The sequence below is a fragment of the Dehalobacter sp. TeCB1 genome (assembly GCF_001707455.1).
Classification (GTDB): Bacteria; Bacillota; Desulfitobacteriia; order Desulfitobacteriales; family Syntrophobotulaceae; genus Dehalobacter; species Dehalobacter restrictus.
On the sequence record NZ_MCHF01000035.1, the window covers coordinates 1 to 42,890 of the forward strand.

52 protein-coding genes and 1 riboswitch are annotated in these 42,890 nt (G+C 36.6%); of the genes, 49 read left to right on the forward strand and 3 right to left on the reverse strand.

Annotated features, from left to right (window positions below; translation table 11 throughout):
* The first annotated feature begins 462 nt into the window (after window positions 1-462).
* The 49 genes from A7D23_RS09520 to A7D23_RS09750 all read left to right on the forward strand — a co-directional run bounded on the left by A7D23_RS09520 (window position 463) and on the right by A7D23_RS09750 (window position 40,064).
* Window positions 463-885 carry a hypothetical protein gene (locus A7D23_RS09520; protein WP_068883581.1) on the forward strand — a complete coding sequence of 141 codons (423 nt, stop codon included), beginning with the start codon at window positions 463-465 and terminating at the stop codon, window positions 883-885.
* 73 nt (window positions 886-958) lie between these two features.
* A complete protein-coding gene (locus tag A7D23_RS09525; protein WP_068883583.1) occupies window positions 959-1,141 on the forward strand; it encodes an antitoxin VbhA family protein in 183 nt (60 codons plus the stop codon).
* Window positions 1,128-2,051: a Fic family protein gene (locus A7D23_RS09530; protein ID WP_068883585.1), complete on the forward strand. Its 924-nt coding sequence runs from the start codon at window positions 1,128-1,130 to the stop codon at window positions 2,049-2,051. The genes A7D23_RS09525 and A7D23_RS09530 overlap by 14 nt, the downstream gene beginning before the upstream one ends.
* Before the next feature lie 20 nt (window positions 2,052-2,071).
* Entirely contained in the window at window positions 2,072-2,329 is a 258-nt protein-coding gene (locus tag A7D23_RS09535) for a hypothetical protein (protein ID WP_068883587.1), read from the forward strand.
* A 62-nt stretch (window positions 2,330-2,391) separates the two neighbouring features.
* Window positions 2,392-5,940 carry a MobP3 family relaxase gene (gene mobP3, locus A7D23_RS09540; RefSeq protein ID WP_068883589.1) on the forward strand — a complete coding sequence of 1,183 codons (3,549 nt, stop codon included), beginning with the start codon at window positions 2,392-2,394 and terminating at the stop codon, window positions 5,938-5,940.
* A gap of 119 nt (window positions 5,941-6,059) precedes the next feature.
* Window positions 6,060-6,144, forward strand: a riboswitch (cyclic di-GMP riboswitch).
* A 63-nt stretch (window positions 6,145-6,207) separates the two neighbouring features.
* Entirely contained in the window at window positions 6,208-8,208 is a 2,001-nt protein-coding gene (locus tag A7D23_RS09545; protein ID WP_068883591.1) for a VirD4-like conjugal transfer protein, CD1115 family, read from the forward strand.
* 17 nt (window positions 8,209-8,225) lie between these two features.
* Window positions 8,226-8,558 (forward strand): hypothetical protein, encoded by a 333-nt coding sequence (locus A7D23_RS09550; protein WP_068883593.1) that lies wholly within the window; start codon window positions 8,226-8,228, stop codon window positions 8,556-8,558.
* Window positions 8,559-8,612: 54 nt separating this feature from the next.
* Window positions 8,613-9,458, forward strand: a complete 846-nt coding sequence (locus A7D23_RS09555) for a conjugal transfer protein TrbL family protein (protein WP_068883595.1) — start codon at window positions 8,613-8,615, stop codon at window positions 9,456-9,458.
* Between the two features lie 12 nt (window positions 9,459-9,470).
* The gene (locus tag A7D23_RS09560; protein ID WP_068883597.1) at window positions 9,471-9,695 is read left to right on the forward strand and encodes a hypothetical protein; all 225 of its coding nucleotides are present in this window, start codon (window positions 9,471-9,473) and stop codon (window positions 9,693-9,695) included.
* Between the two features lie 13 nt (window positions 9,696-9,708).
* A complete protein-coding gene (locus A7D23_RS09565) occupies window positions 9,709-10,053 on the forward strand; it encodes a PrgI family protein (RefSeq protein ID WP_068883599.1) in 345 nt (114 codons plus the stop codon).
* A 2-nt stretch (window positions 10,054-10,055) separates the two neighbouring features.
* Window positions 10,056-10,694 carry a TraC family protein gene (locus tag A7D23_RS09570; protein WP_068883601.1) on the forward strand — a complete coding sequence of 213 codons (639 nt, stop codon included), beginning with the start codon at window positions 10,056-10,058 and terminating at the stop codon, window positions 10,692-10,694.
* 14 nt (window positions 10,695-10,708) lie between these two features.
* Entirely contained in the window at window positions 10,709-12,571 is a 1,863-nt protein-coding gene (locus A7D23_RS09575; RefSeq protein WP_141690661.1) for an ATP-binding protein, read from the forward strand.
* Between the two features lie 33 nt (window positions 12,572-12,604).
* Window positions 12,605-13,873, forward strand: coding sequence for a C39 family peptidase (locus A7D23_RS09580; protein WP_068883604.1), 1,269 nt, complete (start codon window positions 12,605-12,607; stop codon window positions 13,871-13,873).
* Between the two features lie 9 nt (window positions 13,874-13,882).
* A complete protein-coding gene (locus tag A7D23_RS09585) occupies window positions 13,883-14,353 on the forward strand; it encodes a hypothetical protein (protein ID WP_068883606.1) in 471 nt (156 codons plus the stop codon).
* Window positions 14,354-14,407: 54 nt separating this feature from the next.
* Window positions 14,408-14,620 carry a hypothetical protein gene (locus A7D23_RS09590; RefSeq protein WP_068883608.1) on the forward strand — a complete coding sequence of 71 codons (213 nt, stop codon included), beginning with the start codon at window positions 14,408-14,410 and terminating at the stop codon, window positions 14,618-14,620.
* A 91-nt stretch (window positions 14,621-14,711) separates the two neighbouring features.
* Window positions 14,712-15,113 carry a helix-turn-helix domain-containing protein gene (locus A7D23_RS09595; RefSeq protein WP_068883609.1) on the forward strand — a complete coding sequence of 134 codons (402 nt, stop codon included), beginning with the start codon at window positions 14,712-14,714 and terminating at the stop codon, window positions 15,111-15,113.
* Between the two features lie 167 nt (window positions 15,114-15,280).
* Window positions 15,281-15,631: an HU family DNA-binding protein gene (locus tag A7D23_RS09600; protein WP_141690662.1), complete on the forward strand. Its 351-nt coding sequence runs from the start codon at window positions 15,281-15,283 to the stop codon at window positions 15,629-15,631.
* Between the two features lie 89 nt (window positions 15,632-15,720).
* Complete coding sequence (locus A7D23_RS09605; RefSeq protein WP_068883613.1) at window positions 15,721-17,022, forward strand: hypothetical protein; 1,302 nt, start codon at window positions 15,721-15,723, stop codon at window positions 17,020-17,022.
* Between the two features lie 25 nt (window positions 17,023-17,047).
* Window positions 17,048-17,842 carry a Flp pilus assembly protein CpaB gene (cpaB, locus tag A7D23_RS09610; protein WP_068883615.1) on the forward strand — a complete coding sequence of 265 codons (795 nt, stop codon included), beginning with the start codon at window positions 17,048-17,050 and terminating at the stop codon, window positions 17,840-17,842.
* A gap of 16 nt (window positions 17,843-17,858) precedes the next feature.
* Window positions 17,859-18,665, forward strand: a complete 807-nt coding sequence (locus A7D23_RS09615; RefSeq protein WP_068883617.1) for a hypothetical protein — start codon at window positions 17,859-17,861, stop codon at window positions 18,663-18,665.
* A 45-nt stretch (window positions 18,666-18,710) separates the two neighbouring features.
* The gene (locus A7D23_RS09620; protein ID WP_068883619.1) at window positions 18,711-20,126 is read left to right on the forward strand and encodes an ATPase, T2SS/T4P/T4SS family; all 1,416 of its coding nucleotides are present in this window, start codon (window positions 18,711-18,713) and stop codon (window positions 20,124-20,126) included.
* Entirely contained in the window at window positions 20,114-21,082 is a 969-nt protein-coding gene (locus tag A7D23_RS09625; protein ID WP_242871515.1) for a pilus assembly protein TadB, read from the forward strand. The genes A7D23_RS09620 and A7D23_RS09625 overlap by 13 nt, the downstream gene beginning before the upstream one ends.
* Window positions 21,083-21,119: 37 nt before the next feature.
* A complete protein-coding gene (locus tag A7D23_RS09630) occupies window positions 21,120-22,031 on the forward strand; it encodes a hypothetical protein (protein WP_068883621.1) in 912 nt (303 codons plus the stop codon).
* 60 nt (window positions 22,032-22,091) lie between these two features.
* Window positions 22,092-22,217 carry a hypothetical protein gene (locus tag A7D23_RS16570; protein WP_282432015.1) on the forward strand — a complete coding sequence of 42 codons (126 nt, stop codon included), beginning with the start codon at window positions 22,092-22,094 and terminating at the stop codon, window positions 22,215-22,217.
* A 19-nt stretch (window positions 22,218-22,236) separates the two neighbouring features.
* Window positions 22,237-22,374 carry a hypothetical protein gene (locus A7D23_RS16060; RefSeq protein WP_176714406.1) on the forward strand — a complete coding sequence of 46 codons (138 nt, stop codon included), beginning with the start codon at window positions 22,237-22,239 and terminating at the stop codon, window positions 22,372-22,374.
* A 65-nt stretch (window positions 22,375-22,439) separates the two neighbouring features.
* A complete protein-coding gene (locus A7D23_RS16065) occupies window positions 22,440-22,616 on the forward strand; it encodes a hypothetical protein (RefSeq protein WP_176714407.1) in 177 nt (58 codons plus the stop codon).
* A gap of 44 nt (window positions 22,617-22,660) precedes the next feature.
* Window positions 22,661-22,837 carry a hypothetical protein gene (locus A7D23_RS16070; protein ID WP_176714408.1) on the forward strand — a complete coding sequence of 59 codons (177 nt, stop codon included), beginning with the start codon at window positions 22,661-22,663 and terminating at the stop codon, window positions 22,835-22,837.
* 226 nt (window positions 22,838-23,063) lie between these two features.
* The gene (locus A7D23_RS09635) at window positions 23,064-23,351 is read left to right on the forward strand and encodes a hypothetical protein (protein WP_068883623.1); all 288 of its coding nucleotides are present in this window, start codon (window positions 23,064-23,066) and stop codon (window positions 23,349-23,351) included.
* A gap of 16 nt (window positions 23,352-23,367) precedes the next feature.
* Window positions 23,368-23,892, forward strand: a complete 525-nt coding sequence (locus A7D23_RS09640; RefSeq protein WP_068883625.1) for a hypothetical protein — start codon at window positions 23,368-23,370, stop codon at window positions 23,890-23,892.
* Window positions 23,893-23,938: 46 nt separating this feature from the next.
* A complete protein-coding gene (locus tag A7D23_RS15615) occupies window positions 23,939-24,445 on the forward strand; it encodes an A24 family peptidase (protein ID WP_083221896.1) in 507 nt (168 codons plus the stop codon).
* A gap of 54 nt (window positions 24,446-24,499) precedes the next feature.
* Window positions 24,500-24,751, forward strand: coding sequence for a hypothetical protein (locus A7D23_RS09650; RefSeq protein ID WP_068883627.1), 252 nt, complete (start codon window positions 24,500-24,502; stop codon window positions 24,749-24,751).
* On the forward strand, window positions 24,744-25,352 hold the full coding sequence (locus tag A7D23_RS09655) for a hypothetical protein (protein ID WP_068883629.1): 609 nt from the start codon (window positions 24,744-24,746) through the stop codon (window positions 25,350-25,352). Before A7D23_RS09650 ends, A7D23_RS09655 begins: the two co-directional genes overlap by 8 nt.
* Window positions 25,353-25,361: 9 nt before the next feature.
* The gene (locus A7D23_RS09660; protein ID WP_068883631.1) at window positions 25,362-26,822 is read left to right on the forward strand and encodes a radical SAM protein; all 1,461 of its coding nucleotides are present in this window, start codon (window positions 25,362-25,364) and stop codon (window positions 26,820-26,822) included.
* Window positions 26,823-26,835: 13 nt separating this feature from the next.
* Window positions 26,836-28,038: a U32 family peptidase gene (locus A7D23_RS09665; RefSeq protein ID WP_068883633.1), complete on the forward strand. Its 1,203-nt coding sequence runs from the start codon at window positions 26,836-26,838 to the stop codon at window positions 28,036-28,038.
* Window positions 28,035-28,790 carry a hypothetical protein gene (locus tag A7D23_RS09670; RefSeq protein WP_068883635.1) on the forward strand — a complete coding sequence of 252 codons (756 nt, stop codon included), beginning with the start codon at window positions 28,035-28,037 and terminating at the stop codon, window positions 28,788-28,790. The genes A7D23_RS09665 and A7D23_RS09670 overlap by 4 nt, the downstream gene beginning before the upstream one ends.
* 25 nt (window positions 28,791-28,815) lie before the next feature.
* Window positions 28,816-29,793: a radical SAM protein gene (locus A7D23_RS09675; protein WP_068883637.1), complete on the forward strand. Its 978-nt coding sequence runs from the start codon at window positions 28,816-28,818 to the stop codon at window positions 29,791-29,793.
* Window positions 29,794-29,870: 77 nt separating this feature from the next.
* Window positions 29,871-30,533 (forward strand): hypothetical protein, encoded by a 663-nt coding sequence (locus tag A7D23_RS09680; RefSeq protein ID WP_068883639.1) that lies wholly within the window; start codon window positions 29,871-29,873, stop codon window positions 30,531-30,533.
* 164 nt (window positions 30,534-30,697) lie between these two features.
* Window positions 30,698-32,227 (forward strand): cell wall-binding repeat-containing protein, encoded by a 1,530-nt coding sequence (locus A7D23_RS09685; RefSeq protein ID WP_068883641.1) that lies wholly within the window; start codon window positions 30,698-30,700, stop codon window positions 32,225-32,227.
* 54 nt (window positions 32,228-32,281) lie between these two features.
* Window positions 32,282-32,725, forward strand: coding sequence for a hypothetical protein (locus tag A7D23_RS09690; protein WP_068883643.1), 444 nt, complete (start codon window positions 32,282-32,284; stop codon window positions 32,723-32,725).
* 109 nt (window positions 32,726-32,834) lie between these two features.
* Window positions 32,835-33,365: an HD domain-containing phosphohydrolase gene (locus A7D23_RS09695; protein WP_068883645.1), complete on the forward strand. Its 531-nt coding sequence runs from the start codon at window positions 32,835-32,837 to the stop codon at window positions 33,363-33,365.
* 259 nt (window positions 33,366-33,624) lie between these two features.
* Complete coding sequence (locus A7D23_RS09700) at window positions 33,625-34,692, forward strand: GGDEF domain-containing protein (RefSeq protein WP_242871517.1); 1,068 nt, start codon at window positions 33,625-33,627, stop codon at window positions 34,690-34,692.
* 36 nt (window positions 34,693-34,728) lie between these two features.
* On the forward strand, window positions 34,729-34,896 hold the full coding sequence (locus A7D23_RS16075) for a hypothetical protein (protein WP_176714409.1): 168 nt from the start codon (window positions 34,729-34,731) through the stop codon (window positions 34,894-34,896).
* Between the two features lie 751 nt (window positions 34,897-35,647).
* Window positions 35,648-36,091 carry a DNA repair protein RadC gene (radC, locus tag A7D23_RS09710; protein ID WP_068883651.1) on the forward strand — a complete coding sequence of 148 codons (444 nt, stop codon included), beginning with the start codon at window positions 35,648-35,650 and terminating at the stop codon, window positions 36,089-36,091.
* 206 nt (window positions 36,092-36,297) lie between these two features.
* A complete protein-coding gene (locus A7D23_RS09715; RefSeq protein ID WP_068883653.1) occupies window positions 36,298-36,510 on the forward strand; it encodes a hypothetical protein in 213 nt (70 codons plus the stop codon).
* 23 nt (window positions 36,511-36,533) lie between these two features.
* Window positions 36,534-37,781 (forward strand): DUF3560 domain-containing protein, encoded by a 1,248-nt coding sequence (locus A7D23_RS09720; protein WP_068883655.1) that lies wholly within the window; start codon window positions 36,534-36,536, stop codon window positions 37,779-37,781.
* Window positions 37,782-37,994: 213 nt separating this feature from the next.
* On the forward strand, window positions 37,995-38,303 hold the full coding sequence (locus A7D23_RS09730) for a hypothetical protein (protein WP_068883659.1): 309 nt from the start codon (window positions 37,995-37,997) through the stop codon (window positions 38,301-38,303).
* Between the two features lie 703 nt (window positions 38,304-39,006).
* Complete coding sequence (locus A7D23_RS09740; protein WP_068883663.1) at window positions 39,007-39,312, forward strand: hypothetical protein; 306 nt, start codon at window positions 39,007-39,009, stop codon at window positions 39,310-39,312.
* A 238-nt stretch (window positions 39,313-39,550) separates the two neighbouring features.
* On the forward strand, window positions 39,551-39,808 hold the full coding sequence (locus tag A7D23_RS09745) for a hypothetical protein (RefSeq protein ID WP_083221894.1): 258 nt from the start codon (window positions 39,551-39,553) through the stop codon (window positions 39,806-39,808).
* Window positions 39,809-39,863: 55 nt separating this feature from the next.
* Window positions 39,864-40,064 (forward strand): hypothetical protein, encoded by a 201-nt coding sequence (locus A7D23_RS09750; RefSeq protein ID WP_068883668.1) that lies wholly within the window; start codon window positions 39,864-39,866, stop codon window positions 40,062-40,064.
* A gap of 76 nt (window positions 40,065-40,140) precedes the next feature.
* Here the strand turns inward: A7D23_RS09750 and tcmP are convergent, their stop codons facing one another.
* The 3 genes from tcmP to A7D23_RS09760 form a co-directional block, all read right to left on the reverse strand.
* The gene (tcmP, locus tag A7D23_RS09755; RefSeq protein ID WP_068883670.1) at window positions 40,141-40,572 is read right to left on the reverse strand and encodes a three-Cys-motif partner protein TcmP; all 432 of its coding nucleotides are present in this window, start codon (window positions 40,570-40,572) and stop codon (window positions 40,141-40,143) included.
* Window positions 40,573-40,718: 146 nt separating this feature from the next.
* Window positions 40,719-40,823, reverse strand: a complete 105-nt coding sequence (locus A7D23_RS16410) for an abortive infection family protein (protein WP_242871516.1) — start codon at window positions 40,821-40,823, stop codon at window positions 40,719-40,721.
* Window positions 40,824-40,842: 19 nt separating this feature from the next.
* Entirely contained in the window at window positions 40,843-42,780 is a 1,938-nt protein-coding gene (locus A7D23_RS09760; protein WP_068883672.1) for a type I restriction-modification enzyme R subunit C-terminal domain-containing protein, read from the reverse strand.
* Between the last annotated feature and the right edge of the window lie 110 nt (window positions 42,781-42,890).

Here is a 42,890-nt window from a genome sequence, read left to right on the forward strand (position 1 = left end):
GACCTGGGGAAAGGGAACCCGAAAGAACGGCTTTGGAGAAAAGGCAGGATTAGTATGACCTGGGGAAAGGGAACCCGAAAGAACGGCTTTGGAGAAAAGGCAGGATTAGTATGACCTGGGGAAAGGGAACCCGAAAGAACGGCTTTGGAGAAAAGGCAGGATTAGTATGACCTGGGGAAAGGGAACCCGAAAGAACGGCTTTGGAGAAAAGGCAGGATTAGTATGACCTGGGGAAAGGGAACCCGAAAGAACGGCTTTGGAGAAAAGGCAGGATAAGGGCGGTGAACCGCCTAACACAGATTTCCGGCAAAGCCGGAAACATCAATACTTTATATAGTGGTGAATACTGCAAAAAATACGTTGATATATGGTGAATTGATTGGTATAATATTCTATATAATACTGATATATAAGGATTATTCGTGGTGAAACTAACAGTAAATTATAAAGGAGTAGGGAAAAGTGGCTTTTAAGCGTTTTAGTGTTTGTGTCGATGATGAAACTTATAATATCCTTACTGATATAGTAAAAAATACAGATTCCAGTTTGGCAGAAGTATCAAGAAATTTAATAAAAAAGGGTTTGGCTTCAGATTGGGTAGATGAAAACACTGATCTTATTTCTAGAGTTGTTAGACAACAAATGGAAATAGTAGTTAAGCCTCATGTAGAACGTCTTGCAAAATTATCTGCAAAGTCAGGCCATATGAGTGCGACAGCGGCTTTTTTAAATGTGCAGGCATTGATGGATATTGTTCCTACAGAGAAAAGGAAAGATGTACGGCCTATGTATGAAAGTGCTAGAAAAAAAGCAGCAGAATATATGAAAGTTACTACAGAGGAATGGGATTATTCATTATTAGAAAAGGAAATAGAATCTAATTAATTATATTGATATTATATACCTAGATATATACATAGATAGGTATATAGTTATTTTACTAAAGGAGGGTATACTTGTGAATTTGACTTCTAAGGAAATCAATAAGATTATTATGAACTCTAAAGCTTCAATGGCTATCGAAGGGTTTAAGGTAACTGAAGAAGAGGAGGAGTTAGTGAGGAAACATCTTTCGGGAGAAATTACGGAAGAAGAATTGTTTAATAGATTGAAAGCTGGTATGCCAAATGAAGTGGAGTGATTATTTTTATCCTGGTTCAGATGTATTAATTAATAAACTGGATATAAGAGAAAATGAAATCTTATATTTCTACGAAAGAAGATTAACCTTTGCTCGATTATCAAAGCTGGAAGCAAATCCGATCGAGGGGCAATTTGATTTAGAGCATTTAAAGAATATTCATAAGTATATTTTTCAAGATGTCTATGATTGGGCTGGTGATCTTCGCAAGGTAGATATGGGTAAGGGAAGCTCTGAATTTACACTCATTAAAGATATTGAGCCATTGGCGAAGGACATCTTTGATAAGCTTAAAAATGAAAACTTTCTCAAAGGATTAGATATTAATTTCTTCTGTAATAGACTTGCATATTATTCTGGACAGATCAATATTATTCATCCATTTAGGGAGGGAAACGGTAGATCAACAAGAGAGTTTGTTAGATGTCTTGCCGATCAAGCCGGGTACAGTATAAATTATGGTCAAGTGAATAAAGAAGAACTTTTTGAGGCTTATATTAGGTCATTTTATAATGACTATAATGGTCTTAAAAAAGTTTACAGAGATCATATAGTGGATTCTATTAAACAGTGTTACTTAGATGAATTTCCCGGTATAAAAAAAGCTTCTATGACATTACTTGAAAATCTGAACAAGTTGAGGTTAATACAACCTGAATTTAAAACCTTTAAAAAAGAATTTATTCCGGTTATAGAAATTAAAAGGATCTATGAAAAATATGGAAAGCTTATTGATTCAGAAGGTCCTAACTCAGAAGTGATTACAGAATATAATGGCCGTTTCAAGTTAGTGTCTGATATTATGCAAGAAGTAAGAACCTTACAGATAAATGATCTTAATCTTGATAGTAGTAGAGAACTTAGCCAAGGCCAAAACATGAAAAGTAAAATTGATTTAGAAATAGAGTAATTATTTCTAATGGAGTTTATATGAAAAAGACCATTGCAGCGCACATGAAAGATATTTTAATAAAAAATGAATTAACTGATAATATAATAAATTTTGGGGATGTTCAATTACTTGGGGAGTGTGCTGCCAGAGCAGAATTAAAACAAAAGCATCCCTTAGACAGAAACCATGCTGTAATTAACGCACTAGAAAGAAGTAATTTATTTAAAAAGGTTGGATATTGCAGAGTGCATTTTAAAGGGAATTGTTTATGGAGAAATTTTAAGTTGATAAAGTAATGGTTGTAATATAAACGAAGGGTGGAATATGGTTCTGCCCTTTAAATACGAGGGATGATAATATGAGCAGAGTTATTTTTAAAATGTCCTTCAAACATCCAAATTTGAAAGATACTGTTAGTAAAAATGTTAGTCATGTTCAATATATTGCTACTAGATCCGGGGTTGATAAAACTATAACGGAATCTGATTTAAAGAGAGAGCTTGAAAAAGGAATTGAGGATATTGCGCCTGAAGGGTCCAGTGATGAGAGCTATGTTCGTTATATTGATGAGCGACCAAGATCACATGGTTTATTTGGCCCGGATGGAATAGAAGAACCTGGTGCAATTCAAGATGAAATATCCAAAGTGGAAAGTTTCGTTTGGCGTGGAATTGTTTCTTTGAGAGAAGAAGATGCAATTAGCCTTGGATATCTTAAAAAAGATCAATGGCAAGATATGTTACGTAAGAAAATTCCCGATATGGCTAACCAGATGGGGATACCAATAACTAATCTAAGATGGGTCGGAGCTGTACATATGGAGAAGGGCCATCCCCATGCTCATATAATGATGTGGGAAAAAGAGCCTCAAAAAACTATTGGGATAATATCAGGAAATAAATTAACCACAATACGTAAGCTTTTAACTGATGAGATTTTTGAAGAAGAAAGATTCCAGCTTATGAATGAAAAAAATATTATGAGAGATTTAATTCGGGATCTTGCCCAGGATGATATAAGTCATATTTCTAGAATTATGAAGGATGTCCGTACATCCGGGCATGAGTTAAAAACATTTATTCGAGATATGAATTTGGAAGGTGTCTCTCCAAAGTTATATAATGAGCAAGAACAAAAACTTATCCTTATGGTTAAAGACTTATCTGATAAGATGCCAGGAAAAGGAAGAGTAGCTTTAAAATTTATGCCCGAGGACATTAAAGAAGAAGTCCGGGCAATAGCTGATTACCTATTAAGGCAGCCTGAATTTAATGCTTCATTAGAAAAAAATTTGAAGTCTACAGAAGAACTAACTAAGATGTATACTGGCCAGGAGGACGCAATCCAGAAGGCCAGGGAGAATGCTTATAATGATATCCGAGATAGGATATGTCAGATGATCTTAAAAGGAGCTGTAGAGTGGCAAAAAGATAGTTTCTTATATGCTGACCTAGAACTTTCTTTAAAGGCTGTAGATTTTATTCAAAATATGTATTATGCGATTGATCTTATGCCTGAAAGAACAAAGGTATTAGCTTTGGCGATATCAACGATGATGAGATCCGATTACACAGATGATGATATTTTAAATGTATTAAAATCTTACCTTCAGAAAGAAGATATTCATTATCCGGAACAATCATTAGGAGCTTTAATAAATGAAATTCGTGGTAATGGAATTAATCTGAATGAATTATCGTCCCAAAAGAAAATAGACTTTTATCTTTCGGTTGCAAAAATGAATGAACTATCAGAGTTGGACGCTTTTCAACAAGGTAAAAAGCTTATTGGATTAGACAGTTTAGAATTGGAAAAAAGGTTATTAAGCTTACAGGATTCCGGTTTCATAAAAAAAGAAATCGATTTTGAGGACGGCAGCAGTGAATATTATTGTCTGACAAATAAAGGTATTGAAGAAATACTTTCAGTGAAGAGTCTTGATAAAGCTGAAAAAGAAATCCTGAAAATGCTGGGAAAAAACGAGAAGGAAGGTGAAGGACCCCCTTCATTTACATTTCATGAATTATTAGATAATCAAGATATTTTTGGTGGTCTGTATGATAAAGATCCGGATGAGTTTAAGATCGGGAAATATGATACTATTGTTCGAAAAGAATTTGGAGAACATAACAGAATTACATTTAATGAACTTGAGGATAATATCTATAAAAAATATACAGATGAAAATTCTGAGGTAAATGAAAGTAAGGCTGAAGATGAGCTTGAGAATCTTAAAAAAAGAATTGAAAAGCTAGTGCTCAATGGCTTCGTTGAATATGATAAAGCAACCGGCATATATTCTTTTACTGATGAAATGGAAAAATATTTTGAGTACGACAAGGAAAAGGGTGTTTATCTATTTACAGATCAAGCAATAGATGAACTTCATATTCCCGTGCAAATGGAATTTACCCGTTATGATGCAAACGTGACTTTAGGTTATATAGATAAAGCTCCAGAGGGCCTTTTGACACTTGATTCTCTAAAGGAAACTATTCAGAAGGAGATTGTCAACCAAGAGGCCGACAAAGTATATGAAAGACTTAAGTATTTATTGGAATCTAAAGATGAATCCTTGGAAAAAATAGTAAAGCACTTCATTGTCGAGGATTCAACCGGGAATTTATCTTGTACCGAAGAAGGGCAATTTCTTGGAAAAAGTCTTAATAGATTTGATAAATTTATTAAGAGTGAGACAGGAAGCGAATTATTAGAGTCTCTTAAAGGGTTATCCGATGAGGAAGCAGTTCCCTTGATGGGTAATTTTAAGGAGCAATATGAGAAAGGCTATATTATTCGGGATGAATCCGGAAGTTTGATAATCAATCCTGTCTATCGGGATATAAAGGACTTACTTTATCAGGTTTATAAAGAAGGTGGGAGTTTGAATAAGGCAGCATTAAAAGGTATTCTACATAAAAATATGTTCAATCTGGAAGCACAAAGAACTTTTAAATATTTAATCAGGAGATTAGATAACCTTAAAAAGGGTAATTATTTGACCGGCGCAAAGGGAGAATATAAATTAAATGCTACCGGTATAGAAAAAAGACAAGATTTATTAATTCCTCAAAGAAATCTCTTACGGAAAAGTCTCACATATTTAAAGCAGCTTGGCTTAATAACGCAAACAGGCATGAGTTATCAGGTGACCGAACGTTACTATAAATATATGAAAGACGTTGCAATAAGTAAAAAAGATAAGACAGTGAGAACGAGTAATCTTCCGAATGACATTGTTAAACTTATTGATCGGACACAAAATAAATTGGATGTAGGAAAGATTGAACGTAATAACAACAGAATGTTAACGGGGAAGTATCTCAACAATGCGTATGCTGAAGTAGAGACTAATTATCAAAGTATTAGGTCTTTCTGTAATGTTCAGGATATTGTAGATAAACCAATTAAGAATCTGGCTACAATCTTATTGGTATCCGGAATTGGGTTTGAGCAGGTTAAAGAAATGCTTCATAGTTGGAATATTAGATCGAATTCTAATATAAACACGGAGCTAATTAATGATATCTCAGATGAAGCATATGAGAAATACTTAGAAAATAAACAGTGGGGCAAATCAACAGTTATTTCTACTAAGGAATGGAAGGAAACTTTTTTGGCACTTGGAGTACAGGATAAAGATATTCCTAAGTGGATGTATAAAGGGGAGAATTGGGAAACATTTAACCAGCATGGCATCGGAGCAGCTACGATGGCAAATGATTTATGGAAAAGTGTATGGAGAGAGTTAGAAAAACAAAGAATGCAGCAAGAAGCTCAAGCTGAATTTATGAAGGATCGGATGAGTAAGCAATTAGGGCTTAGAAATAAAGAAGCCGAAATAGAAAAAATTAGGAAAAGTAAGGATAGAAGCGCATTATTTAGAGAAGATGAGTTAGAACGCTAATATCTTGAGTATAAGGCCAAATCTGCGTTTGTAAATTTGTAGCAATTTGGTAAATAATGATAATAAGTTTTATATTATTTTGATTACGTTTTGTAATCAACCTAACAGAATACAAGCCTTTCAGTTAATAGCAAACTTGGCGAAAGCCAGGGACGCAAAACTTCGGGTCTAAGGTGGAAACACTATGATAGCCGAGTCGCCTAGAGGGTTATTTTATTTTCAGGCGTTGCTATTGGCAACGCTATTTCTATTTCAAGGAGGTAAATTTTGGCTACTCTATCTAATAAAGAAATTGATAAATCAATTAGAATACGAACAATATCAGTTATCGTTGTTATTATATTGGACGTTTTACTTTTACCTTGGATTATTAAATTTCCTTCTTTTTTTGTTAAGGATTTCGTTAATGCCCCAACACTATGGTTTAATTACGGATTGGTAAGAGCTATTAAAGATCTCTTTTCTCAGCCTGATTATTTAAAACTATTTTTGTTTCTGCAACTTCCTGTTTCTGCTTTTATAATTTGGATAACCTGGAATGTGGATCGTTTAAAAAAGAAAAACAGGATAAAAGACGGGATCGGGGGGCCGGAACCTGCCGGGACCGGGCAACATGGTACAAGCCGGTGGCAAAACAAAAATGAAATGGATGAGACTGTAAATGTTTGGTACACCGAAATGCCTTTAAATAATAAGGGTGGAATAGTTTTCGGTATGGAAAAATCAAAAGGTGGGAAAGAAAAGGTATGGTTGAATAAAGAGGATCGTCATACGCTGATTCTAGGGGCAACTCGATCCGGAAAAGATAGGAAAATCCTGATGCCTACTATTTGGGAACTTGCAAAAGCCGGGGAAAGCATGATAATAGGTGATCCAAAAGGTGAAAGCTACATAACCACAAGAGATTATTTACAAAGTAAAGGTTATAAAGTCATTGCTCTCAATCTTCGAGATCCAGCTTTAGGAAATCAGTGGAATATGTTAAATCAAGTAAATAAAGCAGTTGATAATAATGATATTGCCAAGGCTTCAGAACTGGCTTGGAATATTTCAAATATTATTGGCAAACAAAACTTCGGCAAAGGGGATCAGCCTATCTGGCAAAATGGTCAAGAAAGTGCCCTGGCAGCATTAATTCTTTTAACGGCTTTTAATAGTGAGTTTAAATTTCAGAGGCATATGGCAACGGTATATCATTTATTGGCTTTATATGGACAACCGGTTATAACTCCTAACGGTTTTGAATTCGTTCCATTATTGGAATATATGAATCGATTACCAATAAAACATCCGGCAAAGGCAGCCTTCGCGGTGGCTTCTATTGCTCCTTATAAAATGAGGGCGAGTTTTTTTACTACAGTATTATCGAGTTTAAGACTTTTCACAGATCCTAATATTGCTGATATGACAGCAAAGCAAGACCATGAATTTGCAGATATTGGGATCGAAAAAACGGCTGTATTCTTAATTATACCAGACGAAATCAGTACAAGAGACGTTCTTGCAACTCTATATATTGACCAGGTATATCAATCTTTAGTAGAGCTTGCTAACCAACGTGGGGGAAGAATTCCAAGACGTGTAAATATAATTTTGAATGAATTTGGTAATTTGCCTCCAATACCAGACTTTGATAAAAAGCTTACCGTTGCCGGTGGCCGTGGGATTAGATTCACTCTAGCCATTCAGGATATTACTCAAATTAAGAAGCTTTATAAGGAAAATGCCCAAACAATCACGGGTAACTGCCATGATTGGATATATTTAAAAACTGCCGATGTAGATACAGCGAAACTTATAAGTGAAAAAACAGGCAAATATACGGTGGAAACTGAAAATGCAAGTAGCTCTATCCAATCAAAGGGACACAGTATGAGTCACGGGGTCGGGTTAGCTCAAAGGGCATTACTACTTCCGGATGAAGTTCTCAGATGGAATATTAATGAGAGTTTAATATTGCCTATAAGTGAATTTCCTGCAAGATATCCATTACCCGATTTATCCTTGTGGAGTGCGAATAGTGAACTTGGTTTTTCGAGTACCGGAGATAAGGATGTGGATATGGAGAATGCGAGACAGATTCTAGAAAAAAGATGGGACCAAACACCAAGGAGAATTCTTGAAGATGTTAAGATATGGCTGCCTGATATGGGCGAATCTTCGGATTCTGAAGGGGGGGAATTTATTCAAAGTAATGATGATGGTACACAGTTAAGTCTAGACAATGAAATGAACGAATCGGATGAATATGAAAAAGACTTTTTATAATTTTAGGAGGAATTAAGATGTCTAAAAAAAGAGTATTGGTATCTCGTATTAAATCTATATTGATTCTTGGGCTTGTTATCTCGTCATTCGCCTTGCCGGTTTATGCGGATGAACCTAAATTAGTTTCTGGTACATTGGCTTTATTTACAGCAGCAACGTCATGGCTTACAGGTTTAATCCCTGTGGGTTCGGGATTATTCCTTGGATATCAAGCATGGCTTAAATCGATGTCTGAGGATCAGGCTATCATTGCGGAAAAAAATCGTCTTATGAAAAATGTACTTATTGGGGCTGCTATCGCTACAACCGCAAGCGGATTAGCCAGGATAATTCTAGGTTTCTATAGCTGATTATGTAAAAGATGCTTAAAAAAGCGTCTTAACTTCAAGAAAAGGGATGGTTGAATGTTTGATTTTTCTAGTTTATTAGGTGGTGCGGTCCAAAGCTTTTTTGAAAATTTATTCAACCAAATTATTAACTTTTTTGCAACCACTTTAGTAAATATCATGAGTACATCTACGGATGTTCTTCAGTTGCCTTTTGTTCAAAATGGCATACATTATGCTCAAGGATTAGCTTTTGTAGTTTTAGTCTTAAAGACAATGAACGAAGCTTTCCAGACCTATATATTACATCAAAATGGTGATCCTGAAGCAGATCCAGGGGGATTGTTAATTAGAACCGGCCAGGCTGTTGCAATAGTAGCTACATTACCGTGGATATTACCCCAATTGTTCATTTTTGGAACTAAAGTAGCTACAGATGTAGCAAATTTAAGTACAGGTAAAATGGGTTTAGAAGATTGGGGTATATTCCTAAAGAGTCCTGGAACGATGAGCATGGTAATTATTTTGATGGGCCTTGGTATGGCGATAATATTGTTACTAATCGGTATCCAAACAATGATTAGGGGGGCTGAATTAGCTCTTATGGCGGTGATAGGCCCTATATTGGCCTTAAATATTACATCGAATAATCAGGATCTATGGAGTAGTTGGTTTAAACAGGTAATTATTATTTGCGTTTCTCAAGCGGTACAAATATTTATGGTTAAGGGTGCCTTTTCTCTTATGACTAATGAAATATCTGCAAATGGGCTGCTCTTAGTTTTGGGGTGGCTCTGGATCGCTTTAAAATCTCCTGCTTTCCTTAAGCAATTTGCTTATTCTTCAGGTTTTACCGGGGCCGTTGGCGGTGGAGTGAAACAGGCTGGATCTATGTACATGATGAGGAGAATGCTGGCCCGTTAAAGGAGAATAGAAATGGAAGCAATAAGTTATCTCTCAAATTGGATTACATGGTTATATGCAGTTATTATCGTTGGTGCAGGGTTTATGATCACTTATCAGGCTATTATGAAAACATTTACTACAGATGAGGATGAAACCGCATCACGAAATTTAAGAATAAAACAAACAATAAAAGGGGCTATTGTAGGATTATGTTTGAGTGGCCTAATTACAATTATTAAGAATTTCTACATGTAGGGGAGTATGATAAATGAGCAGCCTTGATCAAGAGAATTCTTTTACAGAATATTTAATTCCGGCCAATGTTACGACAAGATTTGAATTTTTTCCCGGTTTGGGGTGGTTCGAATTAGGATCAATTGTATTGGCCTGTATTGTAGGTGTTATTTTATCGTTTCTGTTAGGATTATTACCATTTATTTCTATAGGTGTGAGAATGTTTATAATTGTTATCCCCACGGTGGCAGCCTTCTTTATTGTAAAAAGAGATCCAACGAGTGGTATGAATCTCTTAGATACATTGAAAAGTGCTAAATTATTCAAGGAAAAGCAAAAAAGGTATCTTTATAAAATTGTTCCCGGAACGGAGGATTAAGTATGAATGTTCCTTCACTAAAGAAAAATAAACAAGCTATTTCTCAGGAGGAAATAACACGTCAAAAACGTGAAAAAACAGCTCAAGATTGGATACCTGTTGCGGATATAAATAGATCGATAATTTACCGAAAAGATACAATATTAGTTTCGATGATCCGTATTTGGCCTCAAAACCTTGAATTATTATCCGATACAGAACAAAAGAATAAGGTCGAAGCTCTGGCCGAACAACTTAACGGAGAAAATAAAGCAATGCAATTCTTTTGTATCGGCCGGCCGGTCGATTTAAATAATTATCTTGATTGGTTACAGGATAAAGCAAGGATCGAACAGGACTTCACTAGACGAAAACTGCTAAAGAAATTTATTAAACAGGCTTCCTTAACGGCAAGTAGCGGTGAAACAATGGAAAGAAGATTCTATTTAATACTTGCCAGCACAGTGGATAAGAATGCTGAAATAGAACTTGGCAATCGTACTACTGAATTAAGAGATAAGCTAGGTAGAGCTGGTCTTTCGGTAGATGTTTGCAATGACGATGAATTACTTGCTGTTCTGGCTTTATTCGCTAATCCTGTACAAGCAAGTTTTGAGCGTAATGAGTTGGAATTGTCCCTAGCTCCATTATTAGATGTGTAATAGGAGGGTTTATCATGGCGATAAGAAAAGAAAAACAAAAAGAAACGAAAAAAGATATTAAGGTCCCAGTAAATAATCATATTCTAGATATCATTACTCCTATGGCAATAGAATTCCGGGCAAAAGATTTTTACTATGGGGAAAACCTTAGTAGAGTAATTGTTATTAGGAATTACCCATCAAAGGTAAGAATCGGTTGGTTATCTAGAATTGCAAATATGGAAGGGGTTACTTGTTCTATTCATCTTACTCCTACAAATTCATCAAAGCTTACTGAAAATATATCAAAGAGCATCGGTGAAATTGCTGGTCGAATAAATAATGGTGGATCTGCTTTAATGATGCAACGTGCAGAACAACAATACAGGGATGCTAATACATTACTTCGTAAAATTGACCAGGAACAAGAGAATGTTTTTTATGTGACTATAGTAATTATGATATCTGCTGGTGATACAGAAGAATTAGACAGAAAGAGCAGAAAAATTGAAAGTGCTTTAGCTGGTTCAAAAATGAGGGGTAGGGTTGCAATGTTTAAGCAGGAGGATGCTTTGCTTGCTGTTTCCCCTTATGGTATATGCCCTCAAAGTATAAAAGACATGGCAAGTAGAAATATGCCATTAAGCACGATAGCAGGGGCTTATCCTTTTAATTCATCAGGAATCAATGATGGTACGGGATGGATTTTTGGAAAGGACAACCAGGGAGGAATTATACTTCTCGATACCTGGATGCGTGGCGGTGATAGGACAAATAGTAATTGGACTTTATTAGGAGTTCCGGGGGTAGGTAAATCTGCTACAGCAAAGCATATTATTGCAAATGAATATGCTTTAGGGACTAAGATTATTATTATCGATCCTGAAAGAGAATACAGGGACTTATGTAATAATCTTGCTGGCCAATGGATTAATTGTGGCGGTGGTGTTGGTGGCAGAATCAATCCTTTGCAAGTAAAAGAAGTACCTAAAGATGATGAGGGAGAAGAGAAGGAAAATAGTTTATTTAAAGATGAAGGAAAAGGGATGGGTAATTTAGCCCTTCATTTCCAGATTGACCGGACATTTTTTAAATTATATCTTAAGAATTTAGATGATATGGACCAAGCTATTCTTGAAGAATCATTAGAGGAACTTTATCTAAAACATGGGATAACTTGGGATACAGATACTTCACAGATTCCAAATGAACAGTATCCGATCATGGAGAATTTATATAACCTTATGTCAGAAAAACTTAATCTATCAGATATTTCAGACCGCAAAAGAGATAAATATGAAAAGCTTTCATTGTTGTTACGCCGAGCTGCTATAGGAGCAGATGCAAGTTTATGGAACGGGCATACAACAATTGAGGCTAAAAATGATTTTATTGTTCTTGATACTCACGATTTACAAGAAGCAGATGAGCAAATAAAAACAACACAATATTTTAATATCCTGACTTGGGCCTGGAATCAGTTGTCTAAGAATAGAGAGGAAAGAGTTTTGTTAATTGTTGACGAAGCTTATCTTCTTGTTGATCCTGAAGTGCCCCAAGCCCTTCAATTTTTAAGAAATGTAAGTAAACGTATTCGTAAATATGAAGGTGGTTTGGGAGTAATTTCACATTCGGTTGTTGACTTCTTAGATCCCGCAGTTAGAAGACATGGACAAGCATTGCTAGATAATCCTTGTTTTAAATTCTTTATGGGCACAGACGGTAAGAATCTTGAGGAACTTACAAAACTCATGGACTTAACAGATGCAGAGCAAGATGTTTTATTAAAAAAGAGAAGGGGTGCCGGTATTCTTATTGCTGGTTCAAAACGTGTCCATGCAAAAGTAGAAATTGCTGATTTTGAATTTGAGTTATTTGGTAAAGGAGGAGGAAATTAAAGAATTTTAAATAATTGGCGGTGAGGTGATTTTATGGCAGCTCCAATAATAGGAATTGCAGCGAAAAAACTTATACAAAAGATTATATTAAACCTGTTTACTGATCCGGAAAAAGGTTTTAGAAATATATTGCTGATAGTTCTTGTGCCCTTAATGGTAGTTATATTGTTTTTTGCAACTCCTATTGTTTTGGCCGTTAGCGTTCCTACTATATTGTTAGATAGCGGTAAAAACGGAGAGATAGATAAAGTACAATATGAGCTTGTATTAACTTATCAGGCTGCCCCTGATACCCTTAATAAGGAAAATTTAGATTGGATTGACCAAGCAAAAAAGGAATACTCATGGTGTGATGATATCGTTGTATCCTATTCATTTGATCTATCATGGCAGCATTTAATAGCTCTGGATTCTGTATTACTTCAACAGGATTTTAAAAAAGCCAATCAAGCAGATATTCTAAAAATGGCTAGTAAATTCCCAATTCGAAATGTAACTGTAGAAACCTATACTGTACAGGAATTACGTACAGGTTCTTATACAGATAAAGATGGCAATGAGCAAGAATATACCTACACTGTAGAAGTTACGAAACATCGAGCGAAAATATCTATTACAACAAAACCATTTAATACAGTAATAAAAGAATTAGGGTTTGATGATTTTCAAACCAAAATGGCACAAAATATTTATAACACGATTATTGCAGCAGATATTGAAGGACATTTGAATCTTTATGATGATATAGATTTAAGCCAACTCCAGGAGTATCCCCCAGGTAATGCTAATATCCCATATTTTAACCAGACGGACAAGCGTTGGGGTGCATACAGTTATGGTAAAGTTGGCACGATCGCCAGTTCAGGGTGTGGACCTACATCTTTAGCTATGGTGGTTGCCGGTCTTACGGGCCGAAGTGATATTAATCCTAAAAGTGTCGCTGATTGGTCCGTTGTAAATGGTTACAGGATCGAAGGGGCAGGTTCAGCTTGGGCCTTAATGACTGCCGGTGGTGCAAACTATGGGCTTAGTGTTGAGGCTGTGAGTAGGATGAATCCTGAAGCGATTGTACAAGCACTAAGTAAGGGTTATCCCGTAATTGTTGCTATGGGGAGAGGACATTTTACCAGTGGAGGACATTTTATGGTATTACGGGGTTTAACTGAGGACGGTAAAGTATTAATAAATGATCCTGTAAGTGTAAAGAGAACAAATCAAGCTTGGGATCTGGCAATAATTATGAATGAAAGTAGTACAAATGGTGGGGTAAATGGTAGTCCTTTTTGGATATTTAGACCATAGGAGGATTAAATGAGAAAAAATATAATTCTAATTGTTTTGATAATACTTGCTGGTAGTATTGCTCTATTTCTTCCTGGTATCGTATCAAAAGAAGAAAATAAAAGAAACGAGGCTAAGATAGCTCAATTCAATAATGAAGTAGGTTCAAATAATAATACAATTATTGAATCTGAGGTTCCAAATGATATAAGAGAGACAGAAGTTTATGATAAAGAACAAATGTATTTCCAAAATATAGAACCTTTATATTCATATTTTAAATTTGCTGAAGTAGAGACTATAAAACAGAAAGTTCAATATTATATCCATACATATATTGATAAAAGCATACTCGATTGCGAATTGGTTCCGGATAGTATAAAGCAAGTGAATAATACAACCACCTTCGAATTTTCTATTAAAGATAACAAGCCGGTTGATATTCAGGTTGATAAAGAAAATGGTGAAATAAAAGTGAGTATTATAAATAGTATCAAATAGACATTAAATGAATGTACATTAATTTATATAGGATAAAGGGAGGATTTTGGTTTAATGGATGATAGAAAGGATAAAAAAAAAGAAGCAACATGTAATTTTAAACTACCCGAAGATGATTATATAGAACTACAGCAAATTGCATCTAAATTATATGGAGGATTGAGTTTATCCGATATGATGCGTACGCTTACCTATGCACAATTAGAAAAGGTTCGAAAAACAGGGGACCCTAAAGCGTTTTTAGATTGTCTTATAAAAAAAGACTGATTAACTATAAATGGAGGTTTTTTCCTTGTATCAGGTTTAAACCAGTGTTATAATTATAACATAAGTTCAAACTAATAAAGAAGGTGGTTATTTGAAAGGATTAACCGTAGTAATATTAAGTGATTTAAAACAAGGTAAACCAGTGGAAGAAATCTCCAATAAATTCAATTTATCTCTTCAAGCTGTTTATAAACTTGCAAAACAATATAACATAAAAACATCCCCGAGGCTCTTATCAGCAGATGAAAAAAAGGCCAATAAAAAACAAACAGATGCACAATATTACTTAAAGAAAAGAAAACTTAGACAGGAATTAGATTACTTGTATGAACGGCCTGATATTCCAATGCCGGATCTACCACCTGTAGCTTGTAAAAACAGTGGATTGGGTGCTTGCAATTTATCATGGGTCTTTTCACAAGAAAACAAAAAATCTTCTGCTAAAGAACATAAAGAAACTCAACATAAGTATGGATTGAAAACTCCACGCTAAGATACCGGTGTGTCCGGACATATTCGATATTTTTTTAAACCTTTTCGCGCTTTTTTAACATAAATCGACATTGGTTGATGATATATTGACCCTTTTAATAAAGAGGGTTTTTTTTGCTTTACTTTTAATATATAATTGTGGAGGATAATTAATGATTGAGGTTAAAAATGAATAAGCTTCGTAGTATCCATCAATCCCAATTATTATCAGAGATAGCAGAGGATTCAGGGCTTACAATTGCAACTGTAAAAAAAGCTTTTGAATCTTATGAAAAGGTTTCGAAAGATAGAATTATGGAAGGAAAAAAAGTACCCTTGCCTGGTGGTATGGGTTATATATATTTAGCACTCTCAAGATCAAAACCGCAAGATATTTATTTAAAACTGACCGATTCACATACTACTATATTGCCAAAATTACGTACATTTGTATCTTTTTCAGATCCCTGGAAAGAATTTATAAATTCAAATCTGAAAACTCCAGAAATAATAAAAAAACTACTAGACCTGAAAAAATAATAATAGCCTTAAATCAACCGCCTTAACAGGCGGTTTTTCTATTTAAGTGAAAGGTTTTATATTCGTAAATTTATAATAGGGGTGAAAAAATGTATGCAGTAATTTGTAGACCTAAGTATTGGGAAGAAATCAGTTCGGTTATTAGTTCTCTTGAAGAACATATTGTATTTAGTAAAATTCAGGATGAAATTGACTTTACGGATGAAATGGAGCAAATAAACCGTATTTCTATTAAGCATTTGATAATAGATATTACGGCCATACAGAGCCAGAAAGAATTCTTAAGATCTATAAAAAATTATCGCATTATGAATGATAGGACTCAAATTATAATTATTGCGCCTTTTTTTGAGCCAGGGAATGAATTATTACATTCGCTTGTTTCTATGGGGATATATGACATTCTTGCCCCGGCTGATGAATCTATAGAGGATAACCTTGCTATTGCTCCATTACTAATAAATTCCTTGAAAGATCCTTCATCTTACAAAAGAGCTGTAAGGTGGATTATTGATAATGATAATCCGGAGAGCCAGGTCCAATCAAAAACGAATAAAATTAAGAGTAAAGAGTATCATGACAGCCAAGAACAAAACGTAATTCAAATCATGAAAAATGATATAGTCCAAATTATGAAAAATGGTTTAAAAGAGACAATGCTTTCTTGGGGTTGGGACTCTTCAGGTAAAAGTTTCTTTATTGTTAATCTTGCCGTGAAGTTAGCTAAAAGTGGTTCTAAGGTAGCTCTGATAGAAGGTAATCTAAATAATTCTGAACTGTTTTCATTCTTCCAGATAGAAGAAAATCATGAGGGCTTGGAAATATTATTAAAAAATAGTATGGATGAGGATATTCTAGATCATGCCTTTAAACCGATTAAGAATTTATTTGTATTTGCTTCTATGCCTTCAATTGTAAAACCAAAAAACTTAGATGTAGGGCTTTTTAAAGAAAAACTTCGAGATAAGGTTGACTTTATTCTCTTAGATAACCCTTCGGCCATTAATAATGATCTAATAAATAATATGAGACAAGCGAGTAAGGTTTTTGTAGTGGTTACGCCAAATATTGCGAAGTTGGCTGCTTTATCACAGGAGCTTAAATCACTTTCTGAAGCAGGAATAAATCTTGGTAAATTTGAGGTAATTTTAAATTTTTATACGGCATCAAAATTGATTTCCCCGGAATCGGTAAGTTCATTATTAAACATAAATACGGCAGCAGTTATTCCACCAATGTTTCCAGGCGGCTTTGAGTCTCATATGAAAGGGAAACCAATTATACTGTCCTCCGAAGGAAAAGAGGTAGAGGATTCTTTAAGTAAGATTCTGGATTCACTTTGGATTACAAAGAATTCCAAAAAGAGTTTTATTTCACGTTTTAAAAAGTAAAACAATTATTTAAGGAGTGTTTATTTTGAGAAAAGTATTATTTATCGTTGGTTTAATTATTGCTTTAGGGAGTGGAATTGGTCTGTATTTACAATGGAATAATGCAAAGGATTTAATGCCGGTCGTTTATGCTGCTACAAATATACCGGAGGATACCGCCCTTTCACAACAGCAATTAACGGTCCAAAATGTTCCGCGCGAGAGCGTTCCAGATGGTGTGGCCTCAAATATATCACAGGTTGCAGGTAAAACGCTTAACTGGCCGCTTAAAAAAGGTGATCCGGTTAGAGTTGATAAAGTAGAACAAAATGCAAAAACACCTATCTCAAATTCACGTTTAATCTCTTTCAAAGTTGATTACAATGGCTCTATTGCGGGTTTAGCGCAATACGGCCAGACTGTCGATGTTGTTTTGACGGTTGATGCCAATAAACAAGCAAGCACACCCTTAACCGGATATGTTATTACTAATCTTTTTATAGAAGCTACGGCAGATGCGGCTGGTAATATTATTTCTTCGGTAGATTCGCCCTATATTAATAAATCTTCGGGTTCAAGTATAACTGGCAACGGCCAAGTTGCCGGTATCCCTTCGGAAATCATTGCGAAGGTCACACCTAGACAATTCTTAGTATTAAAACAAGCAGAATCAATGGGAACGCTTTCTTTGGGTAAGCGCAGTCAGGAATCAAATAATTTTTATAACATTAATGAGTATATTGAAAAATCTAACATGAGCGTATCAAGCACATTTGTATTGAATCTTTTAGAAATACAAAGTTCAAAATCAGAAACATCAGATGTTACAAAAGGTATTTAATTGGAGGTAAAAGAGAATGAATAAAACCAAGCAAATCATTACCCTTTGGAGTGTTGGGAGTGTTGGTAAAACGACACTCTCTTTAAATCTTGCTCAAAAAATGGCGAAGGAGTCAGGTTTAAAAATTGGTCTGCTGGATTTTGCGGTTTTAACGCCATGTATTCATCTGTTTCTTGAATTAGAAGATAAAAACAGCTCTATTGAATACATTTTAAAGTCCTGGCAGGATGACTTTGCTTACCGGAAATTACTTGAGGAAAACGCTTATATATCCAAAGATATTTCGAATTTATTATGCTGGACAGGCTTGACTAGAAACCCGGAATTGATCGATAAATTAGGGACAATCCAAGCTCAGACGATTATCTCGGAATTATCCCAAATTGTCGATATCCTTTTTATTGACGTTCAAAGCGATACTCTTTTAGTTCCTACAGATATTTCGCTGAAAATGGCTACGAAGGTGATTACTGTTGTTGACCAAAACCGAAACACTATCGAGAATACAGCCAAATGGCTCAATAATCTCTATGCACGAAAATTGGATATCGCGAAGTTTAGTTTAGTAATTAATCAATACTCCGATAAAGCAGCTTACTCGAAAAATAAAATAGAAAGTAACTTAGGGCTGTCATTACTTGGCACGATACCGGCCATTCCTAAAGATAAGTATGACAATTTAACGGTCACTTTAGGATCACTGTCAAGTATAAGAAATGTTAACTATGCAATAGAAAAAATATTAACTAAGCTCAACAATGGTGAACCCGTAGGGAAGCCTAAAAAGGTATTTAGACTGCCCATAAAAAGATTTGGCACATAACTCTATTTCTGTTTTTTTACGTTGAGTAGGAGGGGCAAATAAAGAATGAGAATAAATTCTACACAAACCGTTGAAAAAAATAATAATACGATTGATACCAGAAAAGACCTTTATGAAGCCACAAGAATTGTACAGTCAATATTAACAGAAAAACACCAGAAATTATTAAACGACGCGATTTATGGGCTTGGGGATTGCCAAAATGAGATCCTTGATATTATAAAAGATATTATTCGGCACCAGAAGCTTAATGTTCCCGATATGAGTGTGGAGGACATAGCCTGGGAGATTTATAAGTATATTATTGGCTATGATGTTATTCATGATCTCTTGCTTGATCAGGACATAACCGAGATCTGTGTCAATGGGCCAAAAGAAGTAACATATAAAAAGAACGGTATTCGGTATCGGGCCAAGAATATTGAATTCAAGGACATAAAGCATTTGGAAAAAATAACTGAGCGGATTCTTCTTACATGTCATTCAGAAGCAAATGAAGGCAGCCCCATGGTGGACAATGCTTGGCTTCCGGATCGAAGTAGGGTTGTAATCAATAAAAGCTCAATTGTCCCAAGCCTTGGGATTACAGTGAATATTCGCCGGTTCCGTGATAAGAACTTCTCCTTAGACGAGATGGAACAGATAGGGACTTTTAAAACGGCCTTACAAGATAATGTAGAAGTTATAAAAGATGAGTTTATCGATGAGAACATAAATAAAGGACATTCTTATCGGCAACTTGATTTTCTTCAGGATGTCGTGAGAGCAGGGGCAACGATCATCATAAGTGGGGGAACACATACCGGTAAAACAACAATGATTCGGACGTTAGCTTCGATTCTTCAGGATCTTGTTCCGGAACATGAGGGTACCGGTGATCCGGAAAGCGGGCTGCGCATTATCACAATCGAAAACGGCCCGGAGTTACAGCTTAAAAAATACTATCCTGATCTTGAAGTGGTCGAAATGCTGGAAAGGGATACAAAATATAACCCTATCGGTGTTGAAGAAATATATCCCCAAGTATTGAGGATGGACCCTGATGTTATTTTAGTCGGTGAGATCAGATTTCCGATTGAAGCAATGTATACGTTAAGGGTTATGCGTTCCGGACATCAAAACACAATGGCATCCATTCACACCTATGATGCCGAATCATGTTGCCAGGAATTGAGGACAAAGGTTCAATCAATCTTAAACGTCAGCGACAAAGTGATCAATAATGAGATTGTTACCGCTGTGGACATTATTATTCAGTTAGGAATAGTTGATAACAAAATCGAGTTAACACAGATTGCCGAACTGGATTTGGACAATAACAGCAATATCCTTATCAAAGATATATTTGCGAGAAACAGTAATGGGGATACAATCTTTAACCCTATCAGTAGAAAACTAGCTAAGAAACTTATTGCCAAGGGCAGGAAGAACGCCAAGGGAGTAGAGAGGTGGTTAAAGTGAGTTTATATCTATGCTATGGCGTTAGTATAGGCTTATTAATTATCGTTGTTACTTGGTATTTGGGGAGCGCCGAGAAAAAGAAATTACAGAGATTTATTTCTAAACGAGTTAATTATTTGCAGTATAAGATAAACAAAGATGGCGGTTCTATGAGTAAGCTTAGAGCCATTTTTAATCAGAGGAAGCAAGTTGTAGGTCTAAAAATCAAATTCGCAACTTTTATGCAATCGTGTCTTTTGTTTTTTATCCTTGCTTTTATATGTTCGTTCTTCGGTTTTTCAGAAAAGATCCAAGTGGTTAATAATGACGCTGTCGCGATTCTTGTGAGATATAATGTTTTAGGTACGATCATTATTACAATTGTTGGGGCTATAACCCCTTGGATATTATTAAATCTCGTTTATTACAGTACCCGTAAAGCAATAAACAAACAGGCTTTAAATGCCTTTAATTTAATTCTAAACAATTATATTGTCCGTAATAATATTGAAGCGGCCACTTGGGATTCAATAGAGGCTATGCCTTTTCAGATGCGGTCTTTATTTTTGAAAATACAAAGTGAAGTGAATAGCAGTGGAAAAAGCTTTGACAGGGTATTATATGATTTCGCAAAACTGCTTAATATTCGTGCGTTTATGGATTTTTATAATGTTGTCGTATCGGCTAAATTAACTGGCGGCAGTACCGAAGATCTTATGTACCGATTGACCGATAAGATCAGATCAAAGAAAAATAGAGCACAATCAATCAAAGAAGATATGAACCCGCTCATTACTAAAGCGATTGTATTTACCGGCATAATGGTTTTGACTTACATTGTTGTTTGTTTATTCTGGCCGGAGCCAATGTCTATCCTAAGACAATCATCATATGGGCCGTTATATGTAGACGCCATTATAGTAGCCGTAATAATTGAGGTTGCTTTACTTTTAAAATTTTTATCAATGGATGATTAAGAGCTAATAAGATTTCCTTAATTATTGGAGGAGTAATATGAATTTAACATTTTTATATTCTATAGGGATATCCTTGGGTTTAATTATTATATTCCTAACATTTTTTTTTAAAACCAATATTAAATCAACGAAGAGAATAGCTACAATCAGCAGCACAGTACTCGCCTATAGGGAAACTCATGAATCATTATGGAATAAATTCCAAAAAAAAGCAAAAGTCTTATTATTAAAGGTTAAAAACAAAAAACCGAAGGCCAGAGCGAATAAAACAGATAATATACTTGAAGTTCTAAAACAGCCCGGAAACCCCTTATCGATTGGATATAAAGAGTACAAAACAATTAAGGATGTAAGTCCTTTTATTTTTGCCATTCTTCTGGGTTTTTCAGGTATAGCATCACGTAATTTTATTCTTATCATCTGGCTTGCTTTTATTGGTTTCCTTGTTGGCTTAATAATACCGAAGGTCGTTCTCTTGTATTTATATAGAAAATATAAGGATGATTTAACAAATGAATTATCCGAGGCTATGACTTATATTATAGATTTCCGTAAAGCCGGTCAGACGATCACAGATTCAATAAAAGGAGCTATATTTTCCACAAATAAGTTAAAGCCGCAACTAGAAAAACTATTGCAGGATATATCTATAAGCGGGCCTAGAATCGCGTTGGCTAAATTAAGTAAAGAAACAGATGTAGAAGAGTTTAAAAACTTTGCGGATATACTGATGCAGTCAATAACAATCGATAGCACGAACATGGTGGCATATATGGCGAGCCGTGCTAGTGATATCGACTATATAGAAGGCTTAAAAGAGGTAAGACGATATAAGAATAAAAAGATGGTCTTAGAAGCCCTGACAACGATACCGTTTATTATGATTCCGCTTATTATTCTTGTGCCGCTGCTTATGCAAGCAAACCAAAGTCTATCTAATGTCATGTAGGGGAGGGGATGCTTTATTTTAAAACATCTTATTAGTTTATTACACGATGAAGGGGGTGATTTGACCGGGGAAATTGTATTATTGCTTGGTGGTATTTTAGCAACCGTTGGAATAGCAGCAATTCTCTACGCAACAATTACAGATAAAGTAACAAGCGATTCGACAGGAATGAGCGAGTTAAATTAGGAAGGAGGTTAATGTTTTTGTGATAGGAGTATTAAAAAACCTTTACAAAGACGTATACGGCGATATTATCCAAAATTATGTTTGGATTTTAGGTGGTATCTTTGCCATTTTATTAGCTGTATTTTATCATTTTTGTCGCAGCCCAGGGGCAGGATAGTTTGTTTATAGTTTTCAGAAAGATTGCACCTGGGTATAACTTAAATTAATATGGAGGATTATCTTGTGTTAAAAACACTAAAAAGCCTTTACAAAGATGAGGGTGGCGAAGTTGTCCAGAATATTATTTGGATCTTCGGTGGTGTCCTGGCTACTGTAGCAGCCGTATCGCTACTATTTGTCACGATCAAGGGGAAGTTGACAGATATGAATACCGGTGTCACCGGTATTGTTACTCCCTGATTAGTTCCTATGAATTATTTAATTAAGATGGAGGATTATTTATTATGAGAGAAACATTGAAAAGCCTTTACAAAGATGAAGGTGGCGAAGTTGTTCAGAATATTATTTGGATCTTCGGTGGTGTCCTGGCTACTGTAGCAGCCGTATCGATCCTGTTTGTTACGATCAGGGGTAAGCTTACAAGCATGAATACCAGCGTTACAAATATTGTTACTCCCTAAGTTTCATATTCCTCACCGTGAGGAAGAAAGGAGATCGCGGATAGTATGATATTATTCCATACTATCCGCACAGTATATTATGTGGAAATTATTAAAGAATAGATTAAGTAATTTGAATAACGAGCGAGGATCTTCTTTAATCTCATATATCATCGTCTTTGGCTTATGGATAATGATATTTTTCACCTTTTTCTCAATGTTCTTTTTGAATATTCTACAAGGATCGATGGTTAATGCTGTCAACCTTGGATTAGAAAGAGCTGCTATCGTTGGAGGAACAACTACAGAAGTAAAAACGTTGATATTAGATCAATTAAAACATACCGGGGTAGAAAATAATCTGTTTACCATCATTGGAACGGGCAGCGATTCAAATCGTATTCAATACGGACAGTATATTACAATATCAATTACCGGTCCGCGTAATTTTACAGATTGGTCAAGCGGGAGTCCTGTACCGAAATCAGAAACGGTGACAGTTACAAAATCCATTATGAGTCAATATTTACCTTAAGGGATTAGGAGATTTTATGGAAAAAATATTAAAGTTGATTAGGGATGAACGTGGCGTTAGTTTGGTTGAATTATTGATCTTTTTAGGTATCTTCCTTGCTCTTTTTGGGTGGGCTACAGATTATTACACCGCAATCAACATGAAGCGAGGAATAACTGACAGCGTTAAGTTTGCGGCATTGGCAGCTAGTCAGCAAATAGATCAAACTAAATTAAACACGGGTGTTCTTGCTATAGCACCAACCCAGGCCGATGCAGCATTTTTGGAAATGCTTAAGAAAAATTTATCCTTAGATAATAACTTAGATCCACTTCCGGGATCGCCGGTAAAATATGTAGATAAAACTACTCTTTACTATAAAACCTATAATGCCGATTCTTTACCAACAACAAGCCCGATAGACGGCCACTCAATTACTCAACCGTCTTATGTTGTTTATATTGAAGTACGGGTAGGCCGAGGATTATCGCAGTTAGTAGACCCTACAGCTTATTGGACGATTCGGGTAGCAAAAGACGCGGCGTTAAAAATATCGCCTTGATTTTAATATAAAAGGAATGAAATAAATGGTTTATTCTATAGCGCAAATGATACCTTTTGTTATATTGATTATTAGCGTTATTACAGATTGGAAAGAACGAAAAATATATAATTGGGTCACTATTCCCGGCTTTTTTCTTGGATTAGCCTATGTTTTGTACTTTAAAACGTACTCAGTGATGTACGTTATATTTTTTCTATTCCTTTTCCTAATTTTCTTACTAGTCTATTCCCAACGGGCTATGAGGGGAGGGGATATCAAATTACTATTAACTTTGAGCTTATTTCTATCGCCGGGAGCCTTTTTCTTTAACGCTGCTCTTTTTATGTTTTCTGCTTTCTTTTATTTCTTCTTCCGGGCTGTGCGCGTCAAAGGAGTGTTCCAAACGGTCAATGATATAAAATTAGATTCGTTTGCATTATTTTCAATAGGCGAAAATAATAATTACTTTGCGTCCGGAGTAAAAAATCCATCATTTCCCGGTGGTGGGGCAATATTGATTACGCTGTGTTATTTAACTACAATTTTTGTATTCAAATGCGTTGTAATATAGTACGTATTATATTATAATACTGTTATGGAAAATATTAAGAAGGAGTGTATAGATATGGTTAAATTAGAAATTGATATTTCGGATAACTTAAATCAAAGACTTGAGGGGTTCAGTGTCTCTATTGGGATGGATAAGTACGATTATATCCGGTTTGCCGTATTGATGCAGTTAGAAAAGATGGAAATAATAAGAGACGAAAATCGCTTGAAAGATCCTGAAAATAAAAACATGCTATCTACTACTTATATTGAGGTAGGGGATAAGAATATCCCATTGAATACGCCAGCGAGGGAACATAATGGCTAATTATAAAAAGTTATTACTGGTTTCCTTTGTTATTTTCGCTATTTTTTTGGCAGGGTGTGGACAGTCTTCGGAAACAGGGGGAAAGAATTCTTCTTCAGGTATCCCCGGAAAGGCTTATAGTACAAGTGGTTTAACATTAAAAAGTCTTGGTGAAAACGTAGATATTGCCAATTATGCAGCAAGAACAGATGAAGAAATTGAAATATTTAAGACCTGCGCAGCATGGTTAAATGAGTTTAGAACAGTTGATTATAAAGAATTAGAGTCAGTGACAACAATGCCTGGGAGTAAATTTACTACGAACCGTTTTCAAAATGAATTAGACAATGGGTTTACTAAATATAAATCGGAGGTTATTGAAAAACAGGATACAAAACAGGTAGTATCTCTATATTTAGTAGATTTCTTTTTTCAGAAGATCCCCGAACTTAATAATCAAACAGGTGCATATTTAGAATTTTTAATGGACTTCAAATTATCACAAGGGCCGGGGCAAGGATATGCAACTATTCAATGCCAGGAAAGAGTTGTACTTATACAGGATGATGGTAAATGGAAAGTAGACACTGAGCTTTTCAAACAATTAAAGGTATATAAATAGGAGGCAACTATGGATTTAATATCTCAAGATGAAATGTACCAATTTAGAAAATACAATAACCGATATGAAAGGGAGCTAAGAAAAACCAATTTCAGATCAATTGATCCCTGTATGAATCCGGAGTTAATAATAAACGCAATCAATGATAACGAGTCCCTTATGGTGTCATCATCATTAAAGCAATTTGAAAGACATCCTGAATTATTTAATAAAGAAATCTCATTCGAAAAAATGGATGCCGTTGAAAATATCAAATATCCGGAGCGTACCACTTTAATTATCAAAACTACGCATGCTTGTAATTTACATTGTCCTTACTGTTATGACGTAATGTACAGAAAAAATTTGACCGACGAAGGAAATATATTAACGGTTGATACTGTAAAACAAATTATTAAAGTATTTAAGGATATAAACGTTGGACAATGGATCTGGCACGGCGGGGAGCCGCTGCTTGTTGACAACGATTTTTACGATGAAGCAAATGCGTTGGTCAAAGAACAGTTTCCAAAAGCATCAATTGATATGCAGTCAAATTTGACGTTATTGGATGATGAAAAGGCTAAAATGCTCAAAAAATGGGAAGTACGCCCTGGTTTCTCTTTTGATGGTTTAACAAACCATTTAACAAGAAAAAACACTGGAGATCTTATGCGTTCGTTATTAGTCGCTGAAAAAAACGGGATTTTCAGCGGGGCGATAATGATTATAACAAACGATAATATTAATCAGCTTATTGAGGAATATGAATACTTTAAGCGGCTCAGAGTGAGCTGTAAGATGAATTTGATTTTCTCCGCTCATAAAAATAATAAAACCTATAATTTAGATGGTGAATTGGCCGCCGAAAAGCTATGTGAATTCTTTGATTATTGGATTCGGGATGTTCAAGGCCCGGTAAGTTCAGATATCTGCGAAAGATACCTTATTGCGGCCTTAGATGCCGGTGGTTCGTGTAGTTTTACAGATTGTGCCGGAAAGGATTACTGGTTTTCGGTGCAGCCTGACGGGGATATTTATCATTGTGGCCGTGATTGGTCGGAAGAAACAGGATTGTGTTTCGGAAACATCTTTGAGGTTGAATCTGTTTCAGATATTATAAAACATCCAAACCATAAAAAGTGGTATGAAGGGACAAGAAGAATGCTCCAAAATTGCGGAGAATGTGACTATTTTTACTCTTGTCATTCCGGCTGTTATAACGATAATATCCAATTTGATCCTTCAATGAATAAACCGGAGCCAAATAACTGTTATATTCATAAACATGTGATTAGTCATGTTATAAAAACAATAAACGAGATTGATTTTGAAAACATGGCGAATTATAATCCTAATTTTCTTAATCACTTATTCCGTCAACAATTCAGAAGCGCAAAAATGCTTGAAAATATTTTAAATGAATCTATTCGTAAAATTAATGTCCCGGTTAAGGCCGAAGATAAACTTAAAGAATTTTTGTTAGATTAAGGGGGTATAGTTTGTGATAAATATTTTTAAGAAAAAAGAGAAATTTACTCCCCGTATTATTGATAAGAGTATGAGTTTTTCCGTCCCGTTATTGTACGATAGTGGTTATATAAGCGAATTGGTGAAGCTCAATAATCTGGATACAAAATATAAGATCCGGACGGCATATAACAGCCTTCCTGCTTCCTCATACGCAAAATCAGGTTTTGAGCATGGCCGTTCAATCAATACCCAAGAAGATAACTGTAAGATCCGGACGTTGGAAGATCTAAAACCATATATCGAAGAGTTAGCAAAGAATAATATCGAGTTCGTTTATACAATGAACAATATCTCAACTATTTCTCTATATGATTTTGAGTTACAATCTGCACAGATTAAGCAATTTGTTAGTCATTTAATCGATTTAGGGGTAAGAAGTATTACCGTGGGGAGTCAGCTCCTTGCAGATTTTTTAAAGGAAGAATTCAGAGGGTTGTCGCTTAATGCTTCAACGATGATGGATATACGGACAATTACCCAGGCAAAATATGCTGTACAAGAGCTTGGTATTTCAAATATTATCCCGGCTGCGGATCTCAATAAAGATTTTACATTTATCGAGTCATATAAAAAGATTTTTTCAGATAAAGCAACTTTAGAGATAATGGCCGATGAAGCTTGTATTTATGCTTGCCCGACAAAGAATATGCACTATGCATTATTTGGTAAACAGGAAAATTGCCAAAAATGCAGCCCTATATTCAGGGAGTTTCCTAAATTTATTTGCGACAATATAACATCGAAAGACCCAGCCTTGCAAGTGGCCCTGAATCGTATTATTTTCCCTTGGGAGTTAGAAACTTATGAGAAATTTGGGGTTAATCGTATTAAACTTGTCGGTAGGGATCATCCCAAGCCCGAACTGCTGAATAAAATTAAAGCATACATGCTCGGCGCGGGAGATCCGAATTATGCTTTAAATGAATTCTATAATACGTATAACTCGCGGTTCATGAATCTCAAGTTTAATAACTATGGCACAACAAGGATGAAGGAGATTAACAAAATACTCCCTGATATTAGCTACTTTACCGATAACAGACCGCAATGTACAAGCCAATGCGGTAGCACGTGCCTTTATTGTTACGGTAAGGCTAATGAATTAAGGGAATATATCCAATCAAAGAATTCCGAAGAAGATCTAAGAACATGTTGTAGTAAGGTGATAGTATGACAAGAAGTTATAATAAAATTAAACGGCTGATTCAATCTTTTCTTTCCTTAATTGTTGTCTATACGTCAATTTCACATGATCTAGTAATTGATATACCCGATAAACCACATTCTATTGATGGCAAATACACACTAGGTGGCTTAGATGGTTTAAAAATATCACTGGAATCTAGGAAGGCTTATGCTTGGAATGATTGGTGGTTTAATGGATGGAATGCAGGATACTCGAACGGTGTGGCATATTCGGATGTTTATACAAATGCTTATGCTAACTATGGTAACTGGAACGCTAATTATTCTAATGCAGGGGTTTACGAAAATCATAACCAATGGGAAAACCACACCGAAACATGGAACCAATATTCTAACTGGACTGCTTATTCAAACTATAGTGATTATAGTAACTACGGTAATTGGGGTAATTGGGATAATTGGGGTAATTGGGATAATTGGACGCCCCCGCCGACGGTTGTAGCCTCTGTACAAGCTGTTGCGTTTCCAAATACAACAATTCAGGTAACTGCTGTAACATCCGGTACCGCCACTCAAGTGACGTCTACAAACACCTTAAATTCGACTGTTATTACATTTACCAATTCAGGTGGAAATACATGGGTAGGTTATTTTAATGTTCCTGCCGGGACTCCTGTAGAACCAATTACTTTTAATGTTTCAGCAAGTAATAGTTCCGGATCTGGTGCCGCTGTTGCTATAACAAATGTAAAACATTTTCAGAACGTCATTACTAGATAAGAAATTCTCTAAAGGGGTGTGTTTAATGAATATTATGTTAAATAATTATTGTAACCTGAAATGCCCGTATTGTTTTGCAAGTTGTGATCCCAAAAATATGGTCAATATATCTGATGAAAACTACGCCTATATTCTTGATTTCTTTAAGAGATCCGGTCATTTTGAATTAAGGCTGTTAGGCGGTGAGCCAACATTACATCCAAACTTTGTAAAATGGGTGAATGATGGGGTTAGAGATCCATTCTTTCAAAGGATTATGATCTTTACAAACGCATTGGCTTTAGAAAGTAAAGTAAGCGATTCTATTGTAGATAATAAAGTCTCTTTTTTAGTAAACCTTAACGGACCTACTGTGATAGGGGAGCATTTGTATAATAAGACGATTGATAATGTAGAAAACCTTATATTTGGGTACAGGAGAAGAAATATCGATCCGCAAGTTACCCTGGGTATCAATATTTTTGAACCAGATTTTAAATACGAATATATTATAGAACAGAGCAAAAGATTGAAATTAAAAACTATTCGTTATAGTATCACTGTACCTTCGGATAATAAACAAAATGGAAGCCTTGAACATTATGAAAGCTTTGTCCCTCGATTAGTGGGATTTCTCGATGCTTGTCATAAGAGTGGAATAAGCCCGCACATTGATTGTAATAATCCTCCAAAGTGTGTTTTTTCTAACGAACAGCTTGTAGATTTCATTTATTCCGGTTTTGATATCGTGCGTAAAGGGAAATGTTCCCCTGTTATGGATATTAGGCCAGATTTGAGTGTCGCAAGATGTTTTTGTTTTGAAGATTATTTAAGCGTAAATATAAAAGATTTTAACACTGTCACCGATCTTAACAACTTCTTTCTCAAAGAAATAGACAGTAAAAGATATAGCAATCCTCCGTTTAAGCAATGCTTTGGATGCCGGTTTTGGGAGGAAAAAAAATGCATCGGCGGCTGCTTAGGATATAGTATTAAAGGAAAAGCTACTGGTTGTTGTGCTTAACAAGTTTTTAAAAAGAAAAATATGATATACTTTGTTCAGTAATAAAGAATAATTCACTATTAAGGAGAAGTGGTATTGTGTTAAAAAGAAAAACAAAAATTAATGTTTTTCTATATTCTGACATACTGAAAGATGCTTTAAATAAATATGCTAATGATCACAATACCTTTATTACTGATCTTATTGAAAACGCCTTATTACAGATGATTGATAGTAATGATTTCAGTATTTCTGTTGATCGGGTGTATGATAAGGCTGTGCAAGGTAAAACAGCCCTAGAAAACCAGACATCAAGACGGTTATCTCTTGTCACGGATATAGAATTAGTTGATAAGGCGGATTTTATAATTGATCAACAAAAACCAAAAACCAATAGGAGTATTTTTATTCAGGAATCAATAAGACGGTATCTGGAACCTATTCTTATTAGCGAAGGGTACTTGCCTGAACCTGTTTTTAGGAATAAGCAGCAGGCTATCGAGAATCTAAAACTTTTACGCTCTTACATGGGGTTTCGTAACACTAAAGAATTCCACACAAAGTTTTTAAAAAAAGAGAATAGTGATGAATACTTTATAAGTTATCGGCACTATTCCCTTATGGAACGTGTAGGTACGGGGGATATTGATAGGATCATAAATATAATTTCACAAAAAACAAATATTGAAAAATCCGCATTTTATCTACCTTCATACGATTTTCAAAATTATATAGATAAATCAGTACGCCCCACGATTTAGTTGTGGGGTTTAATTATTTGATTTAATTTTGATAAAGGAAAGGAAGGCGTTCTATTATAAGTAAGGAACTGGATAAAAATACAAATAGAATAAATAAAGTATTGTAATATAGTACGTACTATGTTACACTAATATTAAAGATTTCATAATTGGAGGATATTATTATGAACAAAATATCATTTGGATTAAAGGGTTTGTTTTCAACAATTCTGATATTACTGGTTTTTATTATTCCAGTATCGGCGTCAACTGATGATACACAAAGAATATATGGTGCAGATCGATATAAAACGGCAGAAGCGATTGCTGAACATGTGAATAGTAGTCAAGTTAATAGTGTGGTGTTGGCCCCAGGTAACAGTTATGCTAATGCTTTACCGGCTAGTGTGTTAGCTTACAAAAACAATGCTCCTCTGTTACTGTTAGATTCTTCTGCAAGTAGGACTGTTGAAGCATTCAACTATATCAAATCTCATTTGTCCTCAACGGGCACTATCTATTTAGTCGGGGATAATAAGCTAATCGGCAACGATTTCGTTACTACTTTAAAAAGTATGGGGTATAGCAATATTATTAAGATTTCTGGTTCTGATATTTATAATACAGATTACTTGATAGCAAAAGAATTGAACATATCAAAAAATACTCCTGTAGTTATTAGTTCTGGGGTGAACTTTCCGGATGCCTTAGCGATATCCAGTATGGCTTCATCGAATAGCTATCCTATTTTGCTTACAGATGGAAAGACATTATCTAACGATATAAAAGCCTTTATAGCAGAAAAACAACCCTCAAAAATATATATCACGGGGGGAACGTCTGCTATTGCAGCAGCTGTCGAAAATCAATTAAAGAACACCGTCCCAAACACTGAAATTACACGATTTGCAGGTAGCGATAGATATGAAACAGGCACGTTGATCGCTAACCAATTTTTTACCAACTCAAAAAATATATATATTGCTTCAGGTTTTAATTATCCTGATGCCTTGGCTGGAAGTGTATTGGCTGCAAAGAATAATAGTCCAATTGTTTTAATAAATCCGAATACCAAGAGATCCGTACCGACAAGTGTGGTTCACCTTATGGTTGATTACAGAGAAAAGCAAATGGGAAAAAGTTTAATTGCCCTGGGTGGAACAACCGTTGTTCCAAGTGATATATATACTATGACGAATGATCTTGCTGGTAATATTAATTTAATGAGTTTAGGAAACCCTATTGAATTCAATTTTACCTTCGTCAAAGATCCACTATGGTCACATAATAGTACAGTAATTGAGGGGAATGGAACCTTAACTGAAGATCAAGAATTAGCTTTAATTACTGCTATCAATTATTACAGACAGTCTAGCTCTATTCACTATCAAATGTTAAGCGATAATACAAATACATTTGGTCGTGAATTATGCAGCGATAAGTTAGCAAGCCGTTTGCAGAAAAATATGGTTACATCTGCGGATGAATATATCAGAGAACAGTATATCCATCAAGTTACAAAAATAACCTTAACCAGCTATGGGACAATGAATATACTTCCCGATACCCCTTATACTTACTTCCGTATCATTGCTGAAACACGTGGGTACAAAAATGGAAATAGCGTTAAAGCTACGGAATATACTATGCTCGGTTTATATAAAGTTAACGGTTATTGGGAAATTGACTTTGATCAGACTTTAAATCGATTTTAAATATTAGAAATTCCCCATTCATAAGAAGATTTTACAAAAGGAGGGTGTTCTTCTATGTGGATTCTAAAGAAAATACTTATTATTCCTGTTATTATTATTGTCCTAAGTGTTATTCTTTCATGCGGTATTTTTATTTGGACTGTTTCTTCCGTAATGTATCCTGCTTTGAATGAGTCTGATATTAAGCTTACGGACTTTATATTTCATTCCAAAGATATTGATAGTGAAAAAATGGAAAAGTTGAAAGAGATTATAAATGCAAAAGGTTCTCAGGCCGGAAAAGATGTTGGTCAGTATCTTGGAGAAAAAATGTTGGAAATGTTTCCTGGGCCAGCTTCAGATAAAAGCTCTAGCTTTGGTAATTCTCAGCCTCCTGATATTGATGATGTAATGAATATAGTTGATAGCAAAGCTGATGAAGGTTTCCAAAAAGGATTAGATGCTCTTGATAAGATGGATAAAGCTCAGAATGATTCATTAAATTCTTCGTTAGATTAGTTGTTCAATATATTCTTTGCTTTCCTTTTATTGTTCTTTGTTTATCAATAGGTCTGCACGTTGAAAAATTATTTATAGGGATCGTTACGGGGAGTGAGGGTTTTCTTGTATGTTTATTCTTGATGATATGCTTCATGGTGTTCGTGTCGCAAAATTGGCTGTTGATTTTGCTGCTTGTCTAAATTCTAAAAAAAGTGATGCTTCTATCTTATATAATTCGTGTTTATTCCATGATCTTGGAAAGTTATGTTTGAACCAGAATTTAATCAATAAGCCTGGTGTTTTTACGGCTCAGGAAAGAAATTATGTCAAATATCATTCTTTGTATGGGTATTGGTTGGCTACACAGATGGGTCTTAAGGAGAGTGTTCAGTTTAATATTCTGTTACATCATGAAAACTTTGATGGTTCAGGTTATCCCTTTGGTTTTAAGGGTGAGTCTATCCCTGTTATTTCCCGTATTATACGAATTATAGATTGCTTTGATGCTCTTACGACCGAGCGTTCTTATCATAAAAAGTATAGTGTTTCTGAGTCTTTGTATATAATGAAAAATGAACGCCGATATTATGATCCGCATTTTTTTAATAAGTTTCTTGATTTTATTTCTTTACCGAACATTAACGTTAGTAATTTTTAGCTTTAGGCTTTTGTAGAAGTGTATCTCAGATTTGGCGCCGGTACCGCGTGGCCAGGGAATGTGTTGAGATACATTTTTTCTTATATGGGCAATTTGCTTGTATGCAGATGGCAAATTGTCTCACGCCCTTACCTCTAGGGTCGCTTGGGTCTTTGAATGTGTATCTCAGCAGTCCTTCCGGAACTGCGGATCGGCCGGGCGGGATGAGATACAATAATAATCCTGGTAATATATAAAGGGGGAGAGTACTTTGGGCTGGATGATTTTTAGTATTATCGTCCTTATATGCTGCGTACTTGCTGTCGGGTACACCAATATTAAGTTGAGGAAATTAAGACAGTATATTTTACCAACAAAATCAAATTCCTTATTGCGTGAGATCTTAAAATTAAGTCTCTATAAGTATGACAATATATCAAATGCAGCTATAAAAATTATTGAGAGCTTGAAAAATTATTATACGATCTCTGATTGTACGCTGTTAAAAATGGAGGATAATTATCTCAAGATACTGGCTAGTAATATTGCTCCCGAATACCACGAAAGTATTGAAGGTGAGACAAATAGGATTCTAAATCATCTAAAGCACTATAAAGCTGAAATAACAACTTCTGAAACATATCTGCCGTATCCTTCAGCCAGACAACGAAGAATTAAATACAATTTTTTTATTCCCCTAGTTATAGAAAAAGACCTTATCGGAGCTATTCTAATTGAAGATACACAATCACAGGATCTTGATATAGAAAAAGAATTTTTCTCCATAGTAATTGAAAACATCACGATTGTTCTCCAAAATTTATTGTATTATGAAACAATCAACAACCTGGCTATGCTTGATGGATTAACCGGGATCTATAACCGAAATTACATGAACAATTTTTTATCTGATGCATTATCAAAGAAAATAGCGTTTAGTTTAGCTATTTTTGATATTGATTTTTTTAAGAAATTTAACGATACCCACGGCCATTTATTCGGGGATCTAACTCTGAAAACAGTAAGTCATTTTGTTCGGAGTCAACTGGCCGGCCAGGGAACCCTTTTTAGGTTTGGTGGGGAAGAATTTATTATATATTTAAAAAACCAGACTGAAATTCAAGCTTCTCAGACTATTGAAGAGATCCGGAAGGGAATTGAACGATTAATTATTCAAGATGATAGGGGAAGTGCAAGCGTTACCTGTTCTTTTGGTCTTTATGAGGTAAAAGACTATTCTCTTTCCTTTTCAGAGGTTATTAAAAAGGCAGATATAGCCTTGTATTATTCTAAGGAGAACGGGAGAAATCAAACGACCAGGTATTCAGAAATGGAACCAGGTAAATAAATATTCATTATGAAATATGAGCTGGGAGGTTTAAATATGGAAAATGAAGAAAGACAATGCGGAACTTGTTTCCGTTGGCAAGAAAGTGTTCCAGGTAATGTACCCGAACAACATCCTTGTCAACTTGATGGGAAGCAAAGATGTAAAAACGAAATGAAAGATTGTTTAGGCTGGAAGGAAATAAAGAATATCCCATCCAAATAACATCTTATAAGGAGTAATACCCTTTTGCAGATCCGTTATTGTATCTCAAGGAATCTTCCGGATCTTCGGGCCTGGCCGGTTGAGTGAGATACATAATTAAACCGTAAAATATATGTATCTCATATTTCGCCGCGGTGCCTGGCTGCAGGGAGCTGTATTGAGATACATATTTTATTTTGTAACTCAGCGGATCTTCCGGAGCTGCGGATCGGCCGGGCGGGATGAGATACAAAGGATCTGAAGGCGTACCCTTAACTCATAAAAAAATACCTGTGGCCGGGCAGGGAAGCGAACTATATTTTTTCATCAGTTCGGGTACCAATAAGAACGAGCGGACTGCTCCCTGAAGGCAGCAGACCGCAGGAGGCAGGAGAAGGCACCAGGGCAACTTGACAAGCCGTGATAAAGCCGGTGATGCGGACGGGGGGCACTAGGGGGTGTGGAACCTGGATGAGGCTCCCCCGTCCGGGATGAATGTTATCACGGCAGTCAAGACTTATGGACCGTGAACATAAAAAGCAGCATATGAGGTATTCCTAATATTTATCCTTCCCGGCCCAACGGCCCCGGCCATGACGCACACGGCCCGGAAGGGATAAGGAGTGTGAAAAATATTTTCAGCTCTTTTTTTACCCTTCTAGTATTGTAATATGATGCGCTTTATATTATAATAATAGTAAGTTTGATAGACGAGTGGTAACCTCGAAGGAAGAATGTAGAGAGTGAATAAGAAACGGGAGGAAGATGAGATATGAAGTACATACCAGTTTACAAAATTGAGATGGTGAGAGAAAAGAATTTGAAAGTGGAAATAAAAACAGTCAACAGCCCATCAGACGCTGCGCGCATAGCCGAAGATTATCTAGTAAATGTAGACCGCGAGCACTTTGTAGTAATGATGTTAGACACCCGAAACAATGTTATTGGAATTAATACCGTATCAATTGGCAGCTTAAATTCTTCAATCGTACACCCTCGGGAAACCTTTAAACCCGCAATAATACATAATGCTAGCAGCCTAATCCTTGTTCATAATCATCCGTCCGGCGATCCTACACCAAGCCGGGAAGATATCGACATAACAAAACGATTGGCTGATGGCGGTAAACTCCTTGGAATAGAAATTCTAGACCATGTAATTATAGGCGACGGGAACAGGAGATACACCAGCCTAAAAGAACAGGGAATTATTTAACGCAGAGTGACGGCCTCCGGGCCGGTAATGCGGGATAAGCGGTCACAACCCCGCTTAAAAGGAGGAATAGAAAATGAGGTATTATATGATCGTAAAAGGACAGCGTATCCCTAGGCTTAGCATATTAGGACGGCTTTGACCGTCCCTGAAGCACCCCGGAAGCCGGATATTTCAGGGATGGTCAAAAACAAAAGGGGATGAAATCAATGAAAGGCTTAGAGAAAAAGACTAGCAGAGAAGAATTATTTGCTGCTGCATGGGCAGAGCGTACCGCGAAATTTATAGCCGTGCGGGATGCGTTAAGGCAAACCGAACACAGCCGCGCGTACAGAATGGCCTTTAAGCAGCCATGGAAATTTTATAACGATCACACAATAGATGAGGCAATCAAAATCCTTGTCGAACAATACGCAGAGTGACAAGAAGAAAGGGGATAAAATCTATGGGTAAATACATCCTGAACCAGGAAACACAAAAATTCGAACTGCATTTTGATAAAGCCGAATACATGGCTTTATCCGAGAGCCAGAAGAAGGAAATCAAATCCAATTTTCTTTGGTCCAGAACTGCCGGAGCATGGGTAAGCCGTTCAATTCACCATCATTACAGAGCCGTTCAGATTGCCGAAAAATTAGGACTTGAAAACGGCGGAAAGGAAGGCCAGCGGTTAAGTTACGCCGAAGAATTGGAGCGCAAGCAAGAGAGAGCAGAGGCCAGGGCAGAACGCTTTGAAACCTATTCAGAAAACGCAGAAAAGCGCGGAAAGGTTATGACATCGGCGTTGGACCCATACAGGGGCGATATCGCGTTTTTTACCCAGCCAATCATAGCCGGCCACTCAGGAAGCCAAGCATTTGCCCGGCAACGTGAACGACTTTATGCCCGAGTCCACAAAGGTTTTGAAGAATATCGGAAAAGCGAATATTTTGCAGACAGGGCAGCGACAGCCAGGGCAACAGCAGACGCAAGCCAACTAAAAAAGCCTATCTACCTGCATAACCGGATAAAGGAGCAAAATGCCCTAATCAAGAAGCTGGAAGGCTACATTGCAGATTATGAAAACACCCTTTATAAAATTGAACAGGGTGAAGCCGTCAAGAATTATAAAGGCGAAATCTTAACCACGGAGCGCATAGAAAAAGCTATCGAAAACTGCATCGAAAAAATGGAATACGAAATTGATAAACTAGCTTTTTTCCAGAATTGCATGGATGAAATCGGCGGGAATAAATTCGGCCGGGAAAACATCAAAGTTGGCTATGTTGTCAAAATTGCACGCTGGGGCCGTTGTTTAATCCTCACTGCTGGCCCGGTGAATGTTACCTATAAGATTCTTGACGGCGGGGCATCCGGAGGAATTCTCACAGATCCTTATGCGGCAATCGTGGAAATCCTGGAAGCCAATGAGATTAAGAAAGAAACGTCGAAAGTAGAAAATCCTTATCAAGTCGGCGATATTCTTTGTAATTATGGTGTAGGAGGAAATAAATATATACGCCGAGCTTATCAGGTTATTAAGACTACTGATACCGGAGTTAAACTTCAACGGATAAAGGTTGAAAATAACGAACCGATCCCAGGACAGTTTATTGAGGATAAGGCCGTCCAAAGAAAAATCACTAAAAGTAAGTGGAACGATTTTGTCGGCGTCTATGACGGTGATTGGCAATTGCATAAATATACGGCTTGAAGGGAGGCAAGGCGATGAAGAACTATAAAATGCCCAAAAAATACAGCCGAGCCCGAAAATATAATGGAAGGTGTGAGGGGTGCGGAACCCCTACACCGGCCAACCAAGTTTATTCTCGAATAGATGAAAGTAATATAGCAATATCCTTTCACGAGCCGTATTTATGTGTGGATTGCTATAATAAAACATATAAACAGGAAGGAGAAAAGAACCATGTACGTCTATATCAAAAGTGAACCTAATCTTTGGACTGTAGGGTTTTATGATCCTAAAGGAAAGTGGCAGCCTGAAAGTGATCACGGTAGTCCTGAATTTGCTTCTAGGAGAGTTCGTTATCTCAATGGAGGTAACATCGACGATCAGCAAACGGTAGAATCACCGCTGCATCAGGCTATAATCGATGAAATTGAATACATGATCGAGGGCAGAATTTTCTTTGATTATTTTGACAAGGAAAAGTCCGAAAAGATTGAGGCAATATTTAATGAACACAAAGCAGAAATTATTGAAAAAAATCATTAGTACACTTAGTTTTTGTGAAGATATCGTGGAGGTATTCGAACAATACTTTAATAACCCAGAATGCTTTAATGTTGCGCTGGAAACTTCAGACAGTTAAGTTATAATAGAGTTAAAGGGGGGTATAGTCTATGCAAAAACACGATCCTTTTGGTTTCTGCCGATCCTGTGGGAGTGCAAATCTTAAGATAATCAAACAAGATGAAAACCGTAAGCAATGGGAATGCCAGGACTGTGGGAGACAATTTTCAGAGATAAAATATCCGACTCCGCGCCATGACTCTGAGTTTATAACGTCTGATCTGAAAGACGGGTCTTCACTCATTTATGAAAAAGAGTGATCCGGTTATAGAAGTACCAAGGAAACGTCACTTCAAGGTATAAATGAATTACCACTACCAAGTTTTATACCCATATAAGTAGGGGCACTAGGGGGTGTGGAACCTGGATAAGGCTCCCCCGTCCGGAATGAATGTTATCACGGCAGTCAAGACTTATGGACCGTGAACATAAAAAGCAGCCTATGAGGTATTCCTAATATTTATCCTTCCCGGTCCAACGGCCCCGGCCATGACGCACACGGCCCGGAAGGGATAAGGAGTGTGAAAATTATTTTCAGCTCTTTTTTTACCCTTCTAGTATTGTAATATGATGCGCAGTATATTATAATATATGTAGTTGATAAATTTACTTGGAGGGCTTGGAAATGAAACAGTACAGAGTTAAAAAAAGCGTACTTGAACAGGCCGAAAGAATGGCTAATAAATGGGAAGCTAGGGCACAAGCTTTTTTCCAAGGATGGGAACCAGGGGAGGGCGGTATTGCTACAGTTGGATATTGTAAAACAGAAGATGAAGCTGAGAGTTGCCAAAGACAGGCCGAGATAATACGAAACGCTTTATTAGAAGTAACCGGGCCGGTATTTGCTCCAGTAGCGTCTTGGAATGTTATAGCAATATTAAGTAACGCTGCTGTCGAACGAGATATTCTTGATGCTAATTTACATAAGTGAGTGCAATATTAATGACCGGAACGTGGGGAGATCCCCCCGGTAGGAGGAAAAAGTATGTGTTATATCTGTTGTAATCGCAATTGTAAGATTAAATGTAATTTCAATATAGGTGGTGTATGTAAGTATGGACAATTTGAAACCGGCAGGGAGGTTCCTCAGTGTAACCCAGAAACCTGCGAATGTAATAATAGCGGTTAGTTGATCCTAAATATATCGGTAAATATAAGGAGGTCAAATTATGTTTCAAGTGACCAAGTGGACAAAGTTCATTACGGATGATGAAAAAGATAAAAATATCAAGCTTAAGGTAGATCCTTCTTTGGTTCCTTTTAAATTTAGGCTGCTGGATGATGATGGAATTATTTATGCTTACGGTTATTCTAGCAGTGAAGATGATGAAAATGCTTTTGCTCCCTTGGATGCCTATGCATCAGCATATGGGGTTACTGTTATCCAATATATGAACCCTAAAACCGGCAAATATGAAACGCTTTGATATTTAGTATTTTTAAAGGCCGGGCAACCAGGCCCGGCCAGAAAGGGGAAAAAGTATGAATACTTATTTCTATCATCTACATTATTTTCATCCACGGACAGGAAAAAAGACTGGTACACTCGTTGGGGTTTTATTTGCCGAAGACCAAGAACAGGCCGAAAAGTTGGCTTTGGAAAAACACGGAAGTGATTCGGCTGCCGGATTTGAAATATCTGCGGTCAATGGGGATGGGGAGTCTTTTTATATCCCTAGGTAAAAATGAAAGGAATGTTATTTTTATGAACATGAAGGATATCTTATTAGAAAAAGTTCCGCATTTTAATGTCACTTTTTCAGTGACCAATAGAAACCAAAGAACTCCAGTTTAATTCCATCGCGCACGGATCAAGAAAAATGACCCCACGCCAGCCATTTTGGTACCAATCATAAGAATGTATGGTATTAAGCAGTTCATTACAGTCTCCTTTTATAATTTCAACGTCTTTATCTGCTTTCCTTTGTTGAATATTTTCTTCCAGTTTGCTTATGTAGATTTCATTCTTCTCAATATAGAAATATTTGTCAAATGGATAGTTTAATGCGCGTAGTGCGGAGCCGATTACAGAACCGTATTCTCGAACATGAACGTTGCCGCTGCCGGCAAAAGCGTCAATATAGCAAAGCCTGAAATCTTGTTTCTTCAAAGCTTTGGTGTAAAAATCTAAATACCTTTCTAAAATCTCCAACTTTAGTAAAATCCAAGAGCCTCCAAATGACTGTTCCACTAGACACGCCCTCCTCTCGACAGAACATATGTTCTAATGGTATTTTATACCATTAGAGATGATATGGCAAGAGAAAGTCTTTGAATCATTCTGTTTTCATAATATCCGGCACTTGCCGGGTTTTATAATCAAAATGCTATCAGCCATTATGAAGCACGATTGTCTACAGCAAGGATAAAATCGGCCATCGTCATAGCTGAATTCACAAACAACCTCGCATGATGTTCAGAATCAGTAGACTTCTTAGGCATGTTTTCCCCATTCGTCTACTTACGCCGCCTGGGCATTTCGGTTTATGCCCTCAATAACAGTCCGCAGGTTTATGAACATCGCCACATCACCAAACAATTCGCTGATACTTCCCATATCTGTAAATGGACTCTCCTGTAGTACCGACAGGTCTTTCATCATGCCGTTTTTGACGATGTAATTGACAACCTGCCGTACAAAATACATCTGTCTGCTATCCAGCTCAGCGTCATTGAGGAAGCGGGAGAAGGCTTCATTAGCAGCTTTCTGGCTTAGCCCCACGATGGATCGCACCAATTCGCCAAGCGGGGCTTTTCCATACTGGGCGTCATACTGTTCTTTTGTCCCCAACTCGTTCCACAGGATGCGTTCGAGCGAACGTATATCCTCCGAAGTCAACGGTTGGTTGCCCTTGAGCTTGGCAATAGCCGGAATATCCTGATGCTGAAGGATATAGTAGTTGACCTTTTTCTTGTAGTTTGCCAAATCATCGTTGTTCAATTGAGATTCTTTCCACTCCATGGATAAAACATCATCCGTGAAGTCGGTATCATAACGTACCCGGTCTCTTTCCGGTATGAATTTTATCAAATCCCGCAGCTTCAGCCGGATATCCTCATAGTCCGAAATACCCGCGCGATCCAAATAATCGTTATGTATGATTTGCTCAATCAATTCCTGCTGCTGGGCAATGACCTGAATCGTACCATATTTTGATAGTTCCGTCGCTTTGTGAACCACATCGTTTTTAGCCCGTTTGCAGCTTTTCTCAGACAGCATAGCCAGCTCAATCTGATAGACGAGCATGTCAAACCGAGCCGCCGAAATATCATCGCCTGTAGGCAGTACAAGCGGAGCAATATGTTCGGCGATCTGCAGGGTATTTTCATAGGTCAGGGTATCAAAATCATCCTCGGACTGATATTTATCAATCATACGCAGGTGTTGCTTTACGGCAAAGTTATCCCGCGGCAAAGCTTTTATCTGTGCCGCCAGATCCTGCACAAGCTCTCTGCGGTATGCTTTTAGCGCCTCTGTCTGGTAAGGAAGTTCTTGCAGCTTGTACACCATCTCGAGCTTTATATTGAACATACGCTCCTGGAGCGTGCTGACCGTCCCGGCCTCACGCCCTTTGACATGCAGCCGAAAAAATTCAAAGTTTCTGCACAAATCAAAAATGTAAAACAGTCGCTTGTCCCCGCCATCAATAAGCCCTTCGCATGTACGGGTGCCACGTCCGATCATCTGCCAGAACTTAGCCCGGCTCATGACCTTTTTAAAAAAGACAAGGTTGAGGATCTCCGGCACATCGATACCTGTATCCAACATATCCACCGAGATAGCTATTTGCGGCATTTTGTTTTTATCCGAAAAGTCGTCAATAATGCTCTGGGCGTAATTAGTATAGTTATCAATCACCCGCACGTAATGGTTGGAATAATTGGGAAACTCCCGATTCCACACCTCCAGAATTTTTTCGGCATGATTATGATTCTTCGCAAAGATAATGGTCTTGCCGATTTTTTCGCCGAACTCTACCCGCTGGCCATGCTGCATCAGAATGTGCAACGCCTTTTTGATGGTATCATTGTTGAAAATCCACTCATTGAGGGCGCTGGAGTCGATAGAGGCAGGCAGATTACCGTCTTCATCGGCAAAGGTACTCTCGTACTCTTCCTGCTCTTCCGGCGAAAGATCCTCATAAGTAATACCTTTGCTCATAAATTTTAGCTCGGTTTCGATGGAGACAAAGTCTACCAGATAGCCGTCCTGTACCGCCTGGGAAAGTTCATAGCCATAAGTAGGTACGCCGCTTTCCAAATCAAAAATCCCATAGGTGTTTTTGTCTATTTCATCCTTTGGCGTGGCTGTCAGCCCTACCAGCAGCGCATCAAAATAAGTAAAGATATCCTTGTATTTGTTATAGATACTACGATGGGCCTCATCAGCCTGTGTCAAGTAAAAACTAAAAAATTTTTAAATTTTTCACATAAAAAAATAGAACCGAGCGATTTCTTCAACGAAACCACCCGGTTTAAGATTATTAAGAATCATCCGTCCTTTGCTTT

Bases quoted from the DNA above. Each gene is read 5' to 3' on its own strand.
- A7D23_RS09715 (WP_068883653.1), top strand. From the start codon at position 36,298: ATGAAAGGCTTAGAGAAAAAGACTAGCAGAGAAGAATTATTTGCTGCT.
- A7D23_RS09605 (WP_068883613.1), top strand. From the start codon at position 15,721: ATGTATGCAGTAATTTGTAGACCTAAGTATTGGGAAGAAATCAGTTCG.
- A7D23_RS09580 (WP_068883604.1), top strand. From the start codon at position 12,605: ATGGCAGCTCCAATAATAGGAATTGCAGCGAAAAAACTTATACAAAAG.
- A7D23_RS09690 (WP_068883643.1), top strand. From the start codon at position 32,282: ATGTGGATTCTAAAGAAAATACTTATTATTCCTGTTATTATTATTGTC.
- radC (WP_068883651.1), top strand. From the start codon at position 35,648: ATGAAGTACATACCAGTTTACAAAATTGAGATGGTGAGAGAAAAGAAT.
- A7D23_RS16410 (WP_242871516.1), bottom strand. From the start codon at position 40,823: ATGCCTAAGAAGTCTACTGATTCTGAACATCATGCGAGGTTGTTTGTG.
- A7D23_RS09740 (WP_068883663.1), top strand. From the start codon at position 39,007: ATGAAACAGTACAGAGTTAAAAAAAGCGTACTTGAACAGGCCGAAAGA.
- A7D23_RS09615 (WP_068883617.1), top strand. From the start codon at position 17,859: ATGAATAAAACCAAGCAAATCATTACCCTTTGGAGTGTTGGGAGTGTT.
- A7D23_RS09730 (WP_068883659.1), top strand. From the start codon at position 37,995: ATGTACGTCTATATCAAAAGTGAACCTAATCTTTGGACTGTAGGGTTT.
- A7D23_RS09565 (WP_068883599.1), top strand. From the start codon at position 9,709: ATGAGCAGCCTTGATCAAGAGAATTCTTTTACAGAATATTTAATTCCG.
- A7D23_RS09750 (WP_068883668.1), top strand. From the start codon at position 39,864: ATGAATACTTATTTCTATCATCTACATTATTTTCATCCACGGACAGGA.
- A7D23_RS09555 (WP_068883595.1), top strand. From the start codon at position 8,613: ATGTTTGATTTTTCTAGTTTATTAGGTGGTGCGGTCCAAAGCTTTTTT.
- A7D23_RS09585 (WP_068883606.1), top strand. From the start codon at position 13,883: ATGAGAAAAAATATAATTCTAATTGTTTTGATAATACTTGCTGGTAGT.
- A7D23_RS09675 (WP_068883637.1), top strand. From the start codon at position 28,816: ATGAATATTATGTTAAATAATTATTGTAACCTGAAATGCCCGTATTGT.
- A7D23_RS09720 (WP_068883655.1), top strand. From the start codon at position 36,534: ATGGGTAAATACATCCTGAACCAGGAAACACAAAAATTCGAACTGCAT.
- A7D23_RS09660 (WP_068883631.1), top strand. From the start codon at position 25,362: ATGGATTTAATATCTCAAGATGAAATGTACCAATTTAGAAAATACAAT.
- A7D23_RS09560 (WP_068883597.1), top strand. From the start codon at position 9,471: ATGGAAGCAATAAGTTATCTCTCAAATTGGATTACATGGTTATATGCA.
- A7D23_RS09635 (WP_068883623.1), top strand. From the start codon at position 23,064: ATGGTTAATGCTGTCAACCTTGGATTAGAAAGAGCTGCTATCGTTGGA.
- A7D23_RS09655 (WP_068883629.1), top strand. From the start codon at position 24,744: ATGGCTAATTATAAAAAGTTATTACTGGTTTCCTTTGTTATTTTCGCT.
- A7D23_RS09535 (WP_068883587.1), top strand. From the start codon at position 2,072: ATGAAAAAGACCATTGCAGCGCACATGAAAGATATTTTAATAAAAAAT.
- A7D23_RS09590 (WP_068883608.1), top strand. From the start codon at position 14,408: ATGGATGATAGAAAGGATAAAAAAAAAGAAGCAACATGTAATTTTAAA.
- A7D23_RS09685 (WP_068883641.1), top strand. From the start codon at position 30,698: ATGAACAAAATATCATTTGGATTAAAGGGTTTGTTTTCAACAATTCTG.
- mobP3 (WP_068883589.1), top strand. From the start codon at position 2,392: ATGAGCAGAGTTATTTTTAAAATGTCCTTCAAACATCCAAATTTGAAA.
- A7D23_RS09600 (WP_141690662.1), top strand. From the start codon at position 15,281: ATGAATAAGCTTCGTAGTATCCATCAATCCCAATTATTATCAGAGATA.
- A7D23_RS09640 (WP_068883625.1), top strand. From the start codon at position 23,368: ATGGAAAAAATATTAAAGTTGATTAGGGATGAACGTGGCGTTAGTTTG.
- A7D23_RS16070 (WP_176714408.1), top strand. From the start codon at position 22,661: ATGAGAGAAACATTGAAAAGCCTTTACAAAGATGAAGGTGGCGAAGTT.
- A7D23_RS09745 (WP_083221894.1), top strand. From the start codon at position 39,551: ATGTTTCAAGTGACCAAGTGGACAAAGTTCATTACGGATGATGAAAAA.
- A7D23_RS09570 (WP_068883601.1), top strand. From the start codon at position 10,056: ATGAATGTTCCTTCACTAAAGAAAAATAAACAAGCTATTTCTCAGGAG.
- A7D23_RS09695 (WP_068883645.1), top strand. From the start codon at position 32,835: ATGTTTATTCTTGATGATATGCTTCATGGTGTTCGTGTCGCAAAATTG.
- A7D23_RS09575 (WP_141690661.1), top strand. From the start codon at position 10,709: ATGGCGATAAGAAAAGAAAAACAAAAAGAAACGAAAAAAGATATTAAG.
- A7D23_RS09650 (WP_068883627.1), top strand. From the start codon at position 24,500: ATGGTTAAATTAGAAATTGATATTTCGGATAACTTAAATCAAAGACTT.
- A7D23_RS09530 (WP_068883585.1), top strand. From the start codon at position 1,128: ATGAAGTGGAGTGATTATTTTTATCCTGGTTCAGATGTATTAATTAAT.
- A7D23_RS09630 (WP_068883621.1), top strand. From the start codon at position 21,120: ATGAATTTAACATTTTTATATTCTATAGGGATATCCTTGGGTTTAATT.
- A7D23_RS09670 (WP_068883635.1), top strand. From the start codon at position 28,035: ATGACAAGAAGTTATAATAAAATTAAACGGCTGATTCAATCTTTTCTT.
- A7D23_RS09700 (WP_242871517.1), top strand. From the start codon at position 33,625: ATGATTTTTAGTATTATCGTCCTTATATGCTGCGTACTTGCTGTCGGG.
- A7D23_RS09550 (WP_068883593.1), top strand. From the start codon at position 8,226: ATGTCTAAAAAAAGAGTATTGGTATCTCGTATTAAATCTATATTGATT.
- A7D23_RS16075 (WP_176714409.1), top strand. From the start codon at position 34,729: ATGGAAAATGAAGAAAGACAATGCGGAACTTGTTTCCGTTGGCAAGAA.
- A7D23_RS15615 (WP_083221896.1), top strand. From the start codon at position 23,939: ATGATACCTTTTGTTATATTGATTATTAGCGTTATTACAGATTGGAAA.
- A7D23_RS09620 (WP_068883619.1), top strand. From the start codon at position 18,711: ATGAGAATAAATTCTACACAAACCGTTGAAAAAAATAATAATACGATT.